Here is a 56,831-nt window from a genome sequence, read left to right as displayed (position 1 = left end):
TGGTCCCGGCTCCTCCCGCGCCTGAGTGAGGAGCAGCGGCACGAGGCCGAGCGGGAACTCGAGGGCGGCCGGCCATGACGACCGTCCGGCCGGTGGAGTCCGGCCGTCCGCGCGAGCGGGCTGCCCTCGCCCACCTCGACAAGGCGCTGGCCGGCCTTGCCGGATTCGACCTTGCCCTGGGCACCGCGACGCCCGAGGAGCTCTATACACAGCTGGTGACGGGCCTCTGGTGGGAGGCCTGCGCCGAGGCGAGCGAGAGCGATCCGGCGCGCGTCCGGCGCTGGTCCGACGGCCTCGACGAGCGCCTCGAGGCCGTCCTGACCGACCACGCGTCGCTGGCCTCGCGGCCCCAGGACGTGATCGAGGCGGCGCGCGCGGTGGCGTCCGTCGCCGTCCTCGCGATCCCCGCCGGGGGCGTCGTCACCGACGACGACCGGGCACGTGCGCGCCGGACGATCGCGGCCCGCTGGTCGGCGGCCGGAGTTCTCCGGCCCGAGCCATCGGGGCCCGCCGGCACGGCCGGCACGGCGTTCGCCGATCTGGCCGCGAGCCTCATGGCGGGGTCGGCGCACCCGGGCGGCCGGCACAGCGGAATCCGGCTGCTGTTCGACAACACCTCGGCCGATCGGACCGGCCGGACCGGCAGCCTCGAGGTCCGGCGCCTGCCGGGCGGTCCCCCGGGACTGTTCCCCGACCCGGCGACGATGGGCTTCGTCTATGCCGACACCGCGTTCCAGCGCTCCATCGCCGAAGCGTGGGCCTACGCCACCCGCGGCACGGCGGCGCCGCCGTGCGTGCTGTGGAGCGTCAGCCAGGAGGGGGACCGAGCCACACCGATCATGGGCAGTTCGCTGGGCGCCGCGTTCGCCGTCGCGCTGTGCGAGGTCGTCGAACGGCGATGGGTGTACGGCCTGCGGCCGATCCGGCTGCTCGGGGCCTTCCGTACGGAATGCGCGGTCACCGGAGCCGTGACGACGCGCGGCCGAATCCTGAAGGTGGGCGGCCTCACCGGCAAGCTCGAGGCCGCCGACCGCCGCGGATGGCGTGTTCTCGCGCCCGCGGACAACTTCCCCAGGGGCCGCGACGCCGATCGGAACGTCGTACCCGTGGCGACCGTTCGCCAAGCACGCCAACGAGTCCGGCGCTGGGTCCCGCGCCGCGTGGCCGCCGCTGCCGCCGCCGCGGTGCTCGTCGCGGGGATCGCGGTCACGGCGCAGTTGCTGAACTCCGCGACACAGCAGCGGGACGCCCAGGAGCGCATGAATGTGGCCCAGCAACTCCTGGCACGGTCCAACGAGATCCGGGAGGACGACCCGACCACCGCGATCCGGCTGAGTCTCGCCGCCGCCGACATCGAGAACACCGCCCAGACACGATCCGCGCTGATCGACCAACTGACGGCCGGCCACGCCGCCGTCACCCGCGGCACCGGCGACAGCGCGGTGTACGCGGTGAGCGACGGCGCCGGGACCACCGCGATGACTGCGATGACCGCGAACGATCGCGGCGCGGCCCTGTGGGACCTCCACGATCCCTACCGTCCGGCGCAGGTCGCCGACCTGTGGACGTACGACCGCAACCGGACGATTCCCGGCGATCCCGCAACCGGCGCGACGATCGGCAACTACGGGAAGACGGTGCTCGTCGCGGCACCCGGTGAGGACGGCGGTGCCGTCAAGATCTGGGACACGACCGTGCCCACCCAGCCGAGGATGACGTTGGCCTGGCGACCCTGCATATCGCCGGAACTCGTCACGATGACCCGGTTCGCGGCCATCGCGCTGGTGGTGTGCGCCGACGGCACGATCGCGCTGTGGAACGTCGAGGACCGGGCCGGCCCGAAGCCGCTCGGTGCGCTCGCCCACGGGGTTCGCGGCGTGCACGCCGTCGCCCTCGACTACACCGGCGGCGCCGCTCTGGTCGCCGCCGACGGGGGAGCGGCGCTGTACCGGCTGACCTACACGCCGAGGCTCGATCCGGCGTCTCGCACCCCGGTTTGGCGCACGCACGTCCCGGCGTACGCGGCCGCGCTCACCTCCGACGGTTGGACTGCCCTGGTGGGCGAGGCGAACGGCGTCGCCCGGCTGGAGCGGCCGCGCGCCGAGTCCGGGGTGGAGTTCCCGTTGCGGATCGACGGCCGGACGGGAACCTCACGCGCGGTTGCCGTGCTCGCCGACGGAAAGACCGTGATCGTCGGCGGCGACGACAACAGCGCGGTGATCTGGCGATGGTCCGGCATTCGCCGCGACTACGCGCCGGCCGCGATGCTGACGCACCTGCCGGACGTCGTGACATCGGTCGCGTTGACGGAGGACGGCGCGACGGCCATCGTCGGCGGCGCGGACGGCGGCCTGCGTTTCTGGCCGATCGGCGACCCGCCCCGGTACAGCCGCATGGCGGACCTGACGGGCTTCACCGGGCCGGTCAGCCAGGTCGGCGCGCCGGGCACGGGCGGCCTGGCCGCCACCGTCGCGGACGGCGCCGCGGAGCTGTGGGATCTGACCGACCCGGGCCGGCCCCGGCGGGTCGGTGGCCTGCACCCGGACCACGGCGACATCATCCAGGTCGCGCTGCGGGCCGATCCCGCCCTGGCGGTGACCGCCGATACGGGCGGGGTCGTCACCGGGTGGGATCTGAGCCGCCCCGCCGCGCCGAGGAAGGTCTGGGCCCAAGCGAGCTCGTCACCCGTCCGCACGTTCGACCTGTCGGCGGACGGCCGGCTCCTGGCCGCGGGAGCCCAGGACGGCCGCGTGACACTGTTCGATCTCTCCGACCCGACCCAGTGGCGCGAGGTGACGGCGTTCTCCGTCGGTCACCAGGCGGCAACCCGGATCGCCCTCGACCGGTTCGGGAAGTTCGTCGCGATCGGCACCGAGGGCGGTGCCGCCGCGATCTGGAGCCTGGCGGATCCACGGCATCCGCGTCCGGCCGGCTCGCTTCCGGCGGCCGACGGGCGGCCGGTGGCGTTGGCCGTCAACCCGCGGAGCACGGTGCTCGTCCGCGCCGGTGAACGCGACCCGGCTCCGGGCCAGTACGAGCTCGACGGCACCGCGACACCGAAGCCGGTCCGGACGCTGACCGAACACGTCGGGCCGGTCACGGCCGTCGCCTACAACGAGGACGGCACGATGCTGGCCGTCGCGAGCCAGGACAGCACCGTCGACATCTGGAGCATCGCCGATCCGTACAACCCGAGCCTGATCTCCGTCCTCACCGGGCACACCGCCCCCGTCCTCTCCGTCGCCTTCGGTGGCGACGGCGGCACCGTATTGACCGGTGGTGCGGACCGGCTCGGCATCCTCTGGGACGTGTCGGCGCTCAGTGCCATCACCGCGGACCCACGCCGAGCCGCGTGCGATCGCGTCGGAAGGGCGCTGTCGCCGGACGATTGGGCGCACGATCCGACCAGGGTGTTGCCCTATGTGGATGGTTGCGCATGAAGCAGCCGGATCCGCGGCTTCTGGTGGCGGTGGCGTTGACGACCGCCGTTCCCTTTGTCGCCGGTATCGTCACCAACGTCGTGACCTCCCACTGGAGCCCGATCGGCGTCGTCGGCCTGATCGCCGTGGGCGGGGCCTCCACCGCCGCCGCGGTGTGGTCGGCCCACCTCCAGGGCGCCGGCGCCACGGACCTCGAGACCATCGCGAACGCCCCCGCCATCTCCTCGGCCGAGCCGCCGCGGGACCTGCTGCCCCGGGCCGTGCGGGGCCGGGACGAGCTGACCGGGGAACTCACCGGCCTGGTGCGGGCGCCGGACGGGCGCGCCCACGTTCTCGCCGGCCTGGGCGGATGCGGCAAGACCGCCATCGCGCTCGCGGTCGCCGACCGGACCGTCGCCTCCGGGTCGCGCGCTTGGTGGCTGGATGCGCGCAACCCGGAGGCCCTGGCCTCGTCGCTGGCCGGCCTCGCCGTCGATCTCGGCATCGACGAGAGTGCCGGTGCGGCCGGCCCGGCCGCGCTGATCCCGGTGATTCGCCGGCACCTCGACGCGCTCGCCGGCGGCTGGCTGCTCGTGATCGACGACGCCGAGCAGCCCGGGCCGTTGCGGGAGTCCGGTGCGCTCAACGGATCCGAGCACGGTCTGGTCCTGGTCACGACGCGGATCGGCGCGGACGACGCGTGGGGCGAGCGCGCCACCGTGCACCGCATCGAGGAGCTGAGCCGGGAAGTCGCCGGGCAGATCCTCGTCGATGTGGCCGGCCCGGACGCCGGCGACGCCGAACAGGCGGAGGCACTCGCGGGCGTGCTCGGCCGGTTGCCGCTCGCGCTGGTCACCGCGGGACGGTTCCTCAATTCGGCGTCCGCACCGCTGACCGCCACCACGACGTTCGACGCGTACCGTGCCGCACTGTACGACCGGTTCCCCGAGTTCATGGACGACCCGGCCACCGCCGGCGGACGTGGCAACACGGTCATGGCAACGTGCGAGCTGTCGCTCGACCTGCTCGCGCGCCGCGGCCGGGTGCACGCGCGAACCGTGATGCGGCTCGTCGGCGGATTCGCGCCGGCTCCGCTTCCGGCCGACCTGCTCGAGTGGCCCGCGGTGCGCGGTACCCGGCTCTTCCGGACGAGGGTGCGGCCACTGAGGATCGGCCGAGTCGGATACGGCGCGGTCGCCCACTCCCGGACGCTGCGCGACCTGGTGGAAGTCGGCCTGCTCGCCCTGCAGCGCTCCACCGATTCGCACGATCGGGAGCTGCTCTGTGTCGTCGCGCATCCGATGGTCGTGCAGACCAACCGGTCGATCGCCGAGGGCCGGCCGCGGGTGTGGGCCCGCGTGACGGCGACGACCGTCCACCTGGTCTCGGCGGCAGCGCGGCGCCACGATCCGGAAGACCCCGGCGAGCTGATGTGGTGGGCGGCGATCGCACCGCACGTCATCGAGGTGCTGCGCCGCTCCGGACCGGATGCGGCCGGGCCGCACCGGCGTCGCCTCCGGCGCCTCGCCGAGGCGGCCCACCGCACGGCCCGGGCGCTGTTCGTCGGCGGACGGTACGCCGACAGCCACTGGGTGGCGCGGACCGGCCGACGGTACGTCCTGCGGCGGCTCGGCCTGACCCACGCGGCCACGCTGCGGCTGCACAACGATGTCGCCAACGCGACGTACGGCCTCGGCCGGCGCAACGCGGCGGAGCGCACCCACCGGTACGTTGCCGCGGTCCGCCGACGCCTCGCCGGACCCGGCGATGTGGAGACGCTGCGCAGCCAGAACAACCACGCCGCGGCGCTGCTCGGGATCGAGTCGTTCGCCGAGGCCCTGCTGGTCTGCGACGAGGCCCTGGCCGGCGCCGGCAGCCGGCCGGCGAGCCGGCCCGAACTGCTGCGCATCCGCCACCACCGGGTCACCGCCCTGGTCGGGCTCGGGCGGCTCGGCGATGCCGAGGACGAGGCGCGCCGGACCGTGCGGGAATACCAACGGCTGAGCGGGTACGAGACCGACGCGCTCCGCGCCCGGAGCGGCCTCGCCAACGTCCTGACCCGGCGCGGCGACCTCGCGTCGGCCGAGGCCGAGTATCGCCTGGTGCTGGCGGCGCAGGAGGGCCTGTGGCAACCCGAGCACCCCGACGCGCTGACGACGCGCAGCAACCTGGCGATCGTGCTGAGCCGGATGAACCGGCTCGAGGAGGCGGAGCGGGAGCACCGGACCGTGTACGACCTGCGCCGGCAGGTGCTCGGCCCGGCGCACCCGGACACGGCGCGAAGCCATGGATATCTCACCGACGTACGGGATCGGATCAAGCCGTCGTCACTGTCGTAATCGCAAATTGTGGACCTGCGTCACGCTCTGAGCGTGCCCGGCGCCGGGGTGCGGCGCCGGGCATCCGGGGTTCAGCGGCGCACGGTCGTCGGCGTTCCCACGACCGCCGGGGCGATCGTGATCTTGTCGATGTCGGGGGCGTAGGCGGTCGGGTTGCCGAAGACCAGGGAGCCGCCGGTGGTGGTCAGTGTGATCGGGATCGTGCGTTCGAGGAAGCTGTTCCACGCGTACGTGTACCGGAAGTAGCCGTACGCGGAGCCGCCGCCGGTTTCGGTGACCTCCAGGCGGCGGTCGACGACCTGGGGGTTGTACGGGTGGGCGCCGACCAGTTCGGCGTTGGCGTAGCTGACCGCGATGTCGTACAGGCCGGGCTGGTCGAAGCCGGGGCCGCGGGGCACCGTGAACGTGTTGGCCGCGCCGTTGCCGACGAAGCCGATTCCCCGGCCGCCGGAGGCGTTGCTGCCGGACGCGTCGGGGTAGGTGGTGACGACCGTGGCGCCCTGGCGAAGGGTGTCCTCCGCCTCGATGGTCGTCGCGGCGCCGTCCGATGCGGCGGCCCGCCGGGTGGTCAGCTGTTGCAGCAGCAGGCCGCGCGCGGAGCCGACCTCGATCTCGTTGATGCCCTGGCTCAGATGCACCCGCACGGTCGAGCGCCAGGAGCCGCCCCGGTTCGCGGAGACCTTGGCGACCGTACGCCCATTGACGGTGACATCGGCCGCCGTGGCCGAGAAGCTGCGGTAATCGAGGCTCAGGTCGTAATAGCCGGTGTCCCAGGCCTGGACGTACGCCTCGGCCTGCCCACCACCGCGGATCGCGGCATAGCCCCGGGCGAGCGGCACGTCGTAGGTGACGTGCGCGCCGCCGGAGTAGCGCAGCGTCGGGGCCGGGTACGCGGTCGGCTCCCCGTCGGTGACGTCGGTCAGCAGGAACTTGTCGAGCGTGATGTCGGAGTTCGGCAGCACGGTGGTTCCGTCCCGCGAAGCCCGCAGCGACAGCACGTGCTGCCCGGCGGTCAGCGCGACGGTCACCTCGGCGCTGCCCCGGTACTGCCACTTCTGGTACGAGGTCAGCGCAAGGTCGGCCCGGTACTGCACGGTGGCCGTGTCGACGCCGTCGACGAACAGCGCGTGCCGGCCGGGCGTGCCCGGTGTGCCGCCGATCACCTGGAACCGGTACTGGCCGGTGCGGGGGACGGTCACCGTCCAGTCCGCCTTGGAGGTGGGCCGGTTGAACGAGCCGACGTCGTTGCTGCCGGAGGCGAGGAACTTCCAGCCGCCGCCGCCCTGCGGGTCCTGGTAGTAGACGGTGGCGTCGGTCAGCGCGGTCTGCTCGGCCTCGATGCTGGTCGACCACACGGCGTTCGCGGTCAGCTCCCGGTCCTGCTGGGGAGTGATGATGACCTGGTACGCGGCGTACCGGTCGTAGGTCGGCACGTCGAAGGTGATCGGCCCGCGACCCAGCGGGATCCCGCGCAGCACCTTGACCACCGGCGGCGTACCGGAAACGCCCTCGGCGCCGGAGAGGGTGACCTGGCGGACCTCGACGTCGACCCGGTTGCCGAAGGTGCGGCGGTCGAGCCCGGACAGTTGCAGGGTCACCGGCTTGCTGCCGCCGCCGTAGAGGACGGTGGCCCGCTTGTTGCGCGCGTCGACGGCCGCGATGCCCTGCAGGGAGTCGACCGTGTCGAGGGCCGGCGGGGTGACCCGCACCGTGCGGCTGCCGGCCAGGTCGCCGTACCACTTGAACATCCACCAACCGGCGTTGGCCGCGTTGGCGCGGGCGCTGTTGTCGCTGAAGTTGCCGGCGTAGTTCCAGTACGCGGTCTGCCCGTCGACCTTCAGGTCCTCCATGATCGACAGCCACTGCACGAGCTGGCCGGGGGTGCCCATGTCGCGCAGCATGCCGAACTCGGTGATGTTGACCGGGATCGGGCCGACGCCGAGGTCCTTCTCCAGCTTCCGGTACGCGGTGACGTGCGAGCGGAACGTGCTCAGGTTGTCGATGCCGAGCTCGTGCCAGATGAACACGTCCGGCAGTACGTGGTTGGCCTTGGCGTAGGTGAGGATGTCGGCGGAGCGTTCCGGCTGCCAGTGGGTGTCGCCGGGGCCGCCGATCCGCGCGTGGCCGAGGCCGTGCCGGGCGTACACCGCCTGGATCGTCTGGTAGGCGGCGCTCCAGTCGGCGAGGAACTGGTCTTTCCGGCTGGCCCAATCCGGGTACCAGTTGCCGCCGTCGGGCTCGTTGAACGGGATGAAGACGTAGTTCTCCGGGTGCGCCGAGCGGGTGGCGACCGCCTCGGCGACGAACTGCACGACCTCCAGGTAGTCCCAGACGCCGTTCGGCTGCGCCGTGTAGGTGCCGTCGGCCTGGTTGTACGTGCGGGTGTCGCCGGGCCGCTTGCCGCCGTTGTACGCCCAGTCCGGGTAGTAGTCCTGGACGTAGATGTACATGTCCTTGCCGTACTTGTGGAAGAACCCGTTCTCGACCTTGAGCGCGTCGCCGCTGGGGTGCTGGGTGCCGTACGGGGCCTTCTGCGAGGTGTTGGTGAGGTGCGCGCCGTCGATCAGCGCCTGGGTGGGCGCCCCGTCGTCGCCGAGCCCGTAGAGGGTGCCGGTGGCGCCGCCCCGGAACGCGCCGGTGGTCTGCGCGAAGTCGACGCCCAGCGGGTCGGTGGCCGCGGCGGCGCCGGCCGGCAATGCCGAGGCGATGGTGGCGACCAGGATCCCGGCCGCCACCATCGCTACAAGCCTCACAACATGTCTCATCGGTTCTCCCTGCGGCACTCTCGTGTGACCGGTCACATCCGCAGGGAATTGTCATCGATAACTCGGCCCGCGTGAAGAGGGCGCTACCGGCTTGTTACGAACGCTCTCACCGTCGCGCGAAGAGCTGGCCGCGGACGGCGCCGCCCGGGTCCTCCTTGGTGTGCAGGTTGAGGTAGAAGCCGCGGGGGTCGTGCTTGATCTCGGTCAGCAGGCCGGGGTCGACCTGCGGAACCGTGCCGGAGACCGCCACCACGCCCTCGGGCATCGGGGTGCCGAAGAGCGGGAGCACCACGGCGCCGTTGACGCCCTTGACCCCGCGGTGGATGTGGCCGAGCGTCGGCTCGGAGATCTTCGCCCAGGCGAAGGAGTAGGTCAGGGAGCCGTTGCGCGCGGAGACGAAGCCGGCCGCCCGGCCGTCCGGGTCACCGACCGCCGGGCCGCCGGCGACCGGCACCTCCTGGTCGCCGGACATGAAGGCCTCGAACCTGCCGCCCTTGAGCAGCGCGAGCAACTGGCCGCCGCGGACCGGGTAGAGCTGGCCGCGGGCCGCGCCGCCGGGGAACTCGGCGGTGTGCAGGTTCAGGTAGAAGTTGCCCGGCCGGGCGACGATGGCGTCCGCCACCGTGGCGTCGGCGATGGTGGTCACGCCGGCCACCGAGGTGACCGTGTCGGGCAGGGCGGTCGTCAGCAGGCCGACCTTGACCGGGCCGTTCTTGCCGCGCGGGCCCTCGTGGATGTGGAAGAGCGTGGCCGCCCGCTGGTTCTTCCAGCTGGCGAAGAAGGTCACCCGGTCGCCCTGGATGCGGATCAGGCCGAGCGCGCTGCCGTCCGGGTCACCGACCGCCGGGCCGCCCGCGACCGGCACCTCCTGCTTGCCGGTCATCGCGGCGGCGAAGTAGTGGGCGCGCTGCCGGGAACGGTTGACGTCCGCGGACAGGCTCGGCTGGGCCGGGGCCGTCGTGGCGGTCCCCATCCCGGCCATGGCGCCGTGGTCCATGCCGGCCATCCCGGCCATGGCGCTCGGGTCCGTGCCGGGCGCGGGCGAGTGCCCGTCGTGCGCACTCGCCGGTGACCCGAGCGCGGCGACCATGCCGGCGGTGGCCAGAATGGCCGTGGAAATCAGCGTCGGAAATCGCATTTCGATGTTCATTCCTTTCGGCTCGCCCCGCCCCCGAATTGGTGCGGCAACGCGACCAATACGGCCCCTTCGCCGACCCGGTTCACGATCAGTGACGCAGGCCACAGACGCTATTCGGGCGTGAACCGGAACGGGAGCCGGCCCGTGTTGGGGGCAACGTTCGGCATCGAGGAGGAACCATGCAAAAGACTCTTGTCGTGGCCGGTGCGGTGGCCTTGCTGTCGTTGAGCGCGTGCGGCGCGAAGACCGAGGCGCGGCCCGCGGCGAAGGCGAGTGCCCCGGCCGGCGGGCCCGAGGTGCGGGTACAGCAGACCGCGCTCGGCGAGATCCTCACCGACCAGGGCGGCCGTACGCTCTACGCGTTCGTGCCGGACAAGCAGGGGTTCGGCTCCTGCAAGCTGGACTGCCAGGCGACCTGGCCGCCGTTCGTCTCCGGGCAGAAGCCGAAGGCCGGCCAGGGTGTCGACCCGGCGCTGCTCACGGTCATCCCGACCGGCGGCGGGGTGGAGCAGGTGAAGTACGCCGGCTGGCCGCTCTACACGTACGTCCCGGATGTCGGCCCCGGCGACGTGGACGGCCAGGGCGAGGAGAACGGCCTGTGGTGGGTCGTCGGCGCCGACGGAAAACTGATCAAAAAATCCGCGGCCGAATGATCAGGGCCGGATCACGCAGCCACTCAGCCGCGGATTCTGGGTGAGGTCGATAATGGCGTCGAGGCGGTCCCGGGTCTGGATCAGCTCGGCTATCTGGCGGTCGATCCGGTCGCGCTCGGCGGCGAGCCGGGCCCGCGACTCCGGGGTGCTGACCCTCGCGTCGACGCACGGCAGCAATTCGGCGATCGTACGGCTGGGGAGGCCCGCCGCGTACAGATGCTGGATGAGCTGCACCCGGTCGACCGCCGCCGGTGGGTAGAGTCGCTGGCCGCTGTCGCTGCGGTCGCTGGCCAGCAGGCCCTGCTCCTCGTAGTAGCGAAGGGCGCGAACGCTCACACCCGCCTTGGTGGCCAGCTCACCGATCCGCATCGTGACCTCCGTCGCCATTCTTTGCCTCTGACGTCAACGTCAGGTTCTAGCGTAGCGGCCATGCAGATTTCCGGATCGATTGCCCTGGTCACCGGCGCCAACCGCGGTCTCGGCCGTGAGTTCGCCACCCAGCTTCTCGCCCGCGGCGCCACCAAGGTGTACGCGACGGCCCGCCGCCCCGAGCTCGTCGACGTCCCGGGCGTCGAGGTGCTGCCGCTCGACATCACCGACCAGGCGTCGGTGGACGCGGCCGCCGCGGCCGCCACCGACGTGACGCTGCTGGTCAACAACGCCGGGGTGTCGACCGGGGCGAACCTGGTCGGCGGTGACCTGGACCTCGTACGGCGGGAGATGGACACCCACTTCTGGGGCACGCTGCGGATGATCCGCGCCTTCGCCCCGCAGCTGTCCGGCGGCGCGATCCTCAACGTGCTCTCGGCGCTGTCCTGGTTCGCCACCGACGGCGCGGGCGGCTACGCTGCGGCCAAGGCGGCCGCGTGGAGCCTGACCAATGCCGTACGCCTGGAGCTCGCGGCCCAGAAGACCCTGGTCACCGGCCTGCACCTCGGCGCGGCCGACACCGACATGATGGCCGGCTTCGACATCCCGAAGAGCGCGCCCGCCGACGTGGTGCGGCAGGCGCTGGACGGCATCGAGGAGAACCGGCTCGAGGTCCTGGCCGACGAGTGGAGCGCCCTGGTGAAGGCGTCGCTCGCCGAGGACCCGAGCCGGTTCTACACCTCGGTCTGAGCCGGGTCGTCAGCCCGCCGCGTTGGTGAGGGCGAGGGTCTGGTCCTGGAACGTGGCCGGGTCGTTGATCTGGAAGCCGACCGCGAACAGGGCCGGCCCGGCGTGGGCGAGGCCGGCCAGGCTGCCGCGCTGGGCGCCGGACGGGCTGGCCACGATGGCCGACGAGGTGCTGGTCGACTGCTCGGTCACGGTCGCGAGGCCTTGGATGCCGGCGAACCAGGCGTCGTTCGGGCCGGCCACGGTGACCGCGTTGAGCGTGACCGTGCTGTTCGCGACGGCCGGCAGGGTGATGGTCGACCAGGCGGTGCCGTTCCAGTGCAGGGCGATGCCGCTGTGGCCGAAGGCGCCGACCGCGTAGACGTCGTCGGAGCCGCTCTCGGCGACCGCCGTCAACGTGGTGGTGAACCGCGGGTCGGCGGTCGGCGGCGCGGCCACCTGCACGAAGGCCGAGCCGTTCCACCGCTCGATGAGCGCCGCCCGGTTCGAGCCCTCGGGCACGGCCGGCGCGGTGACCGTGCCGACCGCCCAGACGTCACCGTTCGGGCTGGTGGTCACGCCGTTGAAGAAGCCGGTGGCCGACGCGCCCAGCCTGGCCGACGCGACGATGCTCCACGAGGTGCCGTTCCAGTGCTCGACCAGCGGCAGCGTCGTCGTGTTCTGCCCGTTCGTGCCGACCGCCCACACGTCGGTCGCGGACCGGGCGGACACCGCCCTCAGCGAGTCCATGACGCCGTTGCTCGGGTTCGGCACGATGGTCCAGCTCGCACCGTCGAAGTGCTCGATCAGGGCGTGCTGGTTGGCGGTCGCGTTCGCCTTGCCGGAGCCGACGGCCCACACGTCCGTGGACGAGACCGCGGAGACGCCCAGCAGGGTGCCGCCCGAGTCGGGGGTCGGGGTGGGCAGCAGCGACCACCGGGTGCCGTCCCAGCGCTCGGCGATCGTACGGCTGCCGGCCGAGCCCACCGCGAACGCGTGGGTGGCGTCCACCGCCGACACCGCGGTCAGCTGGGTGTCGCCGGTGGCGGCGTTGTCGCTCGGCGCGACCGTCCACGGCGTGGTCGCGGCGTCGGCGGCCGATGCGAACGTCACGGCGGCGATCCCGGCCGCGATGACGACACCGGCCTTCCTCAAATTGGTCATGCCTGGGATACGCGGCCGGTTACACCCGATAGGGTCTCGAAGGTGAGAATCGGTGTGCTCGGTGCCGCCCGGATCGCTCCCGCCGCCCTGATGAGACCCGCCCGCGCCGTCGACGGCGTCGAGGTCGCCGCGGTGGCGGCCCGGGAGCGGTCGCGCGCCGAGGCCTTCGCCGCCAAGCACGGGGTGCCGACGGTGTACGACTCGTACGCCGACCTGCTGGCCGACTCATCCTTGGATGCGGTCTACCTTCCGTTGCCCAACGGCCTGCACGCACAATGGACACTGGCGGCGCTCGAGGCGGGCAAGCACGTGCTCTGCGAGAAGCCGTTCACCGCCAACGCCGCCCAGGCCCGCGAGGTGGCCGCCGCGGCGGAGGGCAGCGGCCTGGTGGTGATGGAGGCCTTCCACTACCGGTACCACCCGCAGACCCAGCGGATGATCGAGATCGCCCACGACGGAAGCCTCGGCACGGTGCGGCGGGTGGAGACGGCGATGTGCTTCCCGCTGCCGATGTTCTCCGACATCCGGTACGACTTCGGCCTGGCCGGCGGCGCGCTGATGGATGCCGGCTGCTACGCCGTGCACTGCCTGCGCATGCTCGCTCCCGGCGACCCGGTGGTGGAGGAGGCGACCGCCCTGCCGCTGCGCCGGGACCGGCGCATCGACCGGGCCATGACGGCACGGTTGCGCCTGCCGGGCGGAGCGACCGGCCACGTACACACGTCGATGTGGTCCTCGGCCCTGCTGCGGATCCGGGCGCGGGTCGTCGGTGATCGCGGCACCATGACGGTCACCAACTTCATCGCCCCGCAGTTCTTCTCGCGCTTCTCGGTCACGGTGGACGGCCGGCGCCGGCGCGAGCAGATCAAGGGCGAGGCGACGTACGTGCACCAGCTGCGCGCCTTCGCGGCCGCGGTCGCCGGCGAACCGGCAAATCTCACCCCACCGTCCGATTCGGTCGCCACCATGTCACTGATCGACGACATCTACACCGCGGCCGGCCTGCCCCTGCGCCCCTGAGGCGACGGGATCCAGCGACGGCCCGCGGCGGCGAGCGTCGTGCCGGTCAGGTTCCCGGTCGGCGATTGTTGCGGGGTGGGCGTCTTCGGGGCGGGTGCCGGGGCGGCGCGGTTCAGGTGGGCGGAGAGCCAGTCGAAGGCGGGGGCCTCCATCCGCCGCCAGACCGTGAGGCTGTGGCCGCCGTGCGGCATCGTCGCCGTGGTGACCGACAGGGGCGCCTTGGCCAGCCGGGCGATCTGGCGGGAGTCCTTGCCGGGGCCGGCGTCGTCGGCGGCCCAGGCGACGTAGAGCGAGACCGGCGGCGCGGGTTGGTGGGTCAGGCGCCAGGTGATGCTGTTGGTGGTCTTCTCGCTGTCGTCGCCGACCTTGATGCCGGGGCCGGCCAGGCCGGAGAGGCTCGCGGCGGCGCTGAACCGGTCCGGGTGCCTCATCGCGAGGTTCATCGCGCAGTACCCGCCGGCCGAGAAGCCGATCAGGCCCCAGGAGCCCGGGTCGGTGCGGATCCGCAGGTGTTCGCGGGCCCAGTCGGGCACGTCGCGGGTCAGGTACGTCTCCGTCTGCGGGCCCTTGACGAGGTTCAGGCACTCGGTGTCGAGCAGCGGGTCCGGGGTCTGGTAGGGGAAGAGCACGACGGCCGGCGACATCCGCCCCGCGGCGATCTCCTGGTCGAGGTACTTCTTGGCGTCCAGTCGCTTGGGCCAGGCGGCCGGCGTGCCGGGAAAGCCGTGGAACGCCTCGATGACCGGGAACTGGAACGCGTGGTTCTGCGCGGTGGTGTACGCCGCCGGCAGGTACACGGTCATCGGCATGGTCAGGCCGCTGGCGTTGCCGTGCACGGTGTAGTCCACCAGTCGGCCGGGGCCGGTGACCTTCGCCGGCCCGCGCCGGCTCTGCGGGTTCGTCACGTCGATCGCGACCGGGTCCGGATCGTTCGCCGTCGGGCTGTCCGCGGCGGACTGGCCGAACAGCGCGGACCACGCCGGGTAGGTCTCGGTGAGCCGGTTGAGCTGCAGCGCGGCGGCCGCGGTCACGGCCAGCACGACGGTCGCGGCCAGGGCGATCCGGCCGGCGGCGCGGCGCCGGTCCCAGGCGAGGGCGAGCAGGGCGGTCGCGCCGATCGCGACCAGCAGGGCGGTCAGCACGGTGGCCAGGCTGTCGATGGTCATGACGGCAGCCGCACCGGCGCGGCGAGAGCCTCGGGCAGCGACCGGGCGGCGGTGCCGAAGGCCGCGGCCGGATGGCGGACGTCGAGATCGGCCACCGTACGGATCCGGGCCGGCGCCGACTTCTGCCAGCCGCGGGCGAGCGCGCCGTACTGCTGATCGGTCACCACGGCCCACCCGTCGCTCATCGCCCGGGCGTCGTGGGCGAGTCGCCCGGGCAGGGCCGCCAGGTCGGCCACGGTGGTCGCCGGTCCGGGCGTGACCACCAGGGTCAACGCGTCCGGCACCGACGCGGCGGCCGCGCGGATCGACGGCTTCTGGCCCTCGGCGGCGATGACCACGATGACCGGGAACGTGTGGTCGGTGCGTTTGCGGTAGCCGACGGGCGCGATCAGGACCGGCGGCGCGGCCAGGTGCCACGTGGTATACCCGGCCGGCGTCCAGGCCAGGCCGGCGCCGGAGGCGGCGGCGAGTTTCGAGTCCAGCTTGCCGGGCGCCTGCCGCACGGCCTGCGGGGCCGGGTCACCCTCGCTGTCCCCGGTGAGCGCCTGCCAGGTCGGGAAGAAGCTGTCGGCCCGGTTGGCAACCAGGCCGGCGCACAGCACCACCAGCGCTTCGATCAGGATCAGACCGGTGATCCGTACGGCCGTCCGCCCGCGGGCGATGCGCCAGAACCACACCGTGCCGGCCACCGCGAGGACGGCAAGTCCACCGGTGAGCAGGATCAACCAAAGACTGGTCAGCCTCATCGCACTCCACATCCTCGTCTGCTGCGGATCTGTCGCAGCGAAGCGGATAGGAATATGCACAGGTTGATCGCCCCCGCTGAGCCTCGGCCCGCCGGGATGGCATGTTTCGGGGAGAAGGCCGGAAGGTCGGAAAACCGGCCGCTCACTCCGCCGGGCCGGTCGTGGGCCGTCGGACGGCATGGTCGATCACGGTCGGGTGGAACGCAGCGGTCAGGGGGCCAGGCTGCCGCCGTGCCGCGTCAGCGGCAGACGCGACGTCCGAGCGACCTGGCGGCCGGCGCGAGCGGCGTCACCGCGCGGGCAGCGAGCAAGGCCGAGGTCCACCGGCGTGCCGATGCGGCGTCCGACATCGCGGGCGCTCGCACCATCGCCGCTTCGTGGCCGATCGTGTCGGCCGGGAGTGGATCGTCAGTGCACGAACGTCGCCAGTGGCTGGCCGGTCTCGACGATGTAGGTGGACAGCATCAGCCCGGTGTCCGGTCCGAGGTCGGTGGCGTTGTGCGGTGTTCGGGGCGGGATGAGGAAGCCGTCCCCCGCGTGGAGGGTGAGGGTCGGTTGGTCGCGGATCTCCATCCGTACCGTCCCGGCGACGATGTACCCGACCTCTTCGCCGGGGTGGATGTGCCATCCGGACTGTACGCCGGCAGGGATCTCGGTGCGTACCTGGACGATGTCGCGTCCCGGCACCGAGGAGCTCCGGCGCAGCGTTTCCGTGCGTTTGAGTGTGGCGGCGAGGTCGTCGGCTGGAGACATGACTGCCTTTCGCGTCCTTATCCGGAAAGGGGGAAGACCGCCGGCCGGCGGTGAAGGAAGCGAACTTCCCTCCCTGCGGACGTGAGCCGACGAGATGCCGTGTGGCGCACGCCGGCGAGGTGTCAGCTGGTGATGAAGTCGAGCAGGTCCTTGTTGAACTCCTGCTCATGGGCGCCGGTCAGGCCGTGCGGAGCGCCAGGGTAGATCTTGAGTGTCGAGTTCGCGACGATCTTCGAGGACTTCAGCGCCGACGCTTGGATCGGGACGATCTGGTCGTCGTCACCGTGCAGGATCAGCGTCGGTACGTCGATCTTCTTGAGGTCTTCCGTGAGGTCCGTCTCGGAGAACGCCTTGACGCAGTCGTAGGCGCCCTTGATGCCGACCGACATGGACATCAGCCAGAACGCGTCGCGGGCACCTTGGCTCACGGCCGACCCCGGCCGATTGGCTCCGTAGAACGGGAAGGCCAGATCTCGGTAGTACTGCGACCGATCGGCGAGCACGGCCTCGCGGATCTCGTTGAACGGCTCGATCGGTAGCCCTTCCGGGTTGGCGGGGGTCTTGAGCATCAGCGGCGGGATGGCTCCGAGCAGAACCATCTTGGCGACCCGGGCGGTTCCGTGACGTCCGACGTAACGGGTGACTTCACCGCCGCCGGTGGAATGCCCGACCAGGACGATGTCGTGCAGGTCGAGGTGCTCGATGACGGCGGCCAGGTCGTCGGCGTAGTGGTCGAGGTCGTTTCCCTCCCACGGCTGGCTCGAGCGTCCACCACCGCGACGGTCGTGGGCGATGGCCCGGAACCCGTGGCTGGCGACGAAGTTCGCGGAGCCGTCCCATGCGTCCGCGGTGAGGGGCCAGCCGTGGCTGAAGACGACGGGTTGCCCGCTGCCCCAGTCCTTGAAGAAGATCTCGGTACTGTCCGGTGTCGTCACTGTCGGCATCTGCTTGCCTTTCTGGTGGGTGCGATCGTTTCGCGTACGAGGGAATGGTTATCGCTTGAGGAAGGCGAGCAGTTCCCGGTTGACCTGCTCGGCGTGGGTGAGAGCCATGAGGTGCGGTCCGCCGTCGATCTCGACGTAGCGGGCGTCCGGCAGTGCCGCGTGCAGACGGCGTCCCTGGCCTTCGACGGACAGGATGCGGTCGGCGGTGCCGTGCAGGATCAGCGTTGGGATGTCGATCCGTTTGACGTCGTCGTGGAAGTCGTCGAGCCAGGTGAGCGGACAGGCCCAGGTCGCGATCGGTGATGCGTCGGCGCCGGCGTTCCACAGGTTGCGGACCGCGTCCTCGCTGACGCGCCTGCCCAGCAGCTCGTCGAGGTTCAAGAAGTCGTTCATGGTGGCGGTCAGCCAGGCCGGCCGGTCGTGCAGAATGGCCTGCTGAACAGCGTCGACGCCGGCCCGGTCGACGCCTTTGGGGTTGTCCGCGGATTTCGTGAACGAGGGCGCGAGGCTCTCGATGAACACGCACGCCCGCAGCCGCTGCGTTCCGTGGACGCCGATGTAGCGGGCGACCTCTCCGGTGCCCAGCGACAGCCCGATCAGGGTGACCTCGTGCAGGTCGAGCTTGGTGAGGAGCTGGTCGAGGTCGGCGGCCAGCGTGTCGAAGTCGTAGCCGCCGGCCGGCCGGCTGGATCGCCCGAAACCGCGACGATCGTACGCGATCACCCGGTAGCCCGCGGTGAGCAGCGGGTGGATCTGGGCTTCCCAGGAGCGGCTGTCGAACGGCCAGCCGCTGATCAGGACGACGGCCGGCCCGCTGCCGTGGTCTTCGTAGTAGAGGTCGATCGACGTCGAGTTCTCCGTGCCGACGGTGATGGTGGCCATGTGCGCTCCTCGGTGAACGGGTCTGTTCCGAAGCTCGCAGACATCACGGTCGCCGGATAGGCGGGCCGAACCGAACACCGGGGTGGGTTCGCCGGAAGAAATGGCGGGCTGTCCCGCGCGCGGAATCCGGCGCACTCGATGATTCCCGCTCGCCGGTCCGGCGAGCCTCGCCTTCCGGCCGGCCCTCGGAAGTTTCCGGTTGACCCGAATGTGCCCGGTGGGGTCGTACCGCAGTATTCGCGTGACACCGCATCGCGCAGAAGGTGACCATCATGGCGATCATTCGAGGCACACAGCGGCTCGCGCGGCGGCGGGAAACCGGCCGGGACACGCCGGTACCATCACACCGCAGTTCCGGCATAGCACCCTTCGTCGGTTTCCTGCTTGTTCTCGAGTTCGCTTCCGGGCTCACCCAGGGCTGGATCTCCCCGCTGCTTCCCAGCATCCTGCAGCGATACGACACGACAGCGGCCGACTTGAATTGGATCAACGTTGCTTTCCTTCTCTCGTCCGCGGTGTGCGTACCGCTGATGTCCAAACTCGGTGACCTGTTTGGTCACCGTCGGCTGCTGACCATCGCCACGGCACTCGTCGCGATCGGCTCGATACTGGTAGCCGGTGCCCCCTCCTTTCGCATCCTGCTGCTCGGACGAGTCCTTCAGGGGCCGCTGCTCGCCTTCCTTTCGCTGGAGTTCGCCATCGTCCGGGAACGCGCCGGGGACCGGGCCGGCCGTGCGATCGGCCTGCTCGTCGGCGCCCTGGCCCTCGGCGGCAGCGCCGGGCTGCTGCTGGCCGGGCAGATCCGCCAGCATGTGAGCCTGTCGGGAACACTGTGGATCCCGGCCATCCTCATGATCATCGTGGTGCCCGTCGTGGTGCTGCTCGTTCCCGAGACGGCCACGCGCACGCGAGGCCGCATCGACGGGATCGGCGCCGCGCTGCTGAGCGTCGGCTTGCTGTTGCTGCTCGCCGCCGTCGGCAACGGCAGCACGTGGGGATGGACCACATGGCGAACGCTCGCGGGGATCGCGGGCGGCCTCGTCGTACTGGCCGGCTGGGTCGCGATCGAGCAGAGCGTCGCCCAGCCTTTCGTCGACACGTCGCAGATCTTGCGGGGGCGGCTCGGTCTGCCGGTACTGGCCGGATTCTTCGCCGGGGCCGAGCTGTTCGGCAGCCAGGCGGCCAGCGCGCTGTTCCTCGGTCTGCCGGCAAGTACCGGGATCGGATTGGGGTTGTCCGCCGGGAATCTAGGACTGGTGCTGGTGGTGTTCGGCCTGGCCGCCGTCGTGGGCACCTGGTTGGCGCCTCGGCTCGCCGAACGGGTCGGGAGCCGGGGCGCCCTGGTTGTCGGGTCGCTGCTCGGAACGGCCGGCTACGTTTTGACGGCGCTGGCCCATCACACCGTGAGCGTTTACGTGATCTGGCAGGTGCTGGTCGGTATCGGCAATGGTCTCGTCTTGGCTGCGCTGTCGGACTATGTGGTGACTTGTGCTCCCGCCGACGCGGTGGCGATCCACTCGGGTCTGCTCACCACGGCACGGACCGTTGGCGGTGCCGTCTCGAGCGCCGTCTTCGCGACGGTCATGGCGGCGACGGTGACGCGGCTGCCGGGCGTGGTGAAACCAGTGACGACCGAGGCCGGCTACGTGACGGTGTGGCTCGTCTGCGCCGGCCTCACGATCGGCATGGCTTCCCTGGCTTTGCGTTTCGCCAACCGGACGCCGCCCCCCGGCAGCATCCGCCGGTCAACCGAAGGCGCTCTGCCCGCGACAATTTCCGGTTAGCCCTACCGCCGGAGAGGTGTCGCGCTGAGAGGATGAGCGGATGCTGGGCCCGCTGCTCGTCGTGGACGACGACGCGTCCGTCCGAGGACTCGTCGTCCGTATCCTCCGCAGCTGGGGGCACGCGGCGATCGGGGAGGCCGGCTCCGTCGCGGAAGCCCTCGACTACGTCGATACGTGGCGTCCGGCTGTCGTATTGGTCGACGTGGGCCTGCCGGATGGCGACGGTTTCGACCTCACCCGGCAACTCCGCGTCAAGCCGTGGGCGATGCGCATCGTCATCTTCTCCTCCGACGCCGACCCGGCGAACAACGCCGCAGCCGAACGCGCCGGAGCGATCGGATTCTTCCCCAAGGACGAGTTGCTGAGCCCCGCCCTGCAACGACTCATCGAGGACCGGACCGATGACGAGCCATGACGCAGGCCGCCCGCTCCGCGTGGCCATCGGAGAGGACGACGTTCTCCTTCGCGAGGGCGTCGCCCGCATTCTCACCGACGCCGGACTCGAGGTCGTCGTGCGCTCCGGCGACGCCGACGACCTGCTGCAACGCGCGCTCGCTTACCGGCCCGACGTCGTTGTCACCGACGTGCGGATGCCGCCCCGGCAGGAGGACGACGGCTTGCGTGCCGCGATGGAGCTTCGCCGCCGCCTGCCACAGGTCGGCGTGCTGATCCTGTCGCAGTTCTGCGAGCCCGCCTACGTGACCGACCTGGTCGGTGAGCGACCCGAGGGTATCGGATACCTGCTCAAGGAAAGAGTCGGGGACGTAACGACGTTCGTCGATGCCGTCACCCGCGTCGCGGCCGGTGGCAGCGCCCTGGACCCCGAGGTCGTCATCCGCATGCTGGGACGCCGCACCAAGGACGGCCCTCTACAGCTGTTGACCGCCCGCGAACTGGCCGTTCTCGCCGCCATGGCCGAAGGGCTGTCGAACACCGGCGTGGCGGAAAGCCTGCTGATCAGCCACGCGTCCGTCGAGAAGCACGTAACGGCGATCTTCCGGAAGCTCCGCATCGCCCCCATCGACAGTGAACACCGGCGTGTTCAAGCCGTCCTGACCTACCTTCGCGCGGACACCCGCGCACGATGAACCGGTACACCGCTGCCATCAGCAGATACGGGCGGCTCCTGAGGTCGGCCACCACCGGCACACGCCGGCTCGCGGACAGTCAAGCGGCACTGAGGCGGGTCACCTCGATCGCCGCCGCCGGTGTACCGCCGCTGACCGTGTTCGAAGCGGTCACCGCCGAAATTTCTGCCCTGCTGAACGATGCGCTCGTCGCGTTGACGAGATTCGAGGGCGGCGGTTCGGATTCCGTCGTCGTAGCGCAGACCGGCGGTCACGTCCCCGTCGGTGCGCGGCAGCACCTGACCGGCGACGGGATCGCGGCGCGGATATGGCAGTCGAGCCGCGCCGAGCGCGTCGACGACTACGCCGATGTCGCCGCGCCGACGCTGGCTGCCCGGCTTGGCATCCGGGCGATCGTCGCCGTACCGGTGACCGTGGACGGGCGGCTCTGGGGCGCGTTGAGCGTCAGCTCCCGAAGCGATCCCCTACCCGCCGGCACCGAGGAACGCCTGGCACTGTTCGCGGAAATCGTCGCGGCGGCCGTGGTCAGCGCCGCGGCGCGCGAAAGCTACCTCGGTCTCGCCGCCGAGCAAGCCGCCCTGCTGCGGGTCGCGGCGCTGGTGGCGCATCGCGCCGGAGAAGCGGAGATCTTCGAAGCGGTCGCGACCGAGGCGGCAAGCCTGATCCACGACGAACCGACCACCCTGGTCCGCTACGACGGCAACCGGACATTCACCGTACTCGCCACCCGCAGCGGTCCCGCCCCGGTCGGTACCAGGGTCACGGTCCCGATCGGCGACGCCGGAACCCTCGACGAGATGATGCGCACGCTCAAGCCCGCACGCCTGGACAACTACGACCAGTTTCCCGACCGGACATACTCCCGGCGCGACTTCGGAGTCGGATCCAGCGTGTCGGTCCCCATCATCGTCAACGGCCGCCTGTGGGGTGCCCTGGGCACCCTGAACGAGGGACGACGCCTGCCCGCCGACACCGAGGACCGTCTCGGCAAGTTCGCCGAACTGGTCGCCTCCGCTCTCGCCAACGTCGAAGCGCACGCCGAACTGGAGCAGTTCGCCGCGCGGCAGGCCGCCTTGCGCCGGGTCGCCGAGCTGGTCGCCGCGGGCGCGGCGCTTGACGAAGTATTCGACGCCGTCGCGACGGAAGCGTCGAACCTCCTCGGTGAGCTGGCGGCCGATCTGTTCCGGTACGACGGCACCTACTGCACCGTGGTCGCCACCTGCCGCAGCTCAGTGCCGGTGGGATTCCGCAGCCGCGCCGACGGCGACTCGGCCGGCCCCCGCGCGATGCTGAACGTGGGGGTGTCGGTGGCCGTGCCCATTTTCGTCGAAGGACAGCTGTGGGGCGGGCTCTCCACGACGACGCAGGGTGAACCACCGGCCGACGCCGAAGAGCAATTGGCCGAGTTCGCCAAGCTGGCGGCGGCCGCGATCGCGAACGCCGAGAACAAGGCGAAACTGCGGGCTTCCCGGGCAAGGGTGGTGGCCACCGCCAACGAGGTCCGGCAACGGCTGCAACGTGACGTGCACGACGGCGCACAGCAACGGCTCGTCCAGACCGTACTGTCGTTGAGACTTGGCCTGGACGCGATCGAGCGCGGTGAGACCGCCGTGGATCTCCTGCGGGAAGCACTGGAGAACGCCGAACGCGCGACAGTCGAGTTGCGCGACATCGTGCACGGAATCCTTCCGGTGGCACTGGCCCGGGGCGGCCTGCAGGCCGGGATCGACTCGCTGGTCGCCGGGGCTGCGATACCGGTCGACCTGGAAATAAGCGCTCATCCGCGGGAACGGTTGCCTCGTGACGTCGAGGTCACTGCGTACTTCGTGGTCGCCGAGGCGTTGACCAATATCGCCAAGCATGCCCGTGCCAGACGGGCGCAGGTAAAGGTCGCGGGCGTTGGCGAGAAGCTGGTCGTCGAAGTCACCGACGACGGGATCGGGGGTGCCGATCCTCGCGGCTCGGGCCTGACCGGGTTGTCCGATCGCGTCGACGCTATGGACGGCACCCTGACGTTGAACAGCGCTCCCGGTCACGGAACAGCGATTCGGGTCGCGTTGCCCCTATCTGACCCGAAGTAGAAGGTAATCCGGCAGCGTCGCCTCGATCGTCGTACCTGACCTATCTGCGCGCGGACGAGCGCCGGCGAGGACCGGGCCGGATCAGCCGCCGGCGGGAAGAGTCGCCCGGATCGTCGTTCCGGCGCCCGTCGGGCTGCTGACCTGCAGCTGACCACCCCGTGCCTCGACGCGGTCGAGCAAGCCGGTCAGGCCGGACCCGTGCCCGGTGCGGGCGCCGCCCACGCCGTCGTCGCCGACCTCGATCGCCAGGGTGCCGTCGTCGAGCGTGACGACCACCCACGCGCGGGCCGCCCGGGCGTGTTTGACGACGTTGGTGAGCGCCTCGGCGACCACGAAGTACGCGGTGGTCTCCACCTCCACGGCCAGGCGCGGCACGTCGATATCGGCGTCGACCGGCAGCGGCAGGTCGATGAGGAGCGATTCCACGCCGCCGCGCAGTCCACTGCGGGTCAACGCGGCCGGGAGGATCCCGCTGACGAGTTCCCGGAGCTCGGCGGTGGCCCTCCGCGCGTGTTTGAGGGCCTCCTCGACCCGGTCGATGCCGGTCGGCACGTCTCCATCGGCCAGTGACTGCCGGGCCAGTTGGAGGGCGATGACGGTGTGGACGAGCCGTTGCTGGGCGCCGTCGTGGACGTCGCGCTGGAGCCGGCGACGCGTCTCGTCGGCCGTCGACAGGACCCGGGCCCGGGAGGCGACGAGCTGGGCCCGGCTGGTCGCGTTGCCTACCGCGGTGCCCACCAGATTGGCGAACCGCTGCAGCCGGTCCTCGACGCCGTGCGTCAGCGGGCCCTCGGCCGAGGTGGCGGTGAGCATGCCCCAGACGGTGCTCTCCACGGCGATCGGCGCGGCGACCGCGGCGGCGAGGCCGAACTGGCGGGCGAGGGCCGCGTCCGGCTCGCTCGGGTAGTCGTCCACGCGTACCGCTCCCGCCGTGCGCCGGACGCGGTCGGGCAGGGTGTCCGGCTCGTAGTCGATCCGCGTCCCCGGCGGGGCGGGGCCGCCGCTGCGGCTGATCACGGTCAGCGCCGCGTCCTCCTCGAACCGGACGAGAGTCATCGGGTAGCCCTCGAGCAGCTGTCGTGCCTCAGCGGCTACGGCCGCGAACACCTCGTCGGCCGGGCCACCTCGGGCGACCAGTTCGGCGACGCGCAGCAGCGCCGTTTGTTCCTCGGCGAGCGCCTGGACGTCGGCCCGCGCCTGCGCGCTCGCGATCGCCGTGCCGGCCAGCTCCGCGAAGCGGGAGAGGTTCTCCTCGATGTCCGGCGGCAGCGCGCCGCGTCCGGCCGCGACCAGGGCGCCCCACAGCCGATCGTCAGCCAGGACGGGTGCGGCCGCGCTGGAGCGGAAACCCCGGCTCGCGGCCAGCCGCGGCCACGCCCCGGACATGTCGGGCAGCGAGTCGACGCGGGCCGTTCGCCCGGTCCGCCAGACACGCTGGGTGGCACCGTCACCGGCGGCCGGGGCCCGCATGCCCACCGCCACGCCCTCCGGCGCGTCGTGCACGGCGGCGACCTCCGTCGAACCGTCCGGCTCGAACCGCAGCAACGTGGTGAAGCCGACGCCGACCGAGCCAGCTGCCTCGGTGACGACCGCCTCGAGCACCTCGTCCGGCGGAGCGGCATGGGCCACGAGCTCGGCCACCCGCCGGAGCGCGGCCTGCTCGGCGACGAGTTGCTCGAGTTCCGCCCGGCTCTGGGCGTTGGCGATCGCGATCGCCAGCAGCTCGGTGAACGCCGCCAGCTGCCGTTCCGTGCCGGGCGGATGCACCTCGCCGCTGGTCGAACCGACGGCGGTGAGGCCCCAGACCTCGGCGTTCACGACGACCGGGGCACCGACCGACGACCGCCAGCCCCAGCCCCGGATCAGGTCGGCCAGCGATCCCGACGTCTCCGCGTAGGTGCTGACCCGGCTCGGGCGGCGGGAGTCCCAGATCAGCCGGGCCAGCGTGCCGGTGCCGAACGGATGACTGACCCCGATGCTCCGGTATCCGCCGGACTCGTTCCAGCGGCCGATCACCGTGACGGTCTCGTCGCCGTGCAGCCGCACGAGCGCCGCGTCGGTCGCCGGCATCAACAGCCCGACCTCGGTCACCAGCGCCTCGAACACCTCGGCCGCGGCGGCGCCGCTCGCGACCAGGGTCGCCACCCGCCGCAGCGCCGCCTGCTCGGCGGCCGACCGTCGGAGATCGTCCGGATCATCGACCATGGACCGCACCATCAGCTCACCCCTGCGAGGAGTCGCAAGCAGTCAGCACGACCGTATCCAATGACCCGCCGGCTGGACAGATCCCTTGGGCGCACACCGCGGCGCATAGCAACGGCTGGTATGGCTCGGTTGATCCTGGCCCGGACGCTCACGACGCGTATAGGCCAGACCTGGCACGACTGGCGGGCCGAGATGGCCGGCTGCGAACAACAACTCCGCGGACTGGCCGCCGTCCGGCTGCTCTCGCACCAGGACTTCGGGGCCACCGGCTGGAACGTGTTCGGCTACCGCGACGGCTTCTCTCAGCCGGTCGTCGAGGGCAGCGGCGCCGAACCGCTGCCCGGCGACGGCCGGCCGATCAAGGCCGGATCCTTCAAGCCAGAAAAGCACGCTCGGCCACTCCGATGAATGGGCGCGGTCAAACTTTCACGAGGTATGAGCGCTCCTGGCCGTAGACCTCGAATCCGAGACGTCGGAGAATGGGACCACTGGTTTCGATCCGGCCCTTGACGACGGCCACGGTCGCGCCGCGCTCCACCGCGTATTTGAGTCTGGCCGCCACCATTGCTCGGTACGCACCCCGGCCACGCGCTTCGGGAATCACCCCACCTCCCCAGAGCCTGGCCACGGTTCCCGCCATGGTCAGTCCGGCAGCGCCGATGGCTCGGTCACCGTCGTACACGAGAACGTGACCGCCTCGCCCGGCCCGGTAGTCCGCCTGCGCTTCGGTGCCGAGCCGGGTGAGCGTCGCGTCATCGGGGAGCGACCCTTCCGCGAAGGCCGCGATGCCGACCGCCTCGAAATCTCGGCTGGACTCGAGATCGTTCCGCCATCGGATCTCAAAGTCACCGAAGTCGACGGACAGCCGGCCCGCGCCGAGTTCGAGGGCAAAGATGTCGAGCGTCTCGTCGAGCACACCACGATGGCGCAGCAGGTCCTCGAAGCCATCGGGCGCGTCCAGCCTGACCCAGGAGACGAGGAATCGGAAACCCCAGGACCGGGCTGTCTCCGCAGCGGAGTTGAAGGCGGTTTCGATCTCCCCGGTCGGAGTGAACCGCATCAACGACGGATCCTTCTTGAAGTAGTCGGGCCAGTTGATGAGGAGTAGGTCGGCCGTATCGACAACTTGAGCGTCCGGCGGGAACCACAGCCACGCGTTGACCGCCGCGGTCACCTCGTCAGCGGAGAGTGTCACACAGGGCAGGCTACCGGCAGACAAAGCCGACCATCCGCATCTCGCCGCGCCGAGTGTGGTGAACCTGGCGTCGACGTTGACGGAGCGTAATGTCGTTCCCGGACAATCCGCGCCAGCAGCGGCGCCGCCGACGCGGCCGCCGGATACAGACACCCGGCGTGGTTGTCGCCGACGGCGAACAACCTTTCACCATGGGCCGCCGCCGCATCCGCCCAACTCGACACCGCCAACAGCGGCCCGGCACGCACGCACCAAATTGGACGCCTATGTCAACCAGCTCTACCGCTGCGTCAAGAGCCGTCGGGACGGGTTCGCCGACGCTGCGTTGCTCGACGAGGCGGAGAGCCTGCCCTGGCTGCTGGAGACCGTGTTCGCGATGTACGGGAGACTTCGTCCCTACAACAAATACCTGCGCTGGGAGCTGGAGAACTTCGCTTCCCGGCCGCTGGAACACAGAGCTCATGCCGGACCACGTCCACAACGCGTCGTTGCGCCTCTTTCCGGCGGTCGAAGAGTTGGCCCGGTGCACCGGTCACGGCGACGTATTGGAAGGCTGGGGAAGCGATATCGAGCTTATCTATACTTTCGCGGACGCCGACCGCTCCTGACTGCTAGTTTGGCCGGCGGAGGTGCACGGATCCGCCGCGGAGCGTGCGCGGTGGTCGGCGGAGCTCCGTTACGCGTTCCAATTGTCTTGCCCGGCTGTCGATCCGGGGCGTGCCTGACACGTCGTAGGGTAGAGGCCGCCATGGAGGGGGCCGGCACCCGAGGGGTTGGAGACATGGCCAAGTACATGATCCTCATCTACGGCGACGCCGAGCAGTGGGATGCGATGACCGATGAGCAGTGGCGGGCGCACGACGCCGGCCACGCGGCTTTCCACGCTGAGGCCGGCTCCCGGGTCCTCGACGGCCGGCAGCTCGAGTCCGCGCCCACTGCTACCTCGCTGCGGGCGGACGCGCTCGGTAAGATCCACATCACCGACGGCCCGTTCCTGGAGACCAAGGAGGGGCTCGGCGGCTACTACCTGCTCGAAGCGGCCGATCTGGATGAGGTCATGAGGCTGGCGAGGCTGCTGCCCGAGCTGAACTACATGCACAGCGGCCTGGAGATCCGTCCGGTGGTCGACCGCGGGTGAGCGATACGAGGGACGAGGTCGTCGCGGCGGTGACCGAGGCCCATCGCCGCGAATGGGCCAAGGTGCTCGGCGCCACCGCCCAGCTCACCCGGGATCTCGACCTGGCCGAGGAGTGCGCCCAGGATGCGTATGCGCAGGCCTTGGAGACCTGGGGGGAGAGCGGCGTCCCGGAGCGGCCGGGCGCGTGGCTCACCAGCATTGCCCGCAACCGGGCCCGCGACGTGCTGCGCCGCGAGTCGGTGTTCCGTCGGAAGATGCCCCTGCTGGTCGCGGACGAGACGGTGCAGGGACCCGAGGACGCCCTGAACGACGACCGGCTCCGGCTCATCTTCACCTGCACCCACCCCGCGCTGTCGATCGAAGCGCGGGTGGCGCTGACGCTTCGCCTGGTCTGCGGCCTGTCCACGCCTGAGGTGGCGCGGGCCTTCCTGGTACCGCCCGCCACCATGGCGGCCCGGATCACCCGGGCCAAGAAGAAGATCGCCGCGGCCCGCATCCCCTACCGGGTGCCCGGCCCGGATCAGCTCGAGGAGCGGGTCACGGCGGTCCTCGAGGTCGTCCATCTCATCTTCACCACCGGCCACACCGCGCCGCTCGGCACCGACCTGGTGCGCCGTGACCTGACCGACAGCGCGATCAGGCTCGCCCGAATGCTGCATCTGATCATGCCGACCAACGGGGAGACCAGTGCCCTGCTGGCTCTGCTGCTGCTCATAGCGTCACGTCAGGAGACCCGGATGACCGCGGACGGGCGTATGGCGCTGTTGTCCGAACAGGACCGCTCGCGGTGGGACCGGCAGCTCATCGCCGAGGGCCGGTCGTTGCTGACCGAGGCCCTGCTGCGGCGGCCACCGAGCCGGTATGCCCTTCAGGCCGCGATCGCTGCCCTGCACGCCGAGGCGCCGAGCTGGTCGGACACCGACTGGACCGAGATCGTCAGCATCTATGACGTCCTGCTCCGGCTGTGGCCCTCGCCCGTGGTCGAGCTCAATCGCGCCGTCGCGATCGGGATGCGTGACGGGCCCGGGGCCGGACTCGATGCGCTGAGTCCGTTGCTGGCCGATCCGGCCCTGGCCACCTACGGATATCTCAGCGCCGCTCGGGCCGACTTCCTGCGCCGGCTGGAGAACTGGCCACAGGCCATGGCGGCCTACGAGGAGGCGCTGACTCTCACCGACAACGAGATCGAGCGCGCTTTTCTCACCGAACGGTTGACCGAGGTAGCGCGCAACCTGCGACAGCCGTAACCGAAGACCATCGATCCGCAGGGTGCGCTCCGGCGCCGCGCGTTGAGAACGAGCGGCCAAACCTCACGTCGTCGACCCCCCCGCGTTGCGGCGATCACGTCACCGCCGCCCGGCCTCGCGACGCTGCTAGCTTGGGCGCCGGGAGTTGCGCCGACTTGGGGTCTCCCCACGCATGTCGATCGGTAGAGCGATTCCTGTGGCACATGGATCCGCACGGCCGATGCGGCTAGGAAAGCTCACGGCGGAGGAGATCACCGCCCGGCCGCCGGTCCCGGCGTTCTGTCCACGGGCGTAGCATCCCTGCTCAGGGGCGAAGGGGGACGGGCCGAGGTGGTGCGGTGGGTGGGCTTTTCGGGCGGGAGGTAGACCTTGCCGCGGTTGCCGCTTTCCGGGATGACGCGCTCCATGACGGCGGCGCTCTGCTGATCACCGGCGAGCCGGGCGTGGGTAAGACCGCCCTGCTCGACGAGGTGGTCCGCGGGACAGCAGCCGACCGGCCTGACGTGACAGTGATTCGCGGAGCCGGTAGCCAGTATCAGGCCGAAGTCAGCTTCGCCGATCTCCATCAGTTGCTGTTGCCGCTGGGCGGCCTGGTCGGCGAGTTGCCCGCCCCGGCCCGGGCCGGGCTGACCGCGCTGTTCGAGCCGACGGCGGATGTGGGCGTCGGTCGGCTGCTGGTCTCCACGGCCGTGCTGTCCCTGCTGCGGCGGGCCGCGCAGGACCGTCCGTTGCTGCTGGTCGTCGACGACCTGCCCTGGTTCGACCGGGCCAGCGGCATGGTGCTCGGCTTCGTCGCCCGGCGGCTGGCCGAGAGCCAGGTCGCGCTGTTGGCCACGGCGCGGACCGGCTCGTTCGAGGGGGCCGGGATCCCGAGCCGGGAGCTCCGGCCGCTGACCGACGCACCGGCGGTGGCGCTGTTGCGCACCGCCTACCCCGCTCTGGGAGCCGAGACTCGCCGGTGGGTGCTCGCGGCCGCCCGCGGCAACCCGCTGGCCCTGCACGAGCTGGCCGCCGACCGGTCGGCCGGGACGAGGGGAGCGACCCGGCTCGCCGACCTCTTCGCGGACCGGGTGCGCGATCTGCCCGACGAGACCCGGCGCCTGCTGCTGCTGGCGGCCCTGGACGGCACCGGCGACCTACGCCTGCTGCGAGCCGCGGCTGGGCCGCCCCGCCTCGACGTGCTCAGCGCGGCGGAGCAGGCCCGGCTGATCGAGGTGTCGGCCGGCAACGCCCGACTGCGGTTCCTGCATCCCCTGGGCCAGGCGGCGGTCGTGCGGATGTCGTCGGCCGACCAGCGGCGCCGGGCCCACCGTGACCTCGCCGCACACCTGACCGGCCAGCCCGAGCGGCGGGCGTGGCACCTGGCCGAGGCTGCCGCCGGCCCGGACGAACTGGCCGCCGTCCTGCTCGAGCAGGTCGCACACCAGGTCATGCGGCGCGGGGACGCCGCGGGCGCGGTGGCCGCCTTCGTGCGCGCCGCCGATCTCAGCCCCGACCCGGCCGGACGGGACCGGCGGATGATGCGCGCGGCCTACGTGAGCGCCGGGATCGCTGGTGGCGGCGATCCGGCGGTGTACCTGCGGGACCGGACGGCACCGGCGGATCCGTTGTCAAGCGCCGCCATGTGGGCCGCGGTCGCCTCGGCGTTCCTGGTGCTGACCGGCGACGGCACGGCGCAGATCGCGCATCGGGTGCTGGTCGGCCTGATCGAGTCGCGCGCCCGCGCCGGCCGCCCGGCCGACGACGCCCTGCAGCAGGCGCTCTCCGCGCTGCTGCTGGTCTGCTGGTTCGGCGGTCGAACGGAGATGTGGACGCCGTTCTACGCGGCGATCGAGCATTGGGCCGGCGAGGTCTCCGACGATTTGCTCCTGCTGGCTCGCACCTATGCCGACCCGGCCCGGGTGACCCCGGCCGTGCTGGCCGACCTGGACGCCGCGGTCGCCGGCCTGGGCGCCGAGACAGACCTGGTACGGGTGCTCACGATCGCCTCGGCCTGCATCTACACCGACCGGCTGGCGGGCTGCCGGGCCGCGCTGCGGCGGGTGCAGGCCGAGAGCCGCAGCGGCGGCGCGTTGACCCCGGCCGCGACCGCCCTTGCCCACCTGGCTCTCGATCACATCCTCGCCGGCCGGTGGGACGAGGCCGCCCGGCTCGCCGACGATGGCGCCGAGCTGTGCCGGGCCGGGGACGCCCCGCTGCAGGCCTGGGTGCTGCTGCACCGGCGGGCTCTGCTGGCCGCGCTGCGTGGCGAGGATGACACCGAGGAACTGGTCGGCGAGATCCTGGGGTGGGCCCGTCCCCGCGGGATGGATCAGGGCGAGATCGCCGCCCGGCACGTACGCACGGTGGCCGCGCTCGGCCGGTCCGACTTCGCCGAGGCCTACCGGCAGGCCGCGGCGATCAGCCCACCCGGCGAGCTGGCGTCGCACGTCGCCTACGCGCTGTGGGTGCCACTCGATCTGATCGAGGCCGCCGTGCGCACCGGACGGCGGGCCAAGGCAGTGGCCCATCTCGCCGCCCTCGACGCGGCGCGCGTCGACCGCATCTCGAACCGGCTGGCCCTGCTGTGCGCGGCCGGGCACGCCCTCGTCGCCCCGGACGACGACGCGGCGGCTGCGTTCGCCCGGGCGCTGAGCATTCCCGACGTCGACCGGTGGCCGTTCGACCTCGCCCGGGTCCGGCTGCTGGCCGGCGAACGGCTGCGCCAGCTGCGCGACACCGCGGGCGCCCGCCGCCACCTGGCCGCGGCCGCAGAGGCCTTCCGGCAGCTCGGTGCCGCGCCCTGGGCGACGCGTGCGACGGAAGCGTTGCGCGCCACCGGGCAGGCCACGGCCGGCGTCGAACGGCAGCCGCTCTCCGCGCAGGAGGAGCAGATCGCGGTCCTGGCCGCCGCAGGGCTCACCAACAAGCAGATCGGCCAGCGGCTGTTCTTGTCGCCGCGTACGGTCGGCTCGCACCTGTACCGCATCTTCCCGAAGCTCGGGGTGACCACCCGCGCGGCGCTGCGGGACGTCATCCCCCCGACGGACGGGCTCCCCGGTTGACCGTGCTGATCGGCCGGACCCGCGAGACCGCGGACCTCACCGGCTTTCTCGAGCGAGCCTTCGCCGGCGGCGGCGGCGCACTGCTGGTCACCGGCGATCCCGGAATCGGCAAGACCGCGCTGATCGAAGCGGTCGCCGCCGGCGTCGAGGCCACCGTGCTGCGGGCGAGCGGCGCGCAGTTCGAGGCCGAGATCAGCTTCGCCGCGCTCAACCAGCTGTTGCTACCCCTGCACAGCGCCCTGAGCAGCCAGACCGCAGCGGATCGGCTGGCGCTCGGCGTGGCACTCGGCCTGGAACAGGGACCGCAACCTGACCGGTTCGTCGTGTCCACCGCCGTGCTCAGCCTCCTACGGGACACCGCCCGCGAACGCCCCGTGCTGCTGCTGGTCGACGATCTGCCCTGGCTGGACCGGGCCAGCGCCGTGGTGCTCGGCTTCGTCGCCCGCCGGCTGACCGGGAGCCGGGTGGCGCTGCTCGCGGCCGCGCGTACCGACGAGGAGACGTTCTTCGAGCGTACCGGCATCCTCACCCGGCCGATCGAGCCGCTCGACGAGCCGGACGCCGCCCGGCTTCTCGCGCACGGCTACCCCGATCTGCCGGCCGAGACGCGGGGCCGGATCATCGCCGCGGCCCAGGGCAATCCGCTGGCGTTGCACGAACTCGCCGGGGCGCTGCCGGCCGAGCCGGCTGTGGACCGCCTCCCGTTGAACCGGCGCTTGCAGCAGCTTTTCGCCGCGCGGGTCGTCGACCTGCCCGCGCCGACCCGGCAGTTGCTGCTACTCGCCGCGCTGGACACCACGGGCCGGCTTGACGTGCTGCAGGCCGCGGCGCCCCGGCTGCGCGAGATCGAGGATCTCGGCCCGGCCGAGCGGGCCCGCCTGATCGAGATCGACGAAGAGACCGGCCGCCTCGCCTTCCGGCATCCGCTGACCCGGTCCGCGGTGGTCGAGATGTCCACCAGCGATGAACGTCGCGCGGCACATCGAGCGCTCGCCGGGCAGCTGACCGGCGAGCCGGTGCGGCGGGCCTGGCATCTGGCCGAGGCGGCGACCGAACCGGACGAACGGATCGCCGTGCTGCTCGAGGAGGCCGCGCGGGTGACGCTGCGCCGCGGCGACGGCGTAGGCGCAGTGGCCGCGCTGCTGCGCGCGGCGGATCTCAGGGAGGACGCGCCGGCCCGCAGCCGCCGGATGGCCGAGGCGGCGTTGGTCGGCGCCGACATCAACGGGGCCATCGATCAGGCGCCGCGGCTGCTCGCCGACGCCCACCGGGCCGACCCGGGCCGTGCCGGTTCCCTGCAGGCTGCGGTCGCGGCGGCGGTGATCCTGCTCAACGGCGACGGCGACATCGTGACCGCGCATCGGTTGCTCGCCGGCGGCCTCGAGGCGTACGACGGTCCGCTGCGCGCCGACGACCATATCGTCGTGGCGGCGCTGTGGCAGATGCTTCAGGTCTGCCAGTGGGCGATGCGCGAGGACCTGTGGGCGATCTATCTGACCGCGCTCGCCCGGCTCGAACCGCGCAAGCCGGCACCGTTGCTGCTGCAGACGCTCGCGGTCGGCGATCCGGTGCGTGCCGCGGGGCAGGTCCTGCCTGCGCTGGACGCCGAGATCCGGCGGCTGCCCCGGGAGACCGACCTGATCCGAGCCGACCAGATCATCCGCTCCGGGGTGTACCTCGATCGGATCGGAGCCTGCCGGGAACCGCTGCGGCGGATCACGACCGCCGCCCGGTCCGGCGGCGCCGTCGGCACCGGCGTCAACGCGCTGCTGTACGAGTCGGTGGACGACTACTTCGCCGGCCGGTGGGATGCAGCTGGCGCCTCCGCCGAGGAGGGCCTGCGGCTGTGCCAAGCCCACGGGTACGACTTGATGGCGTGGCCGCTGCGGCTCGTGCTGGGCTGGATCGCCGCCGCGCGCGGCGACACCGGCACGGCACACTCGTTGGCCGACGACATGACGCGCTGGGCGGCGCCGCGGCTGGTCCGCGGCGTGGAGGTCTTCGGCCGGCACGTGCGCGGGCTGGCCGCGCTGGCCGGCGGTGACTTCGACGAGGCGTACCGGCAGCTGGCCGCCATCAGCCCGGCCGGAATGTTCGCGCCGCACGTCGCGTACGCGTTGTGGACTCCCCTGGATCTGGTGGAGGCGGCCGTCCGCAGCGGGCGCGCGACCCAGGCGGCCGCGCATGTGGCCGCGATGCGGGAGGCGAAGATCGCGACGATCTCCCCGCGGTACGCGCTTTACGCCGCCGCCGGGTCCGCTGTGACCGCCGAGGAAGGGGCGGCCGGCGAGTTCGCGCGGGCGCTGGCGATCCCCGACGCCGATCGGTGGCCCTTCGACTATGCCCGGGTACGCCTCATGTACGGCGAACGGCTGCGCCGCGACCGGGCCACCACGGACGCCCGCGTCCACCTCACCGCTGCCCGCGAGGAGTTCGGTAGGCTCGGGGCCAGGCCGTGGGCCGCCCGGGCGGACAGCGAACTGCGGGTGGCCGGAGCGCACCGGCGCGACGACGCCCTCACCAATCAGGAGCGGCAGATCGCCACCCTCGCCGCGTCCGGCCTGTCCAACAAGCAGATCGCCGATCGGCTGCTGCTGTCGCAGCACACCGTCCGCGCTCACCTTTACCGGGCGTTCCCCAAGCTTGGTGTGACCAGCCGGGCCGCGCTACGGGACGCGCTGCGATCCGACCCCGGATAAGTCGTCCGCCATCGCTGACGAGTGCGGGAGCGGGCAGCGCATGTGGCACACGACGGCCGGGTCGTGGCACAGCTTGCCGGTCAGCGGCGAGCGCCCGGCCCATCGCACGGTCGCGGCGGCGACGGCGGCGCCGAGCAGCGGGCCGGCGAAGTAGATCCAGACGGCCGGATAGGTCGCGGCGACCACGTCGGGGGCGAGGCCACGGACCGGCCGTTCCCGCGACCTCGTCGGCAGCGGTCCCCCTCCCGAGGTCATACGCTGCGGCCGGGCAGTCCGATGATCGGTGCGGACGCCCGATCGACCCAGCTCGCTTCGCCGGGACGGTCGAGCGTCCAGCGGGCGATCTCCTCCTTGCGCGCCCGCCACACGTCGCCCCGGTCGCGTAGCCGCGTCAGCACCCGATCGAGGACGCGCACGCGGGACGGACGCCCTGGGCGAGCGCGGTCAGCATGGTGACCACGCCCCAGGAGACGATGATCCGGGAGACCCAGAGCCGCACACCCAGACGCTGTACGAGGTAGTTGCTGGGCACCTCGCCCGGGCGTACGTCCAGAAGAATGCGCCCGCGATCAGGCCGTACGTGGTCAGCGAGACGCCGAGCTGCTTGTCCATCGGCAGTGCCGCGACCGAGATGTTGAGCCGGTCGACGTAGAGCATGAACAGGCACATCGCGATGATCGGCAGGAAAGCCCGCCGGATCTTGCGCATCGCCCGCCGCTCGACGTCCACCATTTCGCGTTGACCGTCCAGGCGCGGCTCAGTGACCGTCATCGTGCTGCCCCCATCGACGTCCAGTGACCGGGCGTTCCGCCCGGTGGCAAGGGTGATCCTGTGCTCGGGGGCGCTTCCTGACATCAGACGATCGACGTAATACCTGGGCGTTCGGACCGCCGTTAAGTCATCTCACTGATGCTCAGCCCTCGGCGATGCGTCGAAGCTTCGCTCATGCCAAGGCACGCACTGACCCTCGCGGGGCTCATCTGCGCGGTGTCGATGACGACGATCGACCAGACGATCGTCGCGCTCACCGCGCCCACTATCCAACGGGATCTCGGTATCCCGCCGGACGCCGTCCAGTGGGCCGTCAACGCCTATCTGCTCGCCACCGCCGCGCTGCTGCCGCTCGGCGGCCGCCTGGCCGACGTCTACGGGCACCGCCGGGCGGTGCTGGCCGGCATCGCCGCGTTCGCCGCGACGTCGCTGCTCTGCGGCCTGGCGCCGGCCGGCGTCGAGGCGGCGCCGTGGCTGATCACGGCACGGGCGGCCCAGGGCGCCGCCGGGGCGCTGATGTTCCCGGCCGCCGTCGGCATCGTCGTCCAAGCGTTCCCGGCCGCCCACCGCGGCCGCGCGATGGCGTTGTTCTTCGGCATCACCGGTGCGATGACCGCGACCGGCCCGATCGCCGGCGGCTACCTGACCGAGTGGACCTGGCGAGCGATCTTCTGGGTCAACCTGCCGATCGCGCTGGCCGGTTTCGTCCTGGTCGCGATCGCCGCCCCGGCGTCGGCCCGGCGGCCGGCGCGGATCGACTGGCCGGGCGCGGCAATCGTCGGCGGCGGCCTGGCCGCGGGCGTGCTCGGCCTGCAGCAGTCGGCGGCGTGGGGCTGGGCGTCGACGCTGACCTGGGCGGTCCTCGGCCTCGGCGGCGGGCTGCTGGTCGTCTTCGTCACGCTCGAACGACGAGCACGGGATCCGCTGGTCCGGTTGTCGGCGTTCGGCGACCGCCGGCTGGGGATCGCGCTCGCGGCCACCTTGATCGCGTCGGCGCCGTTCGTCTCCACCTTCTTCTTCCTCAGCGTGTACGGGCAGTCATCGTTGCGGCTGTCGGCGATGGACACCGGGCTGCTGTTCCTGAAGTTCTTCCTCGGCTTCGTGATCGCCGCGCAGATCGGCTCGCGGCTGTTCGACCGGGCCGGCGGGCGGCCGGTGCTGCTGATCGGCGGCGTGCTGGGCGTCGCCGGTTTCGGCTGGCTCGCGGCCGCCGCGCCACACCCGGATTTCGATGCACACGCCTTCGTCAATCCGCAGGCGGCGCCGATCGCGCTTGCCGGGGCCGGGGTGGGCGTCATGTTCAGCGCGATGAGCACCGCCGCGGTCAACCGGGCGATCGGAGCCTCGTACGGTGAGGTGACCGCGCTCTCGCAGTCCGCCCGCAACCTCGGCGGCGCCCTCGGCCTGGCCGTCTTCACGTCGCTGGTCAGCCGGCGGCTCGGCACGGCAACCAGTTACGCGGACGCGGTGCCGGCCGCGTTCGTGGCGATGGCGGTGGCGATGGGTCTGATTGCGCTGCTGTCCGTCGGCTATCCATCGCGGTCGGCCGAAGCAGCGGCGGACCCGCCCGGACCGGACATCGCGCTCGTCCCCGGAGGTGTGGCATGACCACGCACAACGTCCTGATCGCCGCGCACGCGCTGGCCGCGGTGATCTGCTTCGTCGCCGGCTGCACCATGATCGTGCGGCTGCCCGCCGGCCCCCGCCCGGCCCGGTTCACGACCTTCGCCGTCGCGGCGGTCGCCGCCGTCGCCGCCCTGATCGCCGTCATCCTCACCGACTGGTCCGGGCTGCCCACCGCCAAGCGCCTGGCCTTCACCGGACTCGCGCTGCTCGCCTGCTATCTGCTGGTGCGGACGTACGGCGCGGCCCGCGCGCTCGGCACCCGGCCACCGGACTGGCCCGTCCGCTTCCTCGCCCACCTCGGGTTCGTGCTGATCTCGCTGTTCGACGGCTTCGCCATCGTGTCGGCGATCGACCTGCGCCTGCCGCCGGCGGTCGTCGCGCTCAGCGCGGTCCTCGGCGTGGTGGTGGGCGTGCTGGCGATCCGGGCCGCGACCCGCCGCGCGCAGCGGACGATCACGGCCGAGGCCGGTCATGACTGCGCCTGAGCCCGCCGCCCGCATCCCGCTGAACACGCTGGCCATCCCGTTCGGCCTGGCCGGCCTGGCCGAGGCCTGGGGCGCGGCCGGCAACGCCCTGCACTGGCCCCGGGCGGTCGCTCAGGTCTGGTGGGCGATCGCGGCCGTCGCCTGGCTCGGGCTGATCGTGGCGCACCTGCGCCGGGGCGCCCGCACCGGCCTGCCGCTGCGTCTGCAGTTGCGCCATCCCGCGCAGGGGCCGATCGCTGCTCTCGTGCCGGTCACCGCGATGCTGCTGGGCGCCGACCTGGCCGGGTACGCGTTGCCGGCCGCCCGGGTCGTGGTCGCCGCGGCGAACGTCGCCGCCGCGGTGTTCGGTGCCTGGCTGATCGCCACCTGGTTCGAGGGCGGACTCCGGCTGGAGGCCGTGCACGGCGGCTACCTGCTGCCGACGGTGGCGGCCGGGTTGGTCGGCGCGGACGCCGCTGCCCGGATCGGCTACTCCGGCCTGGCCTGGGCGTTGTTCGCGGTCGGCGGCTTCTTCTGGGCGATCATGATGACGCTGCTGGTGCTGCGGCTGACGATCCGGCCGGCGCTGCAGGCTCCGCTCGCCCCGACGATGGCGATCCTGGCCGCCCCGCCCGCGGTCGCCGGTCTCGCCTGGTTCGAGCTGCAGGGCGTACGACCGGATCCGGTCGCCGCCGGTCTGGCCGGTCTGGCCGTCATGCTGACCCTGGTTCAGTTCGCTCTACTGCCGCGGTACCGGGCGCTGCCGTTCTCGCTCGGTTTCTGGTCGTTCACCTTCCCGGCCGCCGCCGTCGTGGCCGACGCGCTGATGTGGGTCCGCGCCGTCGACCCACCCGGCAGGTCCGTACTGGTGGTGGCCCTGCTCGCGCTGATCACCGCGCTCGTCGGCAGCATCGCGGTGCGGTCGCTGGCGTTGCTGATCGGTCCCGCCATCGAGCGGGCGGAGAACACCCTCACCCAGGCCGACGACGCCGACGCCGTCCGCCCTCGACCGGAAAGGCACAGCCATGCGGACACGTGAGCGCTGGGGGGCTTTGCTCCTCCTGGCCGACACCGTGCAGTTCTTCCTCGTCCAGATCGTGGTCGCCGCGGCCTGGACAACCCCGTACAGCTGGTCGCGAAACTGGATCAGCGACCTCGGCAACACCGGCTGCGGGCAGTTCGCGATCTCGCAGTCGGCGCCCGAGTACGTCTGCTCGCCGCGGCACGACCTCATGAACGTCTCGTTCGTCCTCAACGGTGTGTTGTTCCTGATCGGCGGCCTGGCCCTGATGGGGCTGTTCCCGGCGGGCCGGCTGCGGACCTGGGGCCGGTGGCTGCTGGCCGTCTCCGGGGTCCTGAAGATCCTGGTCGGGCTGGCGCCCGAGAACGTGAACGCCGGCCTGCACTTGCTCGGCGCGGCCAACGTGCCGGTCGGGGCGGTGGCGATTCTGCTGCTGAGCCTGGCGCTGCGGGACCGGCCGCCGGTGCGAGGGCTCGGGGTGGTGGTCGCGGTGATCTCGCTGGGGGCGGCGTTCCTGTCGACGGCGGCGCAGGCGAGCGGGAACTTGGCGTTGACCCTCGGGCTGGGCAACGGCGGTCTGGAACGGGTGGCCGACTATCCGGCTTTCGCCTGGATGATCGCGGTCGCGCTGCTGGCGCTGACCGCCGGCCGGGTCCCCGCCCGGCGGCCGGCGCCGGTCGCCTGACGGCGGCCGGTGCGGGGGCGGCCGCCCTTCTCAGTGGACGTCGACGACGACCTTGCCGCGGCCGCCGCCGGTTTCGACCAGGTCGTGGGCGCCATCCAGGGTGGCGAGGGTGAACGTCCGCTCGTCCAGCACCGGGGTGAGCCGCCCCTCGTCGGCCAAGGCCGCGATCGCCCGCAGGACCTCGCCGTGGTGATCGCGGCCCTCGCCGGTGAGCAGCGGCAGCAGCGTGAAGACGCCCGAGTAGGACGCGCCACGGAAGGACAGCGGCGCGAGGCTGTGCGTGCCCCAGCCGAGGATGCTGACGACCCGGCCGGTGTAGCGGCGGACCACGGTGAAGCTGGCGTCCAGGACGCTGCCGCCGATCGTGTCGAGGACGACGTCGAAGCCCTCGCCGCCGGTATGGTCGCGGAGGTAATGCTCGGGCGGCTCGGCGCGGTAGTCGATGAAAGTCGCGCCGAGCGAGGCGATCAGCTCCCGGTCGGTGACCGAGCCGGTCGCGAAGACCCGGGCGCCGCGGGCCGCCGCGATCTGCACCGCGATGTGGCCGACGCCGCCCGCCCCACCCTGGACCAGCACCAGGTCGCCGTCGCCTACAGCGGCCCGGTCGACCAGCCCCTCCCAGGCGGTGATCGCGGCGAGCGGGACGGCGGCCGCCTGCCGGGGCGACCAGGCCGCGGGCGCGACGGCGAGCAGGCGGGCGTCAACCGCCGCGTACTCGGCGAGGGAGCCCGGCACATCACCGACGCCGCCGGTCATCCCGAACACAGACGCACCGACAGCGAAGCTCCGTACGCCGTCACCGACGGCGGCGACCGTGCCGCTCAGGTCGATACCCAGGATCGCCGGCACCTGGACACCGGCATGCCCGGCCGCCCCCGCCCGGATCTTGGCGTCCAGCGGGTTGACGCCGCTGGCCGCCACCCGTACCAGGACCTCGCCCGGCCCGGCGACCGGCCGGGCCACTCGCGTCACCTGCGGACGGTCGCCGAATTTGTGCAGGACGGCCGCCTGCATCGAGCTCTCCTCGGACATCTCGTGCTCCTTCGGTGTCAGGGCTTCTGCGTCAACCAACCTCGCGCACCGTCCGCGCCGAACTCAACTGTCAAATGACTTCATTGCCTCGCATTCCGTGGACCCGTCGCCGGCCTGTGGCGGGAGAAGCGTCATCGCGTTTCGCCCGAGCCAACGCAGGCGCAGAAAATGGCCCGGCTCTGCGGTGGACGGCGACTCATTGGTCCAGAGCCGGCCGGTGTGCGCTATCCACTCTCCACGGCGTGGGATGCGCCGGGATACACCGGAACATGCGCTCCGCATCCTCATCTGCCGCGACTGGAGCGCGGCTGCGGACGCCGGTGGTAACCGACAGTGAGTCGACGTGCTGGGCCCTCCGTTGATCCGCCGCTTTTCGAGCGGCGTCCACCCGGAGACGTCACGGACCAGGCAAACTGTTCGGCCGGCACGACGCCATGTGTCGGCGTGATGGTCGCTCGCGAACGGAGTGAGATCCTCAACCACCGAGCTGACCTCTTGACCAGCGATGATTCGTTCGAAGGCGGCGTCGAACGTGTGGCGGCGGGCTGGGCCCCAGGCTGCCGTCAGCGCCTGGACGACCTCTTGGCGTCGTGACTCGAGCCAGGCCTCGGCCTCCGTCCAGCTCTCGGCCGGCGCGTCCTCCAGAACCTCACCTGCAGCAACCGGTGCGAAGTGGCGGTACACGATCACACGCTCGTCGCGGTGGGCCACAGTGTCGGGGGTCGATACGAGGTCCGGGTGTCGCGCCGGTCCGCCGGTATCGACGAGTGGGTCTGGGACGTGGTGGTGGAACGCTGGTCCGGGCTACGGTTCAAGCCCGTGTACGCCGGCTGTCTCTACTCGCGGCAGGCCATCTTCCGCGCCGTCCCGCCGATCGGAGCAGGCCACGTCACGGTGGCCACGGACCACGGGCCCATCGACGTCCGCTTCGACCCGCCGACCATGCGGCTCACCACCCGGATCCCCGCCGGGCTGTGCGGCGACTACGACTGGGGCTGACATGGTTACCAACCGGCCGGTCCAGCCGCCCCCGCCACACTGAACAACCAAGGGGAGCGGACGCCAATGGCAGCGCGCCACCGAACCGGCCTCTCAGACAAACCTAGGCAATCTCCACGCCATCCGCGCATCCGCAGCGGCGCTCGGATTTGCCGCCGATAGCGCGCACGCTCAGGGGGCATTTCGCGGTGTGGCCGGTAGCATGGCCGGGTGCACGTAGTCCTCGATGGCAACCGGGTGAAGTCCGAGGTCGACCTGCACCGAGAGTTGGCGAGGCTGCTCGACTTCGGGCCCTATTACGGGGCGAACCTGGACGCGTTGTGGGACCGGCTGAGTACCGACGTCGAACGGTCTGTCCACCTTCATTGGGCGGCCTCCGAGGCCAGTCGGGCGGCGATGGGCTCGCCGTCGTTCAACCGGATAGAACGGGTCCTCCAGAAGGCCAGCGAGCAGGATGTTGCCTTCGGCCGGGCCGATCGCTTCACGTACGAACTCGGATAGCGGGTTCGCCGACGACAACGCCCGCTATGCCGCTGACCGGGTGTGGCTCTTCGCGCATTAGTCACGCTCCGTGCGCCAGCACGTCGCAGATTTGCCTGCGGGCGGCCCGCGAACGTGCGATCGGTCGATGGCCTCACCAAGGGCCGGCGAGGAAGGTGACCCGATCTGCTGCCGCGTCATAGGTCATCATCGGCGGGTAGGTGTTGTCGCCTTCGCAGTGCACGAAGACGTCCTTCCGCAGCGCATCACCCACCGTCCGCAATAGCCGGCAGAACGGGTCGAGTCGTTCCTGGCACTGGATCTGGTGGAGGTTCACGTCGCTGAGGATCTCCTCTACTGCCCACGACCGGATTATCCATTCCAGGTCAGCATCGGGCCATACCGTCAGCGGCGTCATCTGTTCACGGTTGTCGGCCGAAAAGAGATCCGCCGCGAATTCCGGAACAGCGGTTTCCCGGTCACCACGCTCGTACTGGCACAACCATCCGCTCGACCGGATCAGGTCAAGGAGGAGATGCCAATGAACCAACGTCGTGTCCGCCACGATCACGTCCGGAGCATTACCGTTCTCAACCGGGTCGAACCATTGCTTCACGTCGTCCCACAACAGGCCACTCACCAGACGATGGTCCCCGGAACGCTCCGCCACCGGCATCCAGCCGGCCCGCCACGGGCCGGCTGGCCGACGATCAGCCGATGAGCGTCACCACCTCGGGCGCCAGACCGGCCGCGCCGGTGATCTGACGGTGGAACAGCACGCAGCCGGCCACGTCCGGATCGTTGCGGCCGGCGCAGTTGGGGGCTCCGGTGTCGAGACCGACCACCTCGACCGTGTGGTCCGGTGGCGGCGTGTAGGTGATGGCAGCGGAGGATGTGGCGGTACACCCGGGCAGGCCCGAGCGGGACGCTGCCAAGCCGTGATTTTCCCAGTCGGGATAGCTGCCGTCGGAGGGGAACTCGCGCGTCCACACGGCCATGAAAGCGCGGTCGGGCAGGCAGTTCACCAACGTCAGCGAGCTGGTGGGGTTGACCCAGTGCTTGCTGGTGAAGACCGGGCCGGGGCCGTCCACCACCCGGAGCGTGACGTAAACGCTGAACACGGCGCCTGTGTCGTCGTACAGCAGGAGGGTGGCCACGAAGACCCCGGTCACCGTCGGGCGACCGGAGAGCATCAGTTCGCCCTGCGAGGTGGTCCCGGCGGTGATGCCGGGTGGCAGGCTCCCGGTCTCGACCAGGACGCGGAGCCGTCCGCTCCAGTCCACCGCGTGCGTATCGGTGTACTGGTAGATGCCGCCGGTTTCCGCGTCGGGCGGGAAGACGGGGTCGGGCGGGTAGACGGGTGCGGGGGAGAAGGCGGACGCCACCTGGATCGTTGGCCAGTTCAGCTCGGTGAGGGTGCCGTCCGCGCGCACTGCCGCCGCCACCGTGCCGTCGTCCGTGCCGTAGTCCGCCGGGAAATGCGGGGACAGCGCTACCACCGGGCCGGCCGCCAGGTGCGCCCACCCAGCGATGGACACACTCCCCCAGTGGACGTAACGAATCGCGAAGATGTCGCCCGTGCTGGTCAGGTAGTACGTCTTGTTGTCGGCGGCGATCGCGCGACCGCCCGGTGCGTACGGCAGCACCGCGGCGGCCGGTCTCGGTAGCATCCCCCAGCTGCCGGGCCTGTCGTTGTAGAGCTGCGCCTTGCCCGCCGCGTCGGTCGCGATCAGGTTGATCTCGTCGGCGGAGATGAACGAGAAAGAGCTGCCGATCGTGAGCCAGGTCGTGCCGGTCCCGCTCCACTGCCGGACCGCGCCGCCGGTCGTGTGCTCGAACAGTGTGGTCGGGGTGGTGTAACCGTAACCGCGCTCCACCAGCGCATCCACGTCCGAGTCCATGCCGATCAGCTCCCAGCCGCCGCCGCGTTGCGGGTCGCCGCGCAGCCGCCACACCCCTCCGGCGGCGGCGACCACGTACAGGTCGGGGATGAACCGCGGTGGCTGATTGTCCTCGATGACGGATGCCCCCGCCCGGCTCGCCATCAGGTCGATCATCCCCACGGCAAGGGTCTCCCACCGCCCGGCGGCCCGGTTGAAGTGGGTCACCGAACCGTCCCGGGCGAGGGCATACACCTGATCCTCGGTGAGCGCCAGCTTGCCTACCGGCGCGCCCGGCGGCCGTCCCAGATCCTCGACGATCGAACGCCCTATGGCGATCCGGACCTTGCCGTCGCTTGCGCCGAGCACGGCCACCCTCTTGTCGTTGATGTTGTATCCGGGTGTCACTCCAGGCGACACGTCGGCGCTCACCAAAGCCCACCGGGCTGGCTCGGCCGCCGCCGAACCGGCCGGGAACAGCGCGGCCAGCAGGCCGAGTGCCCCGGCGGCGATCCCGGCGCGCCGCTGCCCGCTCCATCTCAGGTGCCTCATGCGGCCATCGTGACCAGCACTCTTTGACTGGGCTGAAACAGCTAGTCGACTAGGCGGCATCGCCCTGGTCGGAGCGCTGCAGACCGCAGGCACCGCACTAGCCGTCATCGACGCGTTCGTCGCGCTGAGCGTCACGAACGTGACCCTCCGCCGCACCCGCACCCCGGCATAGTCGCCGCAGCGGACCCTGGCACGGCGACGCCGGGCAACGGCGCCCCTGTTCAGCCGATACTCGGCCATCGGTACACGCTCCGCCCAATGACAGTGCGGCCCCGGCACAGTCAGTCGCTTGGACCCACAGCGCCGGAACGGCGGAGGCTTACGAAGTACACCGCGACCCATCAACGTCAATACGCCCGCGGGAGTCGTCGCGAACATCCGTCGACTACGCCAAGTCACGCGCGCGGAGACGGCAGTGCCCGGATTTGCCGATGACGGTGCGTATCCCCGAAGTCGGATAGGCGACGTCTGTCTATTGCGATCATGCCGATTATTCACACTGGCTCCATAGCCGGATGGATCAGTAGCGCGATCGCGGTGACGGGGACACTTTTAGGCGCTGTTCTCGCCTATATGTTCCAACGTGCGAACGCTGCACGCTCTGAAGAGTTTGCACGAAAGGAGCGCCTTCGACAGGCGCGCATAGCGGCTTACAGCGTTTCGCAGGCGCCATGGCAAACCTGCGGCAGGGTGTTGTCAGTTCATGGCTTGTGAAGCAGCGCCTTAAGTTGGGACCCGAGGTTCGTGCCGCCCATGCCGAGGCCGACAAATCGGGCGCCTTGGCAAATCACCCGCGTCTTAGGGTCCGGGTCGCCCGCCTTGACGGCCCGGCCGTCGGGGGAGTGGGTCCAGTCCGGTGGGAATCCGCCGCCCATCCAGTCGAGCATCGACGTGCCGGACGGCAGCACGAACGCGGCGAGGTGGACGAGCTCGGCGACGGCGGGCTCCTCGGCGGCCCAGGTGGCCGGCACCCCGCCGTAGGAGTGCGCGGCCAGGACGACGGGGCCGCCGACGGAAGTGATGGCGGCTCGGACCACGGCGACGTCGTCGATCAGCCCGCGAGCGGCGGCACTGTCCGGGTTGCTGCTGGGAAGCTGAACGGCACGCGCGACGATGTCGCGGGCCGCCAGCCGCTCGATCGGCGGCTCGAAGATCCATGGGGTGTGCATGGCGCCATGCATCAGGACGACGGTGGGGTTCTGCGCGGACAAATGATCCTCCAGACGATGACGAGCCACGGCGCCGCCCCTCGCAGCGGGAGCTCGGGCCCGAATCCGAGCCGCTGCCGTTCGGCGACGCACGTCGTCGGGATGAGGTGGCCGGGGTAAGGACATGCCGGTCCCGGTGACCAGGTGAACAGACAGGGTGGGGCCTTCGGCCGGCCTTCTGGCCGGTCGCCTTCGTTCGCACCGTAGGCCCTTCCCCTGCCACGCCGCCACACCGGACCAGCGGCGGGTCGATCACGGTATCTCGCGGCGTCGGCCGCACGCGGCCGACGCCGTCTGGATCGCGGGGGTCAGGTGAGCGGCGTCCCGAGCGGGTCCTGCGGGAAGTCGAACTGTCCGTTGGTGTTCTTCGCCTGCGCCGCCGGGGTCAGCGGCTCGAGCACGTCCCAGTGTTCGGTGATCTTTCCCTTGGCGACGCGGAACATGTCGTAGAACGAGAGCGGTGTGCCGCCGAAGCTGCCCGTGCCGATGACCAGGACGAAGTTGCCTTCGCCGAGAACCTTCTCAATCTTGGTGTAGACGAGGGTGCCGGACTCGACGAACTGCTGCAGGACGGCCTTGGTGGCGGCCGCGCCGTCGGTGGTGGTGCCCTCGCTGTGCTGGATGTAGCCGGCGTCGTTGTAGAGCGGCTCGCCCAGCAGCGAGAAGTCGCCGTCGCGCAGGATCGACACCATGGCCTTCCAGGCCAGCTGCTTGTTGTGCTGGGTGGCCTGACGGTCGGTGACGGCGGTCGGGCCGTCGAGTTCGGTGTGGCCGGCCGGGTTGAACGTGACCTTCCGGCCGGTGGGGGCGACATCCAGGTACGTGCCCCGGTGGGTGCCGCGTAGACGAAGTTGACGGCGACGTACTCATCGGCGACGAGATACGGCTCCGCGGTGACCACCATGTCGGGGAAGGCGGTGATCCGGTCCTGGTAGTAGGTGCGCACACCGCGCCTGGCGGCCGGACTGCCGCTATTGGTGGCCAGCGCCTGGTGCTGCTGGTAGTCGTCGACGAACAGCGCTTCGAAACCGCCGAAGTCGCGCTCGTTGAGGGCGGCGACGAAGCGATGGATGATCTGCTCGCCGATGCTGGTCATGCTGATCTCCGGGTCAGAACATGGTGTTGTCGTTGCTGCTTTTCTCGGGGACTTCCTGCACGACGTCCCAGTGTTCGACGATCTTGCCGTCGGCGATGCGCCAGAGGTCGGCCACCGCCATGCCGAGGTCGCCGGGCTGGAGGTGCAGGTTGCTGTGCGTGACCACCAGATCGTCCTCGGCGATGACGCGCTTGATGTCCAGGTGCAGTCCGGGGAACTTGCCCCGCAGCCAGTGCACGTAGCCGATGAATCCCTCGGCGCCGTCCGGGGCGCCGGGGTTGTGCTGAGTGTAGGTGGTGCCCAGGTGGGCGGCGGCCTGCTCGGGCCGGCCGTCGTTGAAGGCCTGCCGGTAGAAGGCGATCACGAGGGCTTTGTTCTCGGCGGTGGACATGGGTTCGATTTCCTTTCTCGGCGAAGGGTGTCTCAGCTGTCAGGGGTGGCGGCGTCGCGTACCAGGGCGGTGTCGACGAACTGCTCGAAGCGCACGATCAGTCCGCCGCGTACGGTGAAGTGGTGGGCGACCCGGACGTTCAGGTGCTTGCCGGTGGTTTTGTGGGTCGCGGTGTAGCGGGCCAGGACCACGACGTTCTCGCCGTCGACGACGTAGGTGTCGTCGTGTGCGGCCCAGCCGTCCCAGTCGGCGCCGAGCCGCTGCATGACGTTCGTGGTCACGCCCTCGGGCGTACGGTAGGTGCCGGCCAGCGGGAAGCCGGCCATCTCGGTCCATTCCACGTCCGGGGCGAGTGTGGCTTTCAGCGCGTCCAGGTCGGCGGCGGCGGAGGCCAGGTATTGGCGGCGCACCACGTCGGCGGGCGCGGGGCTGGTGGTGAAGTCGGTGCGGGTCTCGGTCATGGTGGTCAGCCCCAGTTCATTTCGCCCTTGACGACCTTCGGGCCGAGTTGTGCGGCGATCTGCATGCCGGCCTGCGGGTAGGCCTTGAGCAGCGCCTCGGTGGCGGCGGCGCCGTCGGCGGCGTCGGCCACGATGCGGCGGAACGCGGCGAGGTATTCGCGGGTGTAGGCCAGTGCGGACGCGTCGGCGGGGGCCGTGGGCTGCCGGTGGCCGGGTACGACCAGGACGGGGTCTAGGGTCTGCATGTCGGCCAGCAGGGCATCCCAGGCGTCGAGTTGCTCGTCGCGCGGGGTGTCGGCGATCCAGACGTGCTCGTCAGCGAAGACCAGCACACCGCCGAGGATCGCGCGGTCCTCGGCCTGGTAGAGATAGGTGCGGTCGGGCAGTGCGGTGGGGGCGCCCTTGAGCTCGAAGGTGTGCCCGGCGAACTGCAGGTCGCCGGTGAGCGGCTCGGTCTCGATCAGCCGGGTGGGCAGGTTCGCGCCCAGCGCCGCCCAGGCTTTGAGTTTGCCTTCGTATTTCTTGGCCATCGTGGCAGCCGCCTCGGGGGTGGCCAGGATCCGCGCGTCGGGGAACGCGTCGGCGATGACTTCGGCGCCGAAGTAGAAGTCGGGGTCGGCGTGGCTGATCACCACGGTGGTCAGCTGCCGGCCGGAGTCGAGCACGGCGGCGGCCAGCCGGTGCCCGTCGGCGCGGGTGAATCCGGTGTCGACCAGCAGCGCCTCGGTCTCGCCGGTCACCAGGGTCGCGGTCTTGTTCTTGACGCCGGCGGGGAAGTCCCCGTCGATGATCGTGTAGGTCAGGTCGGTCATGGTGCTCACAGCCTCCTCAGGTCCGGCCCGGCGATCGGGCCCGGCTCAATATACCTCGCTGGCGAGTTAAAGTAACTCACCGGCGAGGTATATTCCAGTGGTCGGATAGCATCTTCACGTGGATGAGGAGTTGCGCGAGCTGGTGGCCGACGAAGGAGTGGTGCTGTGGGGCCGGGTCGTCAACCTGCACCGGGCCCTGAACACGCTGCTGCACGCCGACATCCGCGCGGCCACCGGCCTGGACGGCACCGAGTTCGAGTTCCTGCTGCGCCTGGCGCGCTTCCCCGGCCCGCGTACCAACGCCAGCATGGTCGCCGCCCGGATGGGCTACAGCTCCGCGGGCACCACCAAGCTGGTCGCCCGCCTGGAAGACAAGGGCCTGATCCAGCGGGAACGCGACCCGCAGGACGGCCGCGCCTTCCTGGTCGCGCTGACCGACGCGGGCCAGGCGGCCCTGCGCGCCGGCCTCAAAGCCCACGTCCCCCGCCTGGACACCGAGGTGATCAACCGGCTGACCGCCGCCCAGCGCCGACAACTCCAGGACCTGCTCCGCCGCATCGACCCTGGCGAGACAACCGCCACACCCGGGCCGGGAACCCCATGACTTTCCGCCTGTGCCAGCGACCGCAAGACCGCCGAGCCACCTACGCCGGCCCGGCTCGGCGGGAAGGTCATGACCCGTGCTCGATGCCGTCGATGCCGGCCTCGACGCCGGCCCGGACCGCGCTCGCGAGCTGAACGCCTGGGGTGACGACTACGACGCGACCCTCGTCCTCGACGACCCTGCGTCCTCGGGCTTTCCCGACGCGGCGTCCGAGGACGCGTTCGCCGAACGAGGCGCCGAGTTGGCCCGGCGCCTCGCGGTCGAACTGGCCGATCGGGTCCTTCTCGATTCGGCAAGCGTTGTGTTTCTTCGGTCAGCAGGCGTTGGACATGGAGGCCGAGATGGCGCTGCCGGTGAAGCCACAGGTGAACGGGGTGAAGCGGGAGTCGCTGTTGAGCCAGCGCTTCAGCCAGGAGACCATGGCGCGGGATCCGGTCGGGTTGTCGGAGGTCGGCCACAGGTGGTCGGCGCCGGCCAACTCGACGTACGTCTTCGGGCCGGCCAGGCTGTTGTAGAACGGGATCGCGTGCTGGGCCGGCGGGGCGACGGTGTCGTTCTGGGCGCCGACGATGAACTCCGGTTGCCTTACCGTGGACCAGTTCTGGTTGGTGTCCCAGGGCGAGAATGCCACCCCGGCCAGCACCTTGCCGCTGGTGTCGCGGGACAGCGCCTCGAGCGTGCCGCCGCCGCCCATCGAGTAGCCGACGACCCCGCGGCGGGTGCCGTCGGCGCGTGACTGGACGGCCGAAGGTGCCGAGCCGACTGCCCAGTTCAGCGCGGCCAGCAGTTGGCTGCCGCGGCTGTCGGGGAGGTCGAAGACGCTGTTCGGGTTGACGCCGACGACCACGTAGCCCCAGGAGGCCAGGCGCGGGCCCATCCACTTGATGGCGTCCCACAGCTCCAGGAAGCCGGGCATGATCGCGACCACCGGATAGGTTCCGGTCTGAGTGGGATAGTAGACGGTTCCGCCGCCGAAGCCGGTCTGGCCGGAGACCGCTGACGAGGTGACGGCGAAGCTGCCGTCGCCGGTGATGTTCGAGGCGGTGGGTGCCTGGCCGATCTGGTCGGCGAGGGCGGGGGTCGCGACCGCGGTCGCGCCGGCCGTGACGGCCAGCGCCAGCGCCAGGCCGGTGGCGGCGGCGCGCACCCGGACAGCGAGTCGGTTGGGGTGGAGGCGGAACCTTTCCATGGTGGGCTCCCTTGCCGACAGAAGGATGGGAGGCCGAACGCTATCGACGCCCTTGCCTTCTTCGGAGCTCACCGAGGAGCGCGACCTCGCGGCGCGCGTTGTCACCTCGCGGTGCAGCGGGGAGCGCATCCTGGTTCCGCGTGACCTCGTCAACCGGTCCTGCCCGGCGGACCGGTGGGTCAGTGCAGAGCTGCCCGGGTAGGCAGGTCTCGCCGCCGGGCTCGAGTCGGATCAGGGTGGGACGGGCCGGTGGTTCGTCCGATCGGTCCTGACCGGCCGGCCCGCGCGGGGTCTCGGGCGGGGTGCCGGCCTAGCGCGGAAGTGGTGCCATTCCTCCACTTGTGCAGGCGGTCACGCCTGTGCTGCGGTCGACGATTTGTGCGTGCGGTCACGTCCGTGGCGCGGTCGACGCCCGCAGGACGAGTTCAGCGGGCTGGACGGGAACCGGCGGGCGGTCGATCCCATCGATGCGGGACAGCATCTGCCGGAGCGCGTCCTCGCCCTCGCTCGCGAAGTCGAGCCGGACCGTCGTCAGCGGCGGCCAGAAATACGCCGACTCCGGGATGTCGTCCATCCCTGTGACACTCACATCGTCGGGTACGCGGAGTCCACGCTCGTGCAGCGCGCGCATCACCCCGAGCGCCATCTGGTCGTTGGCCGCGACCACGGCGGTGACGCCCGTCTCGACCGGGAGATCCCGTCCGGCGGCGTAACCCGATGCCGCCGTCCAGTCGCCGTCCACGATGCCGGTCGGGTGCAGGCCGAGCCGGCGCATCGAGGCCTCGTACGCCAGCCGCCGGTTACGGGCGGAGGAGTGCGTCGGCGGCCCCGCCACGTGCAGGAAACGGGCGTGACCGAGCCCGGCGAGATGATCGATCAGCGCCGAGAGGCCCTGCGAGTGCGGATGGGTGCCGCCGGCGGCGACGTCGTCGGGCTCACCCGCGACGAACACCGGTAGGCCGAGGTCGACGTGCTCGAACGCGGTCACCAAGGATCTGCTCGCCGACCCCGCGTCCGCCGGCGACACGCCTGCCTTCTACGGCGGTCAGCAGGTCAACAAGGTGTTCGCCGACGTCAGCACGACGGTCAGCCCGTCCTTCCAGTGGCCGCCGTTCCTCGACCGCGCGGTGACCGACTGGACGGAGACCGTCGGCAAGTCGCTGGCCGACCGGGCCGACACGATGACCGCCCTGGATCAATGGCAGACCCGGCTCACCACGTATGCGAAGAGCCAGGGCTTCACCGTTCGGGGCTCGTGACGGGGACGCGGCCCGCGCTCGCCGGAGCGTCGAGCCGCGTTTCGCCCGGGTTCAGCCGCTGTACCGCAGAGTGAGCTGGACGGTCTTCGGCTTGTCAGGGTTCCGCCCGGGCGGCTCGGATTCGCCCGGGCGGAGACGCGCTCGTATCCGGTCGCCGGGCCGGCGGGGTGTCAGCCGGCCACGTACACGTCGCCGTCCGCGATCGTGACGTCCCGGGCGCTGCTGTTGCCGGTGAGCAGGAGACGGGCCGGCGGCCGAGATCCCGCGATCACGTCGATGCGTTGCACCGGTTGCGGAGTGGCCAGCGACGATTCCCGCCGGAAAGAAAAGCCCGGCACCAGGCGGTACGTGTCGACGCCCGGCGCCGCGGGGTCCGGTGAGACGTACACCCGCCAGGACAGGTCGCCGGCCGGTTCCATGTCGCGGAAGCGGACGCCGGTGCCCAACTCCTGGTGCCGCCAGCCGGCACCCACGTGGACCGCGCTGTGACCGTGGACAACGCCCAGCTCGTCGATCTGCATCCACAGAACGAACGGTGCCCGCCCGCCGAGCGTGGAGCCGACCAGGCTGATGTAATCCGGCGAGCGGGGGTTGACCGTCTGCAGCTCGGTCGCGGCCACCTTCAGGTGCTGTTCCTGGTCGGCGTCGTCGATGCTGGTGCCCAGATCGTGCTCCGCCGCCGAGCGGAAGCGCAGGTCCGCCGGCGAGAACGCCGCGTAGTAGAGGTCGCGGTGATAGCGGTCGTGCAGGTGGCCCTCCGGTCCTCCGCCGGCCAGCGTCCACACCATCGCGATCCGTTCCGGGTGTGCCCGGGTGGCCGGCTCGTGCCGCAGTTGCCCGATGTAGATCTCGTTCATGTTGTCAGATCGGTTCAGCGGGGCGATGCACCAGCGGTCGCCGGTCAGCTCCGCGGAGCTCTGCCAGGTGAGACCGTTGTCGACCGACCGGACGTACTTCATCGGCCTGGTGTCCGTCGGGTAGTTGTGGTCGAAGTCGCCGGCTGTCTCCCGGATGAACACGAAGATCGCGCCCGAGGAGGTCTTGACCGGCATCGGGTACGTCGCGCCGAGCCCCGCCGGGATGACCGTGTCGGTCCACGTGCCCTCGATGGAGTGCGGACTCGGCGATCGGGCGACCCACAGCTCGCTGTTGTGCAGGCCGCGGAAGACCAGCAGGTGCCCGTCGTCGGCCTGGACCATCGTGGGGTAGTTGTGGGAGTCGTTGTCGCCGCCGGCCACCCGCAGCGGAGCCGACCACGTGCGGAGCCGATGGTCGTATTCCTGGACGTAGTTGTCCTCCTGGACGCCGCCCCAGGAGATGAACGTCTTGCCGGCCCGCGCATCGTGGACGCCGCCCGCGACCGGGCGCCGGTCCGTGCGGGCCGCCGATGCCGGCGCGACCGTCACCAGGGACAGGCGCCCGGTCTTGGGCGGGAAAGGCAGGAAGGGCAGGAGCCCGGCACCGAGAACCGCACGCCGCCTCATCGGGCGCTCACCACCGGGCTGCCGGCCGCCACATCCGTGGGTGGCATCCCGTCCGTTGTTCTTCGGTACACGGTGGACTCCTATTCTCGGGGGAGCGAGACCGCGTCGGCGATCGCGGCGAACAGGTCCTGGCGCGGGGCGGGGGCCAGGCCCAGGTGGTAGAGGCTGAACCGGCTCGCGCCGGCGGCTTGCAGGTCCCGGACGTGCGGCACGACCGCGGCCGGATCCATCGGATGCAACACGGACACGTACGCGTCGACGGGTTTGCCCGTCTGCGCCGCCGCCCGGACCAGCCCGGCGCTGCCAACGGGCCAGCACGGGACCAACAGCGCGTCCACATCCTCGGCGGCGGTCGGGGTCAGCCCCGGGGACGGCCCGGTGGCCCACGGGTCCGGGTTCGCATGCAGGGTGACCGGCAGCTGGGGGAGCGAGGCCAGCACCTGGGCACGCAACATGTCCGTGAACCGATGCCGGATCGCCAGCAGCGCGCCAAGTATGGGGTCGGACGGTGTCCCGGCGCGCAAGGCGGCCACCACCTCGGCCGGGTCGAGGCCGTCGGCTTGCCAGGCGTGCCGGCAGGCAGTGCAGCAGCAGATGGAGAGCAGCCGCGCGGTCTCCGGCGACCAGGCGCCCTCGGTCTTCTCGTGCTCGCCGAGATGGTTGACGCCCATCTGGCCGCAGGCCTCCAGCGAGATGCCGTCCACATCCGTGTCGAGAACCGCCTCGGCTGCCAGGGTGGCAGCGTGGTCGCGGACTTCCGCATGCGCGGGACACAACGCGTACGGGTAGATCTCGCCGAAGCAATTGACCACCGCGACATCCGGCCGGCGCGTGCCCAGCCGCGTGTTGTGCGTCAGCACGATCCACGCGGTCACCTCGTGACCGGCCCGCTTCAGCAGCGCCGCCGCCCCGCCGAACGCGTCGTCGGACGACACCCAGTCGGGCGCGAGCGGCCGCAGGTCCTGGCCCTTCCAGGCGAGCTCGCGCACCGGACGGTAGAGCGCCGCCCAGCGCGCATGCACAATCCGGTGCTCCGGGTGCAGGGGCGTCGCCGCGCGCGCCGAGTGGTACGCGGCCGCGAGGGTCACCCGGCGCGGCGCCCGATCGAGGAAGCCGGGGTCACCCAGCACATCCCACGGGTACGCGTGCCCGCTCACCACCCCACCACGTCCGTTCACCACCGCGGCCTCCGCTTGACGTAGTCCGGCTCGAACCGTTGCCGGTACGCGGTGTCGTCACGCTCCCGGATGTCGGTGTGCAGCCAGTTCTCGTGCAACCGGGCGAGCGCATCCTCATCGAGCGTCACGCCCAACCCCGGCCCGTCCGGCACGATCGCCGCGCCCTCGGTGATCGCCAGCGGCTCCACGAGGACGTCCACACCGGACTGCCACGGCGTGTGCGTGTCCACGGCGTACGTCAGATTGGGGGTGGCCGCCGCGAGATGCGTCATCGCCGCGAGGCTGATGCCCAGGTGACTGTTGGAATGCATGGAGACCCCCAGCCCCCAGACGCGGCACATCGCGGCGAGCTCTGCCGAGGCGCGCAGGCCGCCCCAGTAGTGGTGGTCGGCGAGCACTATCTGGACCGAGTCCCGCATGATGGCTTCGGGCAAGTCGGCGAACGCGACCACACACATGTTCGTGGCGAGGGGCATCGGGGCGAGTGCGGCCACCTCGGCCATGCCGGCCAGCCCGCCGGTCGGGTCCTCCAGGTACTCCAGCAGTCCGTCGGTCTGCTCGGCCACCTTGATCGATGTCGACGGGGTCCAGGCGGCGTTCGGGTCGAGCCGCAGCGGAAGCTCGGGGAACGCGTCGCGCAGCGCCCGGATCGCGGCGATCTCCTCCTCCGGCGGGAAGACGCCGCCCTTGAGCTTGATCGAGCTGAAGCCGTACCGGTCGATCATCGCCCGGGCCTGGGCGACGATGCCGGCGGGGTCGAGCGCCTCACCCCACGCGTCGGGCTCGGCGCCGGGATGGCCGGCCCACTTGTAGAACAGATACGCGGAGAACGGCACCCGGTCGCGGACCTTGCCACCCAGCAGGTCGTGGACCGGCCGGCCGATCGCCTTTCCCTGGATGTCGAGCAACGCCACCTCGAACGGTGACACCACCTTGGACAGCGTCTTGTCCGCTGTCGACCCGCCGGTCAGCCCGTGCCGATCGGGCGCGTCCACGGTGCCGATGGCGTCCGCGATCCTGGCCCGCAGGCCGGCCAGGTCGAAGGCGTCGAGCCCGTCGAGGGCGCCCGCGGCACGGTTCAGCAGGGACAAGTGCGGCGCGTCGCCATATGTCTCGCCAAGCCCGGTCGTGCCGTCGGCGGTACGCACCTGGATCACCGCGCGCAGCGCCCACGGCTGGTGCACGCCGGCCGAGTTCAGCAGCGGCGGATCGGGGAACGCGACCGGGGTGACGACGACCTCGCGTACGGGCAGCATGTTCATCCCTTGATCGCTCCGGAGGTGAGGCCGCGCATGAACTGGCGCTGCAGCGCCAGGAACACCACGACGGAGGGCAGCAGGGCGAGCAGCGCCGAGGCGATGATCACCCCGGTGCCCACCTGGTCGTCCGCCCGCAGGCTGCGCAGGGCCAGCGCGAGCGTGAACTGCCGCGAGTCCTGGGCGACCAGCAGCGGCAGGACGTACTGGTCCCAGATCATCGTGAAGCCGAAGATGCCCAGCACACCGAGCGCCGGCCGGCACACCGGCAGGATCACCGACCACAGGATCCGCATTTCGCCGGCGCCGTCGATGCGGGCCGCCTCCTCGAGTTCGAGCGGCACGTCACGCATGAATTCGGTCATCACCAGGATGGCGAACGCCCACGCACCGAGCGGCACGATCATCCCAGCCAGCGACCCGACGAGGTTCACATGGATGACCGGCACGTCGGCGAGCACCAGCGACAGCGGGATGGCGAGAATCTCCTCGGGGAGCATCATCGTGGCGAGGATGAGGAGCAGGACCAGCCGTACGCCGGGGAATTGCTTTCTGGCCAGCGCGTACGCGGCGGATACGCTCACCGCGATCTGCAGCAGCAGGCCGCCGCCCACCACGATCAGCGAGTTCGCGAGATAGCGCAGCACCCCCTGGTGGAAGGCGCCGCGGAAGTTGTCGAGCGTCAGGTCGTGCGGGATCAAGGAGAGCCGGGTCGGGTCGGTGACCCGGCCGAACGCGCTGACCAGCAACGCGACCAGCGGGCCGGCGAAGATGAAGACGACCAACGCATACAGGGCGACCTTGACGATCCGGCCGATCGGTCCACGGATGGAGCCAAGGCCCAAGGCTGTGTCCAGTTGCCTCACTTGTGGTTTCCTCGCCGGAGAAGTTGTGCCAGCAGCGTCAGGACGATCGTGGCGACCAGCAGCAGGATCGAGCCGGCCGAGGCGATCCCGAGCTCGTTGCGCTCCAGGCCGAGCTTGTAGACGAGCGTCATCACCACCTCGGTGGAGCCACTCGGGCCGCCGTTGGTGAGCAGGAAGATCTCGGTGAACACGCGCAGCCCGCGGATCGCGGCGAGCGTCACGACGATGGTGAACACCGGGCGCATCGAGGGGAACGCGACATGCCACAGCCGGCGCAACGGTCCCGCGCCGTCGGCGGCAGCGGCCTCGTAGAGCGTGCGGTCGACACCGGCCAGACCGGCGATAAAGATCATCATGTCGTACGGGGCGCTGCGCCAGATCCCGACCGCCATCACCGACCAGAGCGAGGTGTGCGGGGAATCGAGGTACTGACCCGGCCCCAGGCCGACCCAGCCGAGCACCGAGTTGAGCGCGCCGTCCGGGGCCGGGTAGTAGATGATCCGCCAGAGCGCGGCCACCACGGCCATCGCGGTGACCGTCGGCAGGAACACCGCGGTGCGCACGAACCACAGGTGCCGGGCCGTGCCCTCCAGCAGCAGCGCCAGGATCAGCCCGACCACGATGGAGCCGATGGTCTCACCGACGGCCAGCACGACCGTGTGCCCGGCCGCCGCGCGGAACGCGTCGTCGCCGAGCACGGCACGGTAGTTGTCCAGGCCGACCCAGCGATCGCCCAGGTACGGCCGGACCTCCTTGAAGCTCATGCTGATCGCGCGAGCCATCGGCACGAACTTGAAGAGCGCGAAGAGGATCAGCGCCGGGGCCAGCCAGAGCCAGGCGGTCGCGTACCCGATCCAGCGCGCCCGGCGGCCCCGGCGCGCCGGACGCTGCTTTCGTGCCGGCCGTCGCCGCCGCGCCGGCCCGGGGGCCGCGGTAGGCCCCTCCCGGACCG

The 56,831-nt window shown here is 71.2% G+C and carries 52 protein-coding genes and 1 pseudogene (2 of these 53 only partly in view); 23 read left to right on the top strand and 30 right to left on the bottom strand.

Annotated features, from left to right (window positions below; genetic code table 11):
• The 3 genes in view from IH26_RS0120045 to IH26_RS0120035 are tightly spaced (each overlapping or abutting the next) and all read left to right on the top strand, a layout consistent with a single transcriptional unit that may run on beyond the window.
• Nucleotides 1–78, top strand: the 3' end of a protein-coding gene (locus IH26_RS0120045; protein WP_030437749.1) for a hypothetical protein. The gene continues 753 nt to the left of window position 1, outside the view; 78 of the gene's 831 nt are visible here — the last part of the coding sequence; its start codon lies off the left edge, out of view; its stop codon occupies nt 76–78.
• Nucleotides 75–3,440 carry a S16 family serine protease gene (locus IH26_RS0120040; RefSeq protein WP_030437748.1) on the top strand — a complete coding sequence of 1,122 codons (3,366 nt, stop codon included), beginning with the start codon at nt 75–77 and terminating at the stop codon, nt 3,438–3,440. Before IH26_RS0120045 ends, IH26_RS0120040 begins: the two co-directional genes overlap by 4 nt.
• Complete coding sequence (locus IH26_RS0120035; protein ID WP_030437747.1) at nt 3,437–5,758, top strand: tetratricopeptide repeat protein; 2,322 nt, start codon at nt 3,437–3,439, stop codon at nt 5,756–5,758. The genes IH26_RS0120040 and IH26_RS0120035 overlap by 4 nt, the downstream gene beginning before the upstream one ends.
• 71 nt (nt 5,759–5,829) lie before the next feature.
• Here IH26_RS0120035 and IH26_RS0120030 read toward each other — a convergent pair whose 3' ends face one another.
• Together IH26_RS0120030 and IH26_RS53710 are read right to left on the bottom strand one after the other, a co-directional pair.
• On the bottom strand, nt 5,830–8,511 hold the full coding sequence (locus tag IH26_RS0120030; protein ID WP_211268699.1) for a carbohydrate-binding protein: 2,682 nt from the start codon (nt 8,509–8,511) through the stop codon (nt 5,830–5,832).
• A gap of 118 nt (nt 8,512–8,629) precedes the next feature.
• Nucleotides 8,630–9,661: a CHRD domain-containing protein gene (locus IH26_RS53710; RefSeq protein WP_034215685.1), complete on the bottom strand. Its 1,032-nt coding sequence runs from the start codon at nt 9,659–9,661 to the stop codon at nt 8,630–8,632.
• Nucleotides 9,662–9,840: 179 nt separating this feature from the next.
• On the opposite strand from IH26_RS53710, the gene IH26_RS0120020 reads away from it, so the two are divergent.
• Nucleotides 9,841–10,314 carry a COG4315 family predicted lipoprotein gene (locus IH26_RS0120020; RefSeq protein ID WP_030437744.1) on the top strand — a complete coding sequence of 158 codons (474 nt, stop codon included), beginning with the start codon at nt 9,841–9,843 and terminating at the stop codon, nt 10,312–10,314.
• On the opposite strand, the gene IH26_RS0120015 is transcribed toward IH26_RS0120020, so the two are convergent.
• Nucleotides 10,315–10,683 carry a MerR family transcriptional regulator gene (locus IH26_RS0120015; RefSeq protein WP_030437743.1) on the bottom strand — a complete coding sequence of 123 codons (369 nt, stop codon included), beginning with the start codon at nt 10,681–10,683 and terminating at the stop codon, nt 10,315–10,317.
• Nucleotides 10,684–10,743: 60 nt separating this feature from the next.
• Between IH26_RS0120015 and IH26_RS0120010 the strand changes: the two genes are divergently transcribed.
• Nucleotides 10,744–11,433, top strand: a complete 690-nt coding sequence (locus IH26_RS0120010) for an SDR family oxidoreductase (RefSeq protein ID WP_030437742.1) — start codon at nt 10,744–10,746, stop codon at nt 11,431–11,433.
• Nucleotides 11,434–11,442: 9 nt separating this feature from the next.
• On the opposite strand, the gene IH26_RS0120005 is transcribed toward IH26_RS0120010, so the two are convergent.
• Nucleotides 11,443–12,573: a hypothetical protein gene (locus tag IH26_RS0120005; RefSeq protein WP_030437741.1), complete on the bottom strand. Its 1,131-nt coding sequence runs from the start codon at nt 12,571–12,573 to the stop codon at nt 11,443–11,445.
• 42 nt (nt 12,574–12,615) lie between these two features.
• Between IH26_RS0120005 and IH26_RS0120000 the strand changes: the two genes are divergently transcribed.
• Nucleotides 12,616–13,593, top strand: a complete 978-nt coding sequence (locus IH26_RS0120000; protein ID WP_030437740.1) for a Gfo/Idh/MocA family protein — start codon at nt 12,616–12,618, stop codon at nt 13,591–13,593.
• On the opposite strand, the gene IH26_RS0119995 is transcribed toward IH26_RS0120000, so the two are convergent.
• The 5 genes from IH26_RS0119995 to IH26_RS0119975 form a co-directional block, all read right to left on the bottom strand.
• Nucleotides 13,560–14,759: an alpha/beta hydrolase gene (locus IH26_RS0119995; protein ID WP_063763712.1), complete on the bottom strand. Its 1,200-nt coding sequence runs from the start codon at nt 14,757–14,759 to the stop codon at nt 13,560–13,562. The two genes, IH26_RS0120000 and IH26_RS0119995, sit on opposite strands and share 34 nt — an antisense overlap.
• Nucleotides 14,756–15,505 carry a hypothetical protein gene (locus IH26_RS0119990; protein ID WP_157437278.1) on the bottom strand — a complete coding sequence of 250 codons (750 nt, stop codon included), beginning with the start codon at nt 15,503–15,505 and terminating at the stop codon, nt 14,756–14,758. The genes IH26_RS0119995 and IH26_RS0119990 overlap by 4 nt, the downstream gene beginning before the upstream one ends.
• Before the next feature lie 408 nt (nt 15,506–15,913).
• Nucleotides 15,914–16,258 (bottom strand): cupin domain-containing protein, encoded by a 345-nt coding sequence (locus IH26_RS0119985; RefSeq protein ID WP_030437737.1) that lies wholly within the window; start codon nt 16,256–16,258, stop codon nt 15,914–15,916.
• 122 nt (nt 16,259–16,380) lie between these two features.
• Nucleotides 16,381–17,202, bottom strand: a complete 822-nt coding sequence (locus IH26_RS0119980) for an alpha/beta fold hydrolase (protein WP_030437736.1) — start codon at nt 17,200–17,202, stop codon at nt 16,381–16,383.
• Between the two features lie 48 nt (nt 17,203–17,250).
• Nucleotides 17,251–18,084, bottom strand: a complete 834-nt coding sequence (locus IH26_RS0119975; RefSeq protein ID WP_030437735.1) for an alpha/beta fold hydrolase — start codon at nt 18,082–18,084, stop codon at nt 17,251–17,253.
• A gap of 272 nt (nt 18,085–18,356) precedes the next feature.
• Here IH26_RS0119975 and IH26_RS0119970 point away from each other — a divergent pair, with 272 nt between their 5' ends.
• The 4 genes from IH26_RS0119970 (at nt 18,357) to IH26_RS0119955 (ending at nt 23,037) form a co-directional block, all read left to right on the top strand.
• Nucleotides 18,357–19,868, top strand: a complete 1,512-nt coding sequence (locus IH26_RS0119970; protein WP_051808307.1) for an MFS transporter — start codon at nt 18,357–18,359, stop codon at nt 19,866–19,868.
• 40 nt (nt 19,869–19,908) lie between these two features.
• On the top strand, nt 19,909–20,283 hold the full coding sequence (locus tag IH26_RS0119965; protein WP_030437733.1) for a response regulator: 375 nt from the start codon (nt 19,909–19,911) through the stop codon (nt 20,281–20,283).
• Nucleotides 20,270–20,956, top strand: a complete 687-nt coding sequence (locus IH26_RS0119960) for a response regulator transcription factor (protein WP_030437732.1) — start codon at nt 20,270–20,272, stop codon at nt 20,954–20,956. Before IH26_RS0119965 ends, IH26_RS0119960 begins: the two co-directional genes overlap by 14 nt.
• 137 nt (nt 20,957–21,093) lie before the next feature.
• Nucleotides 21,094–23,037 (top strand): sensor histidine kinase, encoded by a 1,944-nt coding sequence (locus IH26_RS0119955; protein ID WP_169789780.1) that lies wholly within the window; start codon nt 21,094–21,096, stop codon nt 23,035–23,037.
• An 81-nt stretch (nt 23,038–23,118) separates the two neighbouring features.
• Here the strand turns inward: IH26_RS0119955 and IH26_RS0119950 are convergent, their stop codons facing one another.
• Nucleotides 23,119–25,242, bottom strand: coding sequence for a sensor histidine kinase (locus IH26_RS0119950; RefSeq protein WP_169789779.1), 2,124 nt, complete (start codon nt 25,240–25,242; stop codon nt 23,119–23,121).
• A 120-nt stretch (nt 25,243–25,362) separates the two neighbouring features.
• Here IH26_RS0119950 and IH26_RS0119945 point away from each other — a divergent pair, with 120 nt between their 5' ends.
• Nucleotides 25,363–25,650, top strand: a complete 288-nt coding sequence (locus IH26_RS0119945; RefSeq protein WP_030437729.1) for a hypothetical protein — start codon at nt 25,363–25,365, stop codon at nt 25,648–25,650.
• Between the two features lie 10 nt (nt 25,651–25,660).
• Here the strand turns inward: IH26_RS0119945 and IH26_RS0119940 are convergent, their stop codons facing one another.
• Complete coding sequence (locus IH26_RS0119940; RefSeq protein ID WP_030437728.1) at nt 25,661–26,437, bottom strand: GNAT family N-acetyltransferase; 777 nt, start codon at nt 26,435–26,437, stop codon at nt 25,661–25,663.
• Nucleotides 26,438–27,218: 781 nt separating this feature from the next.
• On the opposite strand from IH26_RS0119940, the gene IH26_RS0119930 reads away from it, so the two are divergent.
• From IH26_RS0119930 to IH26_RS0119915, 4 genes are all read left to right on the top strand, one after another.
• Nucleotides 27,219–27,575, top strand: a complete 357-nt coding sequence (locus IH26_RS0119930; RefSeq protein ID WP_030437727.1) for a YciI family protein — start codon at nt 27,219–27,221, stop codon at nt 27,573–27,575.
• A gap of 62 nt (nt 27,576–27,637) precedes the next feature.
• Entirely contained in the window at nt 27,638–28,822 is a 1,185-nt protein-coding gene (locus IH26_RS0119925; RefSeq protein WP_211268708.1) for an RNA polymerase sigma factor, read from the top strand.
• 338 nt (nt 28,823–29,160) lie between these two features.
• Complete coding sequence (locus tag IH26_RS0119920) at nt 29,161–31,866, top strand: helix-turn-helix transcriptional regulator (RefSeq protein ID WP_030437725.1); 2,706 nt, start codon at nt 29,161–29,163, stop codon at nt 31,864–31,866.
• Nucleotides 31,867–31,868: 2 nt separating this feature from the next.
• On the top strand, nt 31,869–34,565 hold the full coding sequence (locus IH26_RS0119915) for an ATP-binding protein (RefSeq protein WP_245665322.1): 2,697 nt from the start codon (nt 31,869–31,871) through the stop codon (nt 34,563–34,565).
• Here IH26_RS0119915 and IH26_RS0119910 read toward each other — a convergent pair.
• Genes IH26_RS0119910 through IH26_RS0119900 form a run of 3 tightly spaced genes read right to left on the bottom strand, consistent with a single transcriptional unit; the run spans nt 34,533 to nt 35,336 of the window.
• On the bottom strand, nt 34,533–34,820 hold the full coding sequence (locus IH26_RS0119910) for an aquaporin (protein ID WP_157437277.1): 288 nt from the start codon (nt 34,818–34,820) through the stop codon (nt 34,533–34,535). The two genes, IH26_RS0119915 and IH26_RS0119910, sit on opposite strands and share 33 nt — an antisense overlap.
• Nucleotides 34,817–34,981 (bottom strand): hypothetical protein, encoded by a 165-nt coding sequence (locus IH26_RS59870; protein ID WP_157437276.1) that lies wholly within the window; start codon nt 34,979–34,981, stop codon nt 34,817–34,819. Before IH26_RS59870 ends, IH26_RS0119910 begins: the two co-directional genes overlap by 4 nt.
• A gap of 28 nt (nt 34,982–35,009) precedes the next feature.
• The gene (locus tag IH26_RS0119900) at nt 35,010–35,336 is read right to left on the bottom strand and encodes a hypothetical protein (RefSeq protein WP_157437275.1); all 327 of its coding nucleotides are present in this window, start codon (nt 35,334–35,336) and stop codon (nt 35,010–35,012) included.
• 174 nt (nt 35,337–35,510) lie between these two features.
• Here IH26_RS0119900 and IH26_RS0119895 point away from each other — a divergent pair, with 174 nt between their 5' ends.
• The 4 genes from IH26_RS0119895 to IH26_RS0119880 are packed head-to-tail and all read left to right on the top strand — an operon-like array spanning nt 35,511 to nt 39,132.
• On the top strand, nt 35,511–36,944 hold the full coding sequence (locus tag IH26_RS0119895; RefSeq protein ID WP_169789778.1) for an MFS transporter: 1,434 nt from the start codon (nt 35,511–35,513) through the stop codon (nt 36,942–36,944).
• On the top strand, nt 36,941–37,447 hold the full coding sequence (locus tag IH26_RS0119890; RefSeq protein WP_030437720.1) for a hypothetical protein: 507 nt from the start codon (nt 36,941–36,943) through the stop codon (nt 37,445–37,447). The genes IH26_RS0119895 and IH26_RS0119890 overlap by 4 nt, the downstream gene beginning before the upstream one ends.
• A complete protein-coding gene (locus IH26_RS0119885; RefSeq protein WP_030437719.1) occupies nt 37,434–38,465 on the top strand; it encodes an SLAC1 family transporter in 1,032 nt (343 codons plus the stop codon). The genes IH26_RS0119890 and IH26_RS0119885 overlap by 14 nt, the downstream gene beginning before the upstream one ends.
• Nucleotides 38,452–39,132, top strand: coding sequence for a DUF998 domain-containing protein (locus IH26_RS0119880; RefSeq protein ID WP_084598933.1), 681 nt, complete (start codon nt 38,452–38,454; stop codon nt 39,130–39,132). Before IH26_RS0119885 ends, IH26_RS0119880 begins: the two co-directional genes overlap by 14 nt.
• 30 nt (nt 39,133–39,162) lie before the next feature.
• Here IH26_RS0119880 and IH26_RS0119875 read toward each other — a convergent pair whose 3' ends face one another.
• Nucleotides 39,163–40,164, bottom strand: a complete 1,002-nt coding sequence (locus IH26_RS0119875) for a zinc-dependent alcohol dehydrogenase family protein (RefSeq protein WP_030437717.1) — start codon at nt 40,162–40,164, stop codon at nt 39,163–39,165.
• A gap of 738 nt (nt 40,165–40,902) precedes the next feature.
• Between IH26_RS0119875 and IH26_RS0119870 the strand changes: the two genes are divergently transcribed.
• On the top strand, nt 40,903–41,163 hold the full coding sequence (locus IH26_RS0119870; RefSeq protein WP_030437716.1) for a hypothetical protein: 261 nt from the start codon (nt 40,903–40,905) through the stop codon (nt 41,161–41,163).
• A gap of 210 nt (nt 41,164–41,373) precedes the next feature.
• A complete protein-coding gene (locus IH26_RS0119865; protein WP_030437715.1) occupies nt 41,374–41,664 on the top strand; it encodes a barstar family protein in 291 nt (96 codons plus the stop codon).
• A 133-nt stretch (nt 41,665–41,797) separates the two neighbouring features.
• Here the strand turns inward: IH26_RS0119865 and IH26_RS0119860 are convergent, their stop codons facing one another.
• The 8 genes and pseudogenes from IH26_RS0119860 to IH26_RS0119825 all read right to left on the bottom strand — a co-directional run bounded on the left by IH26_RS0119860 (nt 41,798) and on the right by IH26_RS0119825 (nt 48,043).
• The gene (locus tag IH26_RS0119860; RefSeq protein ID WP_030437714.1) at nt 41,798–42,283 is read right to left on the bottom strand and encodes a hypothetical protein; all 486 of its coding nucleotides are present in this window, start codon (nt 42,281–42,283) and stop codon (nt 41,798–41,800) included.
• 70 nt (nt 42,284–42,353) lie between these two features.
• Nucleotides 42,354–44,075: a hypothetical protein gene (locus tag IH26_RS0119855; RefSeq protein ID WP_030437713.1), complete on the bottom strand. Its 1,722-nt coding sequence runs from the start codon at nt 44,073–44,075 to the stop codon at nt 42,354–42,356.
• A gap of 701 nt (nt 44,076–44,776) precedes the next feature.
• On the bottom strand, nt 44,777–45,313 hold the full coding sequence (locus tag IH26_RS0119850) for an alpha/beta fold hydrolase (RefSeq protein WP_211268698.1): 537 nt from the start codon (nt 45,311–45,313) through the stop codon (nt 44,777–44,779).
• A gap of 278 nt (nt 45,314–45,591) precedes the next feature.
• Nucleotides 45,592–45,975, bottom strand: coding sequence for a nuclear transport factor 2 family protein (locus IH26_RS0119845; protein WP_051808301.1), 384 nt, complete (start codon nt 45,973–45,975; stop codon nt 45,592–45,594).
• A 131-nt stretch (nt 45,976–46,106) separates the two neighbouring features.
• A pseudogene (locus tag IH26_RS64535) lies at nt 46,107–46,379 on the bottom strand (nuclear transport factor 2 family protein); the annotation flags it as partial.
• 13 nt (nt 46,380–46,392) lie between these two features.
• Nucleotides 46,393–46,770 (bottom strand): nuclear transport factor 2 family protein, encoded by a 378-nt coding sequence (locus IH26_RS0119835; RefSeq protein WP_030437710.1) that lies wholly within the window; start codon nt 46,768–46,770, stop codon nt 46,393–46,395.
• Between the two features lie 32 nt (nt 46,771–46,802).
• On the bottom strand, nt 46,803–47,231 hold the full coding sequence (locus tag IH26_RS0119830) for a nuclear transport factor 2 family protein (RefSeq protein ID WP_030437709.1): 429 nt from the start codon (nt 47,229–47,231) through the stop codon (nt 46,803–46,805).
• Between the two features lie 5 nt (nt 47,232–47,236).
• Nucleotides 47,237–48,043 (bottom strand): MBL fold metallo-hydrolase, encoded by an 807-nt coding sequence (locus IH26_RS0119825; RefSeq protein WP_030437708.1) that lies wholly within the window; start codon nt 48,041–48,043, stop codon nt 47,237–47,239.
• 118 nt (nt 48,044–48,161) lie between these two features.
• On the opposite strand from IH26_RS0119825, the gene IH26_RS0119820 reads away from it, so the two are divergent.
• Entirely contained in the window at nt 48,162–48,647 is a 486-nt protein-coding gene (locus IH26_RS0119820) for a MarR family winged helix-turn-helix transcriptional regulator (RefSeq protein ID WP_211268697.1), read from the top strand.
• Nucleotides 48,648–48,960: 313 nt separating this feature from the next.
• On the opposite strand, the gene IH26_RS0119815 is transcribed toward IH26_RS0119820, so the two are convergent.
• Together IH26_RS0119815 and IH26_RS0119810 are read right to left on the bottom strand one after the other, a co-directional pair.
• Entirely contained in the window at nt 48,961–49,836 is an 876-nt protein-coding gene (locus tag IH26_RS0119815; RefSeq protein ID WP_034215678.1) for a dienelactone hydrolase family protein, read from the bottom strand.
• Between the two features lie 388 nt (nt 49,837–50,224).
• On the bottom strand, nt 50,225–50,824 hold the full coding sequence (locus IH26_RS0119810; RefSeq protein ID WP_245665316.1) for a substrate-binding domain-containing protein: 600 nt from the start codon (nt 50,822–50,824) through the stop codon (nt 50,225–50,227).
• A 73-nt stretch (nt 50,825–50,897) separates the two neighbouring features.
• On the opposite strand from IH26_RS0119810, the gene IH26_RS0119805 reads away from it, so the two are divergent.
• Nucleotides 50,898–51,095, top strand: a complete 198-nt coding sequence (locus IH26_RS0119805) for a hypothetical protein (protein WP_030437704.1) — start codon at nt 50,898–50,900, stop codon at nt 51,093–51,095.
• Nucleotides 51,096–51,265: 170 nt separating this feature from the next.
• On the opposite strand, the gene IH26_RS0119800 is transcribed toward IH26_RS0119805, so the two are convergent.
• The 5 genes from IH26_RS0119800 to IH26_RS0119780 all read right to left on the bottom strand — a co-directional run.
• Nucleotides 51,266–52,579, bottom strand: a complete 1,314-nt coding sequence (locus IH26_RS0119800) for a BNR-4 repeat-containing protein (RefSeq protein ID WP_030437703.1) — start codon at nt 52,577–52,579, stop codon at nt 51,266–51,268.
• Between the two features lie 80 nt (nt 52,580–52,659).
• Nucleotides 52,660–53,760, bottom strand: a complete 1,101-nt coding sequence (locus IH26_RS0119795; RefSeq protein WP_034215676.1) for a hypothetical protein — start codon at nt 53,758–53,760, stop codon at nt 52,660–52,662.
• A complete protein-coding gene (locus IH26_RS0119790; protein ID WP_030437701.1) occupies nt 53,754–55,019 on the bottom strand; it encodes a glucarate dehydratase family protein in 1,266 nt (421 codons plus the stop codon). Before IH26_RS0119790 ends, IH26_RS0119795 begins: the two co-directional genes overlap by 7 nt.
• On the bottom strand, nt 55,016–55,858 hold the full coding sequence (locus IH26_RS0119785; protein ID WP_245665314.1) for a carbohydrate ABC transporter permease: 843 nt from the start codon (nt 55,856–55,858) through the stop codon (nt 55,016–55,018). Before IH26_RS0119785 ends, IH26_RS0119790 begins: the two co-directional genes overlap by 4 nt.
• Before the next feature lie 17 nt (nt 55,859–55,875).
• Nucleotides 55,876–56,831: the 3' portion of a carbohydrate ABC transporter permease gene (locus IH26_RS0119780; protein WP_030437699.1), read on the bottom strand. 13 nt of this gene lie beyond the right edge of the window; 956 of the gene's 969 nt are visible here — the last part of the coding sequence; the start codon falls outside the window, past its right edge; its stop codon occupies nt 55,876–55,878.

This window comes from Actinoplanes subtropicus, from assembly GCF_000721705.1.
GTDB lineage: Bacteria > Actinomycetota > Actinomycetes > Mycobacteriales > Micromonosporaceae > Actinoplanes > Actinoplanes subtropicus.
The sequence above is the reverse complement of the archived record's forward strand: the minus strand, read 5'-3'. Positions and strand labels throughout refer to the sequence as shown.

Coding starts and splice junctions, on each gene's coding strand:
- IH26_RS0120040 (WP_030437748.1), top strand. CDS start 75: ATGACGACCGTCCGGCCGGTGGAGTCCGGCCGTCCGCGCGAGCGGGCT.
- IH26_RS0120035 (WP_030437747.1), top strand. CDS start 3,437: ATGAAGCAGCCGGATCCGCGGCTTCTGGTGGCGGTGGCGTTGACGACC.
- IH26_RS53710 (WP_034215685.1), bottom strand. CDS start 9,661: ATGCGATTTCCGACGCTGATTTCCACGGCCATTCTGGCCACCGCCGGC.
- IH26_RS0120020 (WP_030437744.1), top strand. CDS start 9,841: ATGCAAAAGACTCTTGTCGTGGCCGGTGCGGTGGCCTTGCTGTCGTTG.
- IH26_RS0120015 (WP_030437743.1), bottom strand. CDS start 10,683: ATGCGGATCGGTGAGCTGGCCACCAAGGCGGGTGTGAGCGTTCGCGCC.
- IH26_RS0120010 (WP_030437742.1), top strand. CDS start 10,744: ATGCAGATTTCCGGATCGATTGCCCTGGTCACCGGCGCCAACCGCGGT.
- IH26_RS0120005 (WP_030437741.1), bottom strand. CDS start 12,573: ATGACCAATTTGAGGAAGGCCGGTGTCGTCATCGCGGCCGGGATCGCC.
- IH26_RS0119995 (WP_063763712.1), bottom strand. CDS start 14,759: ATGACCATCGACAGCCTGGCCACCGTGCTGACCGCCCTGCTGGTCGCG.
- IH26_RS0119990 (WP_157437278.1), bottom strand. CDS start 15,505: ATGAGGCTGACCAGTCTTTGGTTGATCCTGCTCACCGGTGGACTTGCC.
- IH26_RS0119985 (WP_030437737.1), bottom strand. CDS start 16,258: ATGTCTCCAGCCGACGACCTCGCCGCCACACTCAAACGCACGGAAACG.
- IH26_RS0119980 (WP_030437736.1), bottom strand. CDS start 17,202: ATGCCGACAGTGACGACACCGGACAGTACCGAGATCTTCTTCAAGGAC.
- IH26_RS0119975 (WP_030437735.1), bottom strand. CDS start 18,084: ATGGCCACCATCACCGTCGGCACGGAGAACTCGACGTCGATCGACCTC.
- IH26_RS0119970 (WP_051808307.1), top strand. CDS start 18,357: ATGGCGATCATTCGAGGCACACAGCGGCTCGCGCGGCGGCGGGAAACC.
- IH26_RS0119965 (WP_030437733.1), top strand. CDS start 19,909: ATGCTGGGCCCGCTGCTCGTCGTGGACGACGACGCGTCCGTCCGAGGA.
- IH26_RS0119960 (WP_030437732.1), top strand. CDS start 20,270: ATGACGAGCCATGACGCAGGCCGCCCGCTCCGCGTGGCCATCGGAGAG.
- IH26_RS0119950 (WP_169789779.1), bottom strand. CDS start 25,242: ATGGTCGATGATCCGGACGATCTCCGACGGTCGGCCGCCGAGCAGGCG.
- IH26_RS0119945 (WP_030437729.1), top strand. CDS start 25,363: ATGGCTCGGTTGATCCTGGCCCGGACGCTCACGACGCGTATAGGCCAG.
- IH26_RS0119930 (WP_030437727.1), top strand. CDS start 27,219: ATGGCCAAGTACATGATCCTCATCTACGGCGACGCCGAGCAGTGGGAT.
- IH26_RS0119910 (WP_157437277.1), bottom strand. CDS start 34,820: ATGACCTCGGGAGGGGGACCGCTGCCGACGAGGTCGCGGGAACGGCCG.
- IH26_RS0119900 (WP_157437275.1), bottom strand. CDS start 35,336: ATGACGGTCACTGAGCCGCGCCTGGACGGTCAACGCGAAATGGTGGAC.
- IH26_RS0119895 (WP_169789778.1), top strand. CDS start 35,511: ATGCCAAGGCACGCACTGACCCTCGCGGGGCTCATCTGCGCGGTGTCG.
- IH26_RS0119890 (WP_030437720.1), top strand. CDS start 36,941: ATGACCACGCACAACGTCCTGATCGCCGCGCACGCGCTGGCCGCGGTG.
- IH26_RS0119885 (WP_030437719.1), top strand. CDS start 37,434: ATGACTGCGCCTGAGCCCGCCGCCCGCATCCCGCTGAACACGCTGGCC.
- IH26_RS0119880 (WP_084598933.1), top strand. CDS start 38,452: ATGCGGACACGTGAGCGCTGGGGGGCTTTGCTCCTCCTGGCCGACACC.
- IH26_RS0119875 (WP_030437717.1), bottom strand. CDS start 40,164: ATGTCCGAGGAGAGCTCGATGCAGGCGGCCGTCCTGCACAAATTCGGC.
- IH26_RS0119855 (WP_030437713.1), bottom strand. CDS start 44,075: ATGAGGCACCTGAGATGGAGCGGGCAGCGGCGCGCCGGGATCGCCGCC.
- IH26_RS0119845 (WP_051808301.1), bottom strand. CDS start 45,975: ATGGTGTCGATCCTGCGCGACGGCGACTTCTCGCTGCTGGGCGAGCCG.
- IH26_RS0119835 (WP_030437710.1), bottom strand. CDS start 46,770: ATGTCCACCGCCGAGAACAAAGCCCTCGTGATCGCCTTCTACCGGCAG.
- IH26_RS0119830 (WP_030437709.1), bottom strand. CDS start 47,231: ATGACCGAGACCCGCACCGACTTCACCACCAGCCCCGCGCCCGCCGAC.
- IH26_RS0119825 (WP_030437708.1), bottom strand. CDS start 48,043: ATGACCGACCTGACCTACACGATCATCGACGGGGACTTCCCCGCCGGC.
- IH26_RS0119815 (WP_034215678.1), bottom strand. CDS start 49,836: ATGGAAAGGTTCCGCCTCCACCCCAACCGACTCGCTGTCCGGGTGCGC.
- IH26_RS0119800 (WP_030437703.1), bottom strand. CDS start 52,579: ATGAGGCGGCGTGCGGTTCTCGGTGCCGGGCTCCTGCCCTTCCTGCCT.
- IH26_RS0119790 (WP_030437701.1), bottom strand. CDS start 55,019: ATGAACATGCTGCCCGTACGCGAGGTCGTCGTCACCCCGGTCGCGTTC.